This window comes from Sphingomonas sp., assembly GCF_017745215.1.
Classification (GTDB): Bacteria; Pseudomonadota; Alphaproteobacteria; order Sphingomonadales; family Sphingomonadaceae; genus Sphingomonas.
Genome location: NZ_JAGHZV010000001.1, coordinates 221,433 through 277,856, shown reverse-complemented (window position 1 = coordinate 277,856; position 56,424 = coordinate 221,433). Strand labels below are relative to the sequence as shown.

Sequence of the window (56,424 nt, the reverse complement as noted above, 5' to 3'; positions counted from 1 at the left end):
GACATGGGCGCCGCCGCGCTGCTCGACGAATCGGCCAACCTCGGCCGCTCGCTCGCCGCGGTCGAAGGCGCGGTCAGCCGCCAGGAGCGCACCACCGAGCGGCTGCGCACGCTTTCGCAGGATGCCGACCATCGCTTCGTCACGCTGGTCGACTATGCCAACAGTGCGGGCACCATCGCCGACCTGATCGCCGAGATCGCCGCGCGCACCAATCTCCTCGCGCTCAACGCCTCGATCGAAGCGGCGCGCGCCGGCGAGTTCGGCTCGGGCTTCGCGGTGGTCGCGCAGGAAGTGAAGAGCCTCGCCGCGCAGACCGCGCTCGCCACCCGCGACATCCGTCGGCAGCTCGCCGAGATCAGCGGCGCAGTGCTCTCCACCGCGGCGATCGTCGCCGACATGCGCGAGAATTTCGACCGGACCAACGATGCCGCCGGCGCGATCGAGCATGCGATGGCGCGCCAGGGCGACGTGATCCGTTCGATCCAGCAATATGCCGGCGTCGCCGCCGAGCTCGCCGCCGACCTCCAGGGCAGCGCGAACAGCGCCGAGCGCGCGAGCGACGCAGCCGCGACGGTGACAGACGAGCTCGGCAGCGTCACCAGCGCGCTCGCCGGCCAGACCCGCGGGCTGCTCGAAGAGATGCGGACGTTTTTGGCGACGCTCGAGGCGGCTTAACGACGCTCACTTCCGCGTCATGCTGAACTTGGGCGCGTCATCGATTGCGGAACGGGCTTCGCGCGCTTCAGACGTCATCCCGGCGAAAGCCGGGACCCAGGGGCAGCGAGCGACGTCCCTCGTAACCCTGGGCCCCGGCTTTCGCCGGGGTGACGGTTGAGGCTTGACGAGAAATCCTGGCGCAATTGACGGCACGCCCAGTTCGGGCGACGATGGTTGTGGTGTCCGTTGGTAGGCTCGATCCCTGATCCCATCGTTGCGGCGGCGGCCCGGCCTCGCTATCCCCTGCCTCCCATGAGGCTCTTCATCGGCAACAAGGCATATTCATCCTGGTCGCTGCGCGGCTGGCTCGCGTGCAAGCTCTCGGGGCTGCCGTTCGAGGAAGTCGTGGTCCCGCTCTACAACGAGGAATGGGAGAAGCGCCGCGAGGGCGACGAGTTCGCGCCTTCGTCGGGCAAGGTCCCGATCCTGTGGGACGAGGACGCCGTGGTCTGGGACAGCCTGGCGATCATCGAATATCTCAACGACAAGACCGGCGGCACGCGCTTCTGGCCCGAGGATATGGCCGCGCGTGCGATGGCGCGGTCGATGGCGGCCGAGATGCATTCGAGCTTCCAGGCGCTGCGCCGCAACCACAGCATGAACGTCCGCCAGGTCTATCCCGCGCAGGAGCCCGAGCCCGAGGTGATGCACGAGATCGGCCGGATCATGGAGCTCTGGGCGCAGGCGCGCGCGCGCCATGGCGGCGAGGGCGAGTTCCTGTTCGGCGAATTCGGCGCGGTCGACATCATGTTCGCGCCGGTGGTGACGCGCTTCGTCACTTATTCGCTCCCCGTCGCGCGCTTCGCCCCGCCGTACATGAACGCGGTCCTCCAACACCCCTTCATGCAGGACTGGATCGCATCCGCACAGGAAGAGGATTGGGTGATCGAGAAGTTCGAGATGGCGCCCGCCTAGATATAGCTCAGCCACCAGTCACGCCGCCCCCGCTTGACGCCGGCGAACCAGCGCGAGAGCGGCACGAGCACGGCGAGCACCAGCAGCCACACCAGATAGACCACCGGCAGCGAGAAGCCCCAGGCCGGCGGCGGCACCGGGCCGAGCGAGCCCGAGACGGTGTTGAAAGCCGTCCCCGCCGGCGCGCCGGTCGCGAGCACCACCGCCAGCATCAGCCCATGCGCGATGTAGAGGTGCGCGAGATACGTGAACAGCGGCGTCCTCCCGAAGTCGAGCAGCACGCGCGCGAGCGGCCCGCGCAGATGGCCGAGCGCGAGGAAGAGCAGCAGCGACACGCCGAGCGTCGCCAGCACATAATCCTCCGACGGCGGATATTTGCTGACGTTGAGCCACGACATCACGCTCTGCGCGGTGGTCGCGCCGGCCTTCCACGGGAAGAAGTCGCCATAGCCGTTGAGCGTGCGCAGCAGCGCGAAGGCGGCGAGCATGGCGAGCGCCAGCCACAGCAGGCGCCGGCCCCGCGCCTCGGGCGCCATGCGGAACAGGGGCCCGAGCCCGAAGCCCAGGCACATCACCCCCAGCCAGGGCACCAGCGCATAATAGGCGAGGAGGTACGGCGGCAGCACCGTCGGCACGAACAGGATCTTGAGCGGCAGCAGCGGCCCGCCCTGCACGTTGAGCAGCGCGAGCGTGCCGAGCGGATAGAGGGCGAGGATCGCCACCCCGATCGCCAGCACCGTCCGCGGCCCGAGGCGCGCGAGCGCGGCCATGCACACCATGCTCCCGCCGATCGCCCAGATCACCTGGAGGAAGACGAACGGCTCGCCGAAGTTGAAGCCGAAGGTCACCACCGTGACTTCGAGCAGCACCAGCCACAGCCCGCGCGTGAGCAGGAAGCGGCTGAGGTCCCAGCCCGTCTTGCCGTTGGCCTTCTGGAAGAAGATCGACACGCCGGCGAGGAACACGAAGGTCGGCGCGCAGAGGTGCGTGATCCAGCGGGTGAAGAACAGCGCCGGATAGCTACGCAGCGGATCGACGGGATCGAACTGCAGCGCCTCGATGTGGAAGAAGTCGCGGACGTGATCGAGCACCATGATCGCGATCACCAGGCCGCGCAGCATGTCGATCGCGTCGAGCCGCGCGGCGCCGGAGCGCGTCCGCCCCGCGTTCTCGGCGGGCTCGGTGAGCGGATCCTCCTCGAAGGGTGCTGCCGCGGTCGCCATGTCGATACCCCCTGTTCCCCGATGGGATGCTAACGCGGGGATCGCCGTGAAGCTAGAAGCCCGACCCGTCCTTCCGCCGGAAACCCATCCCTTCGAACAGGTGCATGTCGATGTCGGGATAGTGGCAGTCGCTCGCCGCCGGCTTGCCCACGGCGACGAACACGCAATCGGCGTCCGACCGGTTGACCAGCACATGGCCGTTGCCGTCGCCCTTCGGGAAAGCCGCGATGTCGCCCGGCAGCATCGCCTGCTCGCCCGCGTCGTCGATCAGCACCGCTTCGCCTGAGAGCATCACCACGAACTCGTCCTCCGCCTCGTGCCAGTGGCGCTGCGACGACCAGGCGCCGGGCCTCAGCGTCACATGGCTGAACCCGAAGTCGCCGATCCCGCTCGTCTGCGCCATCCGCCGGTACCAGCGGCCCTGGACCTTGTCGGCGAACTCGGGCGGATAGCCCGTCGCGTTCGTCTGCGGGATTGCGTCGAGATCGAGCTTGGGCAATGTCCCCTCCTCTTTGCCGCGGAGCCCGTCTTGCCCGATCCGATCGAACTCACCAAGGCCCTGATCGCCGCCGAGAGCGTCACCCCTGCCACCGGCAAGGTGTTCGACGTGCTCGAGGCGGCGCTGCTGCCGCTCGGCTTCGCGGTCGAGCGCTTCGTCGCCGGCGAGGCACCCGACGGGCCGGTCGAGAACCTGCTCGCGGCACGCGGCAGCGCCGGCAGGCACTTCGCCTTCGCCGGCCACCTCGACGTCGTGCCCCCCGGCGTGGGCTGGACCAGCGACGCCTTCGCGCCCGAGGTTCGCGGCGAGCTCCTCTACGGCCGCGGCGCGGTCGACATGAAGGGCGCGATCGCCGCCTTCGCAGCCGCCGCGGCGCGTGTCGAGACGCCGGGCATCGTCAGCCTGGTCATCACCGGCGACGAGGAAGGCCCCGCCACCTATGGCACGCAGAAGCTGATCGAGCGGATGCGGGAGCGCGGGCTGCTCCCCGACCTCTGCCTCGTCGGCGAGCCCACGTCTGCGAACCGGCTCGGCGACACGATCAAGATCGGTCGCCGCGGCTCGACGATCGTGTGGATCGATGTGCCGGGGAAGCAGGGCCACGTCGCCTACCCCCACCTCGCCGACAATCCGATCCCGCGGCTGGTCAAGGCGCTCGCCGAAATCGAGGAGATCGTGCTCGACGAGGGGACCGACTGGTTCCAGCCCTCGAACATCGAGCCGACCGACGTGACCGTGGGCAACCCGGCGGGCAACGTCATCCCCGGCCATGCCTCGGCGCGGCTCAGCATCCGCTTCAACGACCTCCACAACGGCCCCGCGCTGATCGAGCGGATCACCGGAATCGTCCACCGCCATGCGCCGCTGGCCCGGGTAAAGGGCACGACCTATGGCGAGGCCTTCCTCACCGAGCCCGGCGCGCTCTCGACTTTGGTGCAGGACGCCGCCGAGGCGCGGCTCGGGATCCGCCCCGAGCTGTCGACGACGGGCGGGACTTCGGACGCGCGCTTCCTGTCGAAGCTCTGCCCGGTGGTCGAGTTCGGGCTGGTCAATGCGACGATGCACAAGCTGGACGAGGCGGTCGCGCTGGCGGACCTGGAGGCGCTGACGGATGTGTACGAGGCGGTGCTGAAGCGGGTGTTCGCTTCCTAAAGCCCCTCCCCTTTAGGGAAGGGGTTGGGGGTGGGGGCTGTGAGTCTCACCGAGCCCGACGCCAGTATTTGTGGACAGCCCCCACCCCAACCCCTTCCCTAAAGGGGAGGGGCTTAAGAAGAAGTCACCCCGCCGCCCGCTGCCGGCCCGGCTCGCGCACCCAGGCGAGGAACGCATCCTCGGCCATCGGCTGGGCCATCGCATAGCCCTGGAGCACGTCGCAGCCGATCACGCGCAGCACCGCGGCCTGTGCCTCGCTCTCGATCCCCTCGGCCACGGCTTCGCAGCCCAGCCCATGTACCAGCCCGATCACCGCCTGGGCGATCGAGCGCGCCTCGGCATGGTCGGCGACATGCTCGACCAGGCTGCGATCGAGCTTCACACGATTGACCGGGAAGTTGCGCAGCCGGGTCAGGTTCGAATAGCCCGTGCCGAAATCGTCGATCGCCACGCTCGCTCCGTCGGTGCGGAGCAGCGCGATCGCCTCCAGCACTTCGTCCGAGCAATGCATCGCCAGCGTCTCGGTGATCTCGAGTTCGAGCAGCTTGGCCGGCGCCCCCGCGGCGAGCATCGCCTCTCGAAGACGCCGGAAGAAGGCGGCATGGTCGAGCTGGCGCGGGCTGATGTTGACCGCGAGCCGCTGCTCGAGCCCCAGCCGGCCCCAGCGCGCGATCGTCTCGGCGACCGAGGTGACGACCCATTCGCCGATCTCGACGATCAGCCCGGTCTCCTCGGCGCGCTGGATGAAGCTGCCGGGCAGCTTGAGCCCGTCCGGGTGGCGCCAGCGCAGGAGCGCCTCGGCGCCGACGATCTCGCCGTTGTGCGCACCGAGCTGCGGCTGGAAGACCAGCGCGAACTCGCCCTTGTCCACGGCCTCGCGCAAGTCGCTCTCGAGCTGCGCGCGCTCGGCGATCTCGGCGGCGAGCTCGTCGTTGAAATGCTGGGTACGGCCCCTTCCCTGCGCCTTGGCGGCGTACATGGCGGCGTCGGCAGCGCGCATCAGGTCGTGCAGCGTCGTGCCATGCTCGGGGCGCAGCGCGATGCCGATCGATGCGCCGATCGACACTTCCTGGTCGGCGAGGTCGAACGGCTCGGACAGCGCATAGAGGATGCCGCGCCCGATCCGCTCGGCGTCGCGGATGTTGCGCATGTCGGGAAAGAACATCGTGAACTCGTCGCCCGCGAGGCGCCCGATCAGCGGCGTCTTGAGCTCGCCCTCTGCCGTGAACCGGTCGGCGACGGCGCGCAGGCGGTTGGCGACCATGCCGAGCAGCACGTCGCCCATCGCATGGCCCATCGTGTCGTTGACCGCCTTGAAGCGGTCGAGGTCGATGAAATAAAGCACCGAGGCCTGCTGCGGCGGCATCTCGGCGAGCATCCGCTCGCTGGTGCGGCGGAAGTTGGTGCGATTGGGCAGGCCGGTGACGGGATCGAACATCGCGAGCCGCTGGACGCTCTCGAGATTGGCGTGGAGCTGGCTGAACAGCCCCGACATCGCTTCGGCGAGCGGCGGCACGCAGTCGTGGACTTCCTCGGGGATCTCGCTTTCGAGGTCGCCGTTGGCGGCGCGGCTGAGCCGTTCGATCGCCGCGTCGATCGCCTGCGCGGTGGACGCAACGGTGCGCTCGGCCGAGGCCCAGCACATCACGCCGACCAGGATCGCCCCGATCAGCGCGCGCGCGGCGCCTTCCACCGAGATCTGGTCGTGCGCCGTGACCGCCAGGGCGAGGATGAACGCCACCGCTCCGGCACACATCGCAAACGCGATTGCACGACTTTTGAGCGAGAATCCGTCCACTTAGCCCGCCCGAGTCCCCACCAGCGCGGTCACTTGTTCCGCGCCCCTTCCGATCGATGGTTACGCTGGCAGAGAGAGGTTAAGATTTTGCCGTTGAGGAAGCGTTTCGTTGCCGCCGCAGAACGATATAGAGTGCGCCTGTCCCGCCATGACGCGGATGCGCGTTCCGCACCGCAGCAATACGGTCGGCGAAGCGCGAGGCGGCGAGCCAGTCGCCCACCGCGGCGCGGATCGCCCCACGCGCATGCGGCCGCTCCGACTCGGGCCGCGGCGGCTTGCCGGTGACGAGGAGGACGAGGCGGTCGCCCTGCGAGATGGCCTGCTCGAGCGCGCGGTCGAGCCGGGCATGGGCGGTGGCGAGGCTGTGGCCGTGGAGGTCGACCGTCGCGTCGGGGCCGACCAGGCCGCGCGAGAGGCGGCGGTCCCAGCCGCCGTCGAGGGTGTTGGGGGCCTCCCCTTTTGGGGAAGGATTGGGTTGCGGCGGTCGTGCTGGAGACTTCGCAACAGGCTTTACGGGTGTCGCCGGAGAAGCCGGCGAAGGGGGCATCGAGCCCGCCTCCCTTTCGGGAAGGGGAGGTTTCGGGGCGGCCTTTGCCCGCGCCGCATGGATCGGCTTGACGCTCGCCACCACGCGCTGCCAGAGCGCCGCTTCTTCGGGCGCCAGCTTCCTCACCGCCGCCTCACTGCGGCGTATAGACCGGCGGCGGCGCCAGCCGCGCGAGCGTCCCCACCGGCAGCAGCACGAACGCCGTCCCGCGCGCCGACATGCCGCCCGCGGTCGCGCGCGCATCGTCGCCCGCGCCCCAGAAGGTGTCGAAGCGGTTGGGTCCCTTGATCGCGCCGCCGGTGTCCTGCGCCACCCAAAGCCCGGTCGCGTCGGTGCGGTCCATCGAGAGGAACACCGGCGCGCCCAGCGGAATGAACGCCGGGTCCGCCGCCACCGTCGTGTTGCCGGTCACCGCATAGCCGAGCGCGCCCAGCGGTCCCGCACCCTTCAGTTCCTGGAAGAAGACGAAGCTCTTGTTCTCGCGCATGATCGCGTCGCCCTCGGCGGGGTGCTCGCGCAGATACGCCATGATCCCTTGCATCGAGAGCTGCCCGGGCCCGAGCAGCTTGCGGTCGCGCATCAGCGCGCCGATGCCGGTATAGTCGCGCCCGTTCTGCCCGCCATAGCCGATGCGCATCACCTCGCCGTTGGTGTCGCGCAGCCGCCCCGAGCCCTGGACCTGGAGGAAGAACACCTCGACCGGATCCGCTGCCCAGGCGATCACCGGCGCATGGCCGCCGATCGCGCCGTCCTCGATCGCGCCGCGGTCGTAATAGGGGACGAAGCTCTGCCCGTCGACGCGGCCGCGGATCTTCTTGCCCTTGAGGCTGTCCGAGAACAGGCCGAGGTCGGCTTCGATCAGGTCGTCGGGCTTGCCGTAGATCGGCACGTCGAAGCCGCGGCGGTGGTCGCGCGACCCGGCGATCTCGGGCTCGTAATAGCCGGTGGCATAGGCCTTGCCGTCGGCGACCTGCACCGCTTCGAAATATTGGGCGAAGAAGTCGGGGGCGCGGCGCGACTCCCAGCCCGCCGCGGCGCTGCACGCCGAACGCCAGTCTTCGGGCCGGGTGAGCCCGCTCGCATCGGTGCGCTTGAGCAGCGCCGGGCAGCTCAGCCGGAATGCCGCGAGCGCGCGCTCGGCGTCGGCTTGGTCAATCGGCAGGTCGGCGACCGCGGGCCCGGCGGCGAGCCCGGCGAGCACCGCGGTCTTGGTTCCCGCGGGCGCCGCGGGGGCGTCGCTGGGCTTGATCGGCGTGGCGGGCACCGGCTGGCGCGGCTTCTCGGCCGGCGGACGCTGGGGCGCGGGGCCCGCGGTCGCCGGAGCGGGATAGCGCGGCACGACGCCGCCCGAGCATGCGCCCAGCAGCAAGGCAAGCGCCACGACGCCGATGATGCGCATGTCTGTCCTCCGCAAACCTGACCCGGGATCGCCTATGCCCCACCCGTCATCCCGGCGAAAGCCGGGACCCAGGGCCACGAGCCATTTCGCCTGCCGCCCTGGGTCCCGGCTTTCGCCCGGATGACGATAATGGGATCAGGAAAGGAGCCCTCAGACCTCGTCGGTCTCGACCAGCTTCCAGTTCGGGTCGTCGCTGCGCAGGTTGCGCGCGAAGGTCCACAGGTCGTGCGCCTCGACCGCGTCGGTGAGCGAGCCCGCCACGACATTGCCGTCGTTGTCGCGGGTCACCGCAGCGATGTCGGCGTCGAAGCGCACCGTGATCCGCGCGACCCTGCCCTCGACCGAAGCGTCGGCGATCATCGCCCGCTCGATCGCGACCAGCCGGTTGTCGAGCACATGGCCCGCCGCCTGGCGTTCGGAGATCGCCTGGTTGAACGCCGCGCGCACCTCATCCTCGACGAGCCACTCGAGCGTCTCGGTGTCACCCTTCCAGAAGGCTTCGAGGATCATTCGATAGGCGTTCTTCGCGCCTTCGACGAACTGGCTCAGGTCGAAGCTCGAATCGGCCGAGATCACGGCGCGCAGGCCCTGTTCGGCGCCCGCCTCGATCGCGCGGCTGTTGGGCTCGCGGACTTCCGGGACCACGTCGATCGTGCGCGGCATCGACGGCGCGCCGATACGCTCCTCCGCCGGCTTGGGCAGGGGCTGCTCGTGACCCGTGCGCTTGCCCAGCACGGCGTAGAGCCGGAATGCCAGGAACGCAGCGATCATCGCGAACAAGATGATGAAGAAGAACACCGTGCCTCCGAACCTCACTCGCTACCGTACATAGGGCCTTGCGGCAATTGATTCAAATCCGTGTTGCTTTTGGGACGCGTCCGCCTGTGGGAAGTCTCGGGACGTTGAATCGTTCCAGCGCCCCTGCTAGGCGCGGCGCGCAATTCGGCGCGTGAACCGCACGCGCACTCTCCCGAAGAAGAAAGAAGGATCACGAAATGGCCGAGCCCGAAACCGGCGTCGATACTGGCGCTCCCGCGATCAACGGCGAGGATACGGGGCCCGCGGTCGGGCTGCTCACCCAATATGTGAAGGACCTCTCCTTCGAGAACCCCAACGCGCCGGGCATCTTCCAGGCGACGGTCCAGCCCTCGGTCGACGTGCAGTTCAGCATCGCCTCGGCGCAGGTGGGCGAGGAAGCCTTCGAAGTCGTGATCAAGATCGAGGTCAAGGCGACCACCGATTCGCAGACCGCCTTCGTCGTCGACCTGAGCTATGCCGGCCTGTTCGGCATCCGCAACGTGCCGGCCGACCAGCTCGAGCCCTTCCTGCTCGGCGAAGCGCCGCGCATCCTCTTCCCCTTCGCGCGCCGCGTGCTCGCGGATGCGACTCGCGACGGCGGCTTCACCCCGCTGATGCTCGAGCCGATCGATTTCGCGAGCCTCTACCTGCAGCGCGCCGCCCAGGGTGGTTCGGGCAGCGGCTTCGAAATCGGCCAGGCTTGAGCACACGCCTAACTCAACGATCGTCGTCCCGGCTTTCGCCGGGATGACGGCGGTGGTCCAACCGGATCGATTCCAAGGCTAGGAATACGCGCATGAAGCTCGCGAAAAGCCTGGGGTCGGTCGGCGGACTCACGCTCGCGAGCCGCATCCTCGCGCTGGTCCGCGATTCGCTCCAGGCGCGCTACGTCGGCGCGAACTTCGCGTCGGACGCGTTCCTGGTGGCCTTCCGCCTCCCGAACATGTTCCGCGCCTTCTTCGCCGAGGGCGCCTTCGCATCGGCGTTCATCCCGATGTTCAACCGCAAGCTCGCCGAAGCCGACGGCGACCGTGGCCCCGCCTTCGACTTCGCGGAGCGCACGCTCTCGGTGCTGTTCGCCTTCCTGGTGATCATGACCGTCGTGATGCTCGCCGCCGCCTGGCCGCTCACCGCGGTGCTGTCGGGCGGCTTCCACAAGCAGCACCCGACCCACGATCAATTCGCCTTCGCGGTCCAGCTCGGGCGGATCACCATCCCTTACCTGATGCTGATCTGCCTCGCCTCGCTGCTCGGCGGAATCCTCAATTCGCTCGACAAATTCTGGGTCAACGCCGCCGCGCCGATCCTGCTCAACATCGCGATGGTGTTCGCGCTGTTCGTCTTCCACGGCACCCCCGAGGAGACCGCGCGCGCGCAGGCGATCGCGGTGCCCTTGGGCGGCGTGCTCCAGCTCGGCTGGCTGTGGATCGCGTGCAAGGCCTCGGGCGTGTCGCTCAAACCGCGCCTCCCCCGCCTCGATGCCGACGTGAAGCAGCTGATGAAGCTGATCCTCCCCGCCGCGCTCGGCGCGGGCGCGGTGCAGCTCAACCTTGTCATCTCGACCGCGCTCTCGGGCTATCTGCTCGGCGAGGGCTCGATCTCGTTCATCTATTACGCCGACCGCGTGAACCAGCTGCCGCTCGGCATGATCGGCATCGGGCTCGGCACGATCCTGCTCCCCACCATCTCGCGCCTCCTCACCAGGGGCGACGAAGCGGGCGCGATGGAGACGCAGAACCGCGGCATGGAGCTCGCGCTGTTCCTGACGATCCCCGCGATGGTCGCGCTGATCGTCGCCGCCGAGCCGATCGTGCGCGGGCTTTTCCAATATGGCCATTTCACCGCCGAGGACACGGTGAAATGCTCCTGGGCGCTCGCGGGCTTCTCGCTCGGCCTGCCTTCCTATGTGCTGATCAAGGTGCTCACCCCCGGCTTCTACGCGCGCCAGGACACCAGGACGCCGGTGCGCTTCGCGACGATCTCGGTGGGCGTGAACATCGCCGCGAACCTCGCGCTGATCCCGCTGGTCGGCCATGTCGGCCCGCCGCTGGCGACGGCGCTCTCGTCGACGGTCAATGTCTGGATGCTCTACGCGACGCTGGCGAAGCGCGGCCATTTCGTCGCCGACGCGCAGCTCAGGCGCCGCATCCCTCGCCTCGCGCTGGCGGCGGTGCTGATGGGCGCCGCGATCTGGGGCTTCGACCGGCTGCTCGACCCCTGGCTCAACGGCCTGATCTGGGAGCGCTACGGCGCGCTGGTGGTGCTGGTCGGCGCCGGCTGCGCGATCTACGGCGTCGCCTGCTTCGCGACACGGGCGTTCCTGCTCTCCGACTTGAAGGCGCTGGTGCGGCGGCGCGGGTAGGCGTCGCGCGCCGCGATCAGTTCCTCGCGCGGCCCTTCTGTCAGAAGGTTGCGAGATACGCCGCACCGCCCACCGTCGCCCAGATGACGATGAACCCCAGGACGCTTGCCCCCATCGCCGCCTCGAATTTCCGGGTATAGCCCATCATGCCCAGGATGAGCGCGGCGAGCATGCCGAGGACGGTGAAGCCGAACAGGAAGAAGCCGATCCGTCCGGCGGTGCTCAGCGGCTCGTCCACCCTTCCGTCGTGCCGCATCTCGACAGTCGTCGGAGCCGGCATTTCGAGCTCATCCACGGAAATTCCGCGCCGCGTGAGTTCGCGGCGAGCTGCGTCTATCGCGTCACGCTCATAGTCTTCGCCCGGGGCGGGGTTGGCGATGCGGGCCAATGACTCATCCGGCAACCGAGCCATCGTCTTCGCATAGTCTGTCGTCGCCATCGCTACCGCCCCGCCGTACCCGTGAAGACCTGCGTATCGCCCATTCCGCGTAGCGACAACGACTTGCGTTCCACCTTCCCCTCCCCGCGATCCCCCGCTACAGCCCGCCGCGTCCCGGACCGATCCAGCGCGGATCGCGCCCCCGCCGCCCGGGACCCGCGGCCGGTCCAACGGCCGAACGGTCAACCGGGCGCGCGGAGTGACAAGACCCATGCGCGTCGTCTCGGGCATCCAGACCACCGGCAATCTCCACCTCGGCAACTATCTCGGCGCGATCAAGCAATGGGTCGCGATGCAGGACCGGGTCGAGCAGGGCGGCGGCGACTGCCTGTTCTTCCTGGCGGACCTCCATGCGCTCACCGGAAACGTGAGCCCCGCCGACCTCGCCGCCTCCACCATCGAGATGGCCGCGGTCCTGCTCGCCGCCGGGATCGACGACCGCTCGATCCTGTTCAACCAGGCGCGCGTCCCCGCGCATGCCGAGCTCTGCTGGATTCTCCAGGGCACCGCGCGGATGGGCTGGCTCAACCGCATGACCCAGTGGAAGGACAAGGCGGGCAAGAACCGCGAAGGCGCGAGCGTCGGGCTCTTCACCTATCCCGTGCTCCAGGCGGCCGACGTGCTCGTCTATCAGGCGACGCACGTGCCGGTCGGCGACGACCAGAAGCAGCACCTCGAGCTCGCGCGCGACATCGCCGCCAAGTTCAACACCGACTTCGAGGTCGAGCTCTTCCCGCTGCCCGAGGCGCTGGTGAGCAAGGCGGCGCCGCGGATCATGAGCCTGCGCGACGGCCAGGCCAAGATGAGCAAGTCCGATCCCTCGGACATGAGCCGGATCAACCTCGCCGACGACGACGACACGATCGCGCAGAAGCTCAGGAAGGCGAAGACCGACCCCGAGCCGCTGCCCGACAGCTTCGACGCGCTGGAGGAGCGCCCCGAGGCCAAGAACCTCGTGACGATCTACGCCGCGCTGGCGGACCGCGATCCCCAGTCGGTGGTGAGCGAGTTCGCCGGCAAGGGCTTCGGCGCGTTCAAGCCCGCGCTCGCCGACCTGGCGATCGCGGTGCTGAGCCCGATCCGCACGCGCTTCCAGGACCTGCTCGGCGACCGTGCGCAGGTCGCGGCCGAGCTGGTCCGGGGCGCGGACAGGGCCCAGGCCCTCGCCGCGCCGACGCTCCGGGCGGCGCAGCAAGCCGTGGGACTCCAGGTCTGAGACGAACCCCTGTGCGAGCCGCTCGCCAAGCGCGGGCGGCTCATGCATAGTCGTGCAAATGCTCCCGGCACTCCTCCTCCTCGCAGCCGTCGCCGATTGCGGCGAGCCCGGCTGCCAGAGCGCCCCTGCTCAGAGCGTGAGCGAGACCACAGCGCGGATCACGGTCGAGAGCCCGGTCGCCAAGCCGCCGGTCCTGCCGCCCACGCCCCCACCGCGCGGCCCGGCGACGGGCAGCGACTTCTTCGCCGGCCTCGCCGCCATCTATGCGGTTCCGCCCAACGTCGGCGCCTGCGACAGCGGCCGGCTCAAGCCCGAAGTCACCGCGCGCGTGCTCTGGATCATCAACGACATCCGCGCGCACCACGACCTGCCCCCGGTCACCTATGCCGCAGAGGACGAGGGCGGGGTGATGGCGGCGTCGCTGATGTCCGCGGCGAATGCGCAGATGAGCCACACGCCGCCGCCCAACTGGACCTGCTTCACCAAGGCGGGCGCCGACGCCTCGGCCAACAGCGACCTGTTCGTCGGCATCGGCGGCGGGCTCGCCTATGTCAGCAACGACGACATCGTCATCGGCTGGCTCACCGACATCTACAACCGCACCGCGAACAGCGTCGGCCACCGCCGCTGGCTGCTCTTTCCCTTCCTGAACAGCGTCGCCTATGGCCGCGTCGGTGCGCCATCGGCGATCACCAAGCGGATCGACGCCGCTTCGATCCGCGTGATGAATCCTGCCGCCGGCAGCGTCCCCGCCGCGCTGCCCGAGGTCGTCGCCTATCCCTGGCACGACTATCCCGCGCGCTATTTCAACGCCAAGGCACTGCTCTCCTTCTCGGTGATCGCCGACAAGTCGACGGCGTTCGGGGGCAATAGCGAAGTCGATTTCTCCTCCGCCCAGGTTACGATCCAGCCGCGCGGCGGCGCACCGCTCGCGGTGTCGTCTGTCCAGGCGGACAACGACGGGATCGGCCTGCCCAACAATTTCCAATTCGCCGCCGAGGGGCTCCAGCCCAACCTCTATTACGACGTCACCATCGCCGGCGCGCGAGTGAGCGGCGTGGCGAAGGACTATCATTACTGGTTCCGGATCGTGCCTTGAGGCCCGCGCTCGCCTGAACCCCAAAACCGTCATCCCGGCGAAAGCCGGGACCCAGGGCCACGCGCGACACGGCTTGCTGCCCTGGGTCCCGGCTTTCGCAGGGATGACGATTGAGAGGATCGCCCCGAAAGCAGATCGGGGTGGAGGCGTGACCCAAAGCTTGCCCGCTCTCGTCTCCTCCACCCCGCCCCCGCCGTCAGGCAGGACCTTATCCGCAGGGACCGCGGCCTCAGGCCCCTTCGAGCTGCCGCATCAGCGTGCGCACGGCGCTGTCGATCTCGCCATCCTTGCCGCGCAGCTCCTCGATGCGACGCACCGCATGGATCACGGTCGAATGGTCGCGGTTGCCGAACTTGCGGCCGATCTCGGGCAGCGAGCGCGTCGTCAGCCGCTTGGCGAGGTACATCGCGATCTGCCGCGGGCGCGCGATCGCAACCGCGCGGCGCTCCGAGATCAGGTCGAGCTGCTTGACGTCGAAATGGCTCGACACCGCGCGCTGGATCTCGTCGATCGTGATCCGGCGCTGGGCGCTGCGCAGCACTTCGCCGAGCGTCGCGGTCGCGAAGTCGAGCGTGATCGCTTCGTTGGTGAGCGAAGCGTAGGCCACGAGCCGGTTGAGCGCGCCCTCCAGCTCTCGGACGTTCGCGGTGATCCGCTGCGCGAGCAGCTCGACCACGTCGCCCGGCACGTTCGCCTGCGGCATGTCGACCAGCTTGCGCCGGACGATCGCACGGCGCAGCTCGAGCTCGGGCTGGCGGATGTCGGCGACCAGCCCCGAGGCGAGGCGGCCGGCAAGGCGCGTCTCGAAGCCCTCGAGCGCCTGGGGCGCACGATCGGCGGCGATCACGAGCCGCTTCCCCGAAGCCATGAACTCGTTGACCGTGTGGAAGACCTCTTCCTGCGTCGAATCGCCCTTGCCGCCGACGAACTGCAAGTCGTCGATCATCAGCAGGTCGACGCTGCGCAGCCGCGCCTTGAACGCGATCGTGTCCTTGGCGCGCAGGGCTTGCACGAACTCGAACATGAAGCGCTCGGCCGGCATGTAGATCGCCGTCGCCTCGGGATTGGCCTCGAGGAAGGCGTGGCCGATCGCGTGCATCAGGTGCGTCTTGCCCTGGCCCGTCGCCGAATGGAGGTAGAGCGGGCTGAACTGCGGCACGCCCGGCATCGCCAGCGCGACCGCCGCGTTGAACGCGACGCGGTTCGAGGCGTCGACCACGAAACGGTCGAAGGTGAAGCGCGGGTCGAACGCCGGGCGCTCGGCCGCCGGCGCGGCAGGCGCGGCCTGCGAGGCGCTCAGGCGGCGCGCCTTGTCATCGACCGCGGTGTCGATCGCCACCGCCGCGACCGCCGGCATCACCGCACGGAATTCGAGCAGCAACCGCTCGGCATAATGGTTGCGGACCCACTGGGTCATGAACGCCGAGGGCAGCAGCAAGCGAATCGTCGCCGCGTCCGAGTCGCCGAGCACGATCGGCTTCAGCCACTGATCGAACAGTCTCTGACCTGCCGAGCGGCGCAGATTCCCTCGAACATGCGCCCATGCCTTCGCGATCGTATCCGCGTCCGTACGTTCCAATGCCTGCAGCTCCGCCATCGATCCGGCTCACCCCTCCTTTGCGGACTTTCGCCCCGTCCGCATCGTGCCCAACAGACAACGCTCCGCCGCCACGGGAATCGATCCCGATTCGCGAACACCGGACGCTGCTGACCCCCAAAGCGCGAGAACCACCGCACTGGGAGGGGCATTTAGAAACCAGAATCTGAGTCGGGCAAGGGGGATGGGTGTAAAGTTTTTGAAATAGATTTGTTGACATCCGCCAACCCCCGGAAAACCAAGGAGTCAGGTCGAGAGATCAATTTAAGTCTTTGAAAATAGAAGAATTAACCATTCGCATGTTGCGCAGCATGTTGCGACTCGCGCAATTCCGCGGCTTCGCGCGATGCCTCCGATTCGACTTGATTTCGTAACCGAAACGAACGCGAAAAGCCCGCCGGAACGCGTCCCGGCGGGCAATGTTACGAATAAATTACGATTATGCGAGCGTTTCGAGACGCTTGTTCAGGCGCGCGAACTTGCGGGCGGCAGTGTTCTTGTGAAGCACGCCCTTGGCCACGCCGCGCGCCAGCTCGGGCTGCGCTTCGGCGAGCGCGGCCTTCGCCGCGGCCTTGTCGCCGGCGGCCAGCGCCGACTCGACCTTCTTCACGAAGGTGCGGATGCGGCTGACGCGCGCGCCATTGACTTCCGCGCGGCGGTCGTTCCGCCGGATACGCTTCTTCGCTTGCGGCGTATTCGCCATGCCGTTCTCGTTCCTGCTCGAATAAAAGGGCGCGGGACCAGCCGCCCACGCCCGGAAAGACGGGCCCCTTAGCGCCGCGGGCGATTCGGGTCAACCGCTTGTGTTGAGGCATCTCCCGCAAACGTCACCCCCGCCTCTCTCTTCGTCATCCCGGCGAAAGCCGGGGCCCAAGGCCGCGAGCGACGTCCTGCTTGACCCTGGGTCCCGGCTTTCGCCGGGATGACGGTTGGTGAATCTATGACGACGGCCTGGGGGCTATTTCTGGCACTGCGGGCACCAGAAGGTCGAGCGCCCCGAATCGACTCGTCGCTCGACCACGCCACCGCTCCCGCACGGCTCGCCCTCGCGGCCGTAGACGCGCCATTGCTTGGCGAAATAGCCGAGCTCGCCGTCGGGGCGGGCATAGTCCTTGAGCGTCGAGCCGCCCGCGGCGATCGCGGCGGTCAGCACGTCGCGCACCGCCTCCACCAGCTTGACCAGCCGCGGCTTCGAGATCGTGCCCGCCTCGCGATGCGGCGCGATTCCCGCGAGGTACAGCGCCTCGCATACATAGATGTTGCCCAGCCCCGCCACCACGCGCTGGTCGAGCAGCAGCGCCTTCACCGGCGCGATCCGGTCCTTGAACGCCTTGGCCAGATGCTCGGCGCTGAATTCCGGCCCCAGCGGCTCGGGTCCCAGCGCCGCAAAGGCCGGCCATTGCTCGAGCCCCGCGGTCGGCACCAGGTCGAGCGACCCGAACCGTCGCGCGTCATTGAGCGCCAGCCGGTGCCCGGCCGTCTCGATCACGACATGGTCGTGCTTGCCGAGCTCGGCCGGGTCGATCCGCCACCGCCCCGACATGCCGAGGTGGAACACCAGCGTGTCCCCGCGATCGGTGTCGATCAGCCCATATTTGGCGCGCCGCCCCAGCCCGGTGACGGTCGCGCCGGTCAGCCTTTGCCCCAGGTCCTGGGGGAAGGGCCGGCGCAGATCGCTCCGGTTGAGCGTCACGCGTTCGATCCGCTGGTCCTGGAGCACTGGCTCCAGCCCGCGCACGGTGGTCTCGACTTCGGGGAGTTCGGGCATGGCGTTCCCATGCCCCAATCGTCATCCCGGCGAAAGCCGGACGACGGGGGTTTGCTATGGCCCCTGCCCCCGCTAAGGCCCAGCCATGCCCGACACCGTATCCTTCGGCTATGAAGACGTCGCCCCTTCGGAGAAGACGCGCCGCGTCGGCCAGGTCTTCTCCAGCGTCGCCTCACGCTACGACCTGATGAACGACGCCATGTCCGCGGGCATGCATCGACTCTGGAAGGACCAGTTCGTCCGCCGGGTGAAGCCGCGCGCGGGCGAGGCGATCCTCGACATGGCGGGCGGCACCGGCGACATCGCCTTCCGCCTCGCGCAATCGGGCGCGGCGATCACCGTCGCCGACATCAACCCCGAGATGCTCGCCGTCGGCGTCGAGCGCGCCGCAGAACGGGGGTTCGACGAACTCGTCTGGACCGAAGCCAACGCCGAGACGCTCCAGTTCCCCGACCGCTTCTTCGACGCCTATACCATCGCCTTCGGCATCCGGAACGTCACCGACATCCCCGCGGCGCTCCGCGAGGCGCACCGGGTGCTCCGGCGCGGCGGGCGCTTCTTCTGCCTCGAATTCTCGACCACCGTCTGGCCGGGCTTCGCCGAGGTCTATGACGCCTATTCGCACCACCTCGTCCCCCAGCTCGGCAAGCTGCTCGCGGGCGATGCGGAGAGCTATCGCTACCTCATCGAATCGATCCGCCGCTTCCCCGACATGCCGACCTTCGAAGCGATGATCCGCGACGCCGGCTTCGTCCAGACCAGGGCCGAGCCGATCCTCGGCGGCCTCGTCGCGATCCATTCGGGCTGGAAGATCTAGGGCTGGTGGCACATCCCGCCCTCCACCTCTGGCGCCTGCTGCGCTGGGGCCGCACGCTCGCGCGTCACGGCGCGCTCACCGGCATCGAGCGCGACCCCAACACCCCCGCGCCCGTCCGCCGGCTCGCGCGCATCGCCCGCTTCGGCGCGCGCGTGCCCCAGGTGCCGCGCTACGCCGATGCCTTCCAGGCGATCGGCCCCGCCGCGATCAAGCTCGGCCAGACGCTCGCGACGCGCCCCGACCTCGTCGGCGAGGAAGCCGCGAACGACCTGCTCCGCCTCCAGGACGCGCTGCCGCCGCTCCCCTTTCCGGTGATCCGCGACCGCATCCGCGCGAGCCTCGGCCGCCCGCTAGAGGCGCTGTTCCAGTCGATCGACGAAGTCCCCGTCGGTGCCGCGTCGATCGCGCAGGTCCATCGCGCAGTCACCACCGACGGGCGCCACGTCGCGATCAAGGTGCTCCGCCCCGGCATCGAGACCGAATTCGCCAAGGCGATCGACACCTATGAATGGGCCGCCGCCCAGGTCGAGGCGATGGGCGGCGAGGCCTCGCGCCTCCGCCCCCGGCTCGTCATCGAGACCTTCAAGCGCTGGACCGCGCGCGAGCTCGACCTGCGCCGCGAGGCCGCCTCGGCTTCCGAGCTCGCCGAGAACATGGAAGCCGAGCCGCTGTACAGGATCCCCGCGATCGACTGGCAGCGCACCACCGGCAAGGTGCTCACGCTGGAATGGATCGACGGCATCAAGCTCTCGGACCGCGAGGCGTTGCTGGCGGCCGGCTACGACACGCATGCGCTCGCCGAGACGCTCGTCCACGCCTTCCTCCGCCAGGCGATCTCGGACGGCTTCTTCCACGCCGACATGCACCAGGGGAACCTCTTCGCGCTCCCCGGCGGACGGATCGCCGCGATCGACTTCGGGATCATGGGCCGGATCGATCGCCGCGCGCGTGTGTGGCTCGCCGAGATCCTCTACGGGCTGATCACCGGCAACTACCAGCGCGTGGCAGAAATCCATTTCGAGGCGGGCTACGTCCCGCCGCACCACAATGTCGCTGAGTTCGCCACCGCCTTGCGCGCGGTCGGCGAGCCGATGCGCGGGCTGCCGGTCAAGGAGATGTCGGTCGGCGGCATGCTCGACGGCCTGTTCAACATCACCCGCGACTTCGACATGCAAACCCAGCCGCACCTGCTGCTGCTCCAGAAGACGATGGTGATGGTCGAGGGCGTCGCGCGCGGGCTCGATCCCGAGATCAACCTCTGGGAGACCTCGGGCCCGTTCGTGGGCGAATGGATCCGCACCGAGCTCGGCCCCGAGGCCAAGCTCGCCGACCGGCTGGTGCTCGACGTCCGCACGCTGCTGCGGCTCCCCGAGCTGGTCCGCAACATCGAGCGGCAATTCCCCGCCCCCGGCGGCGCCCCGCCCGCCCCGCCGCTCAAGGAGATCGAGCGCATCCGCGTGATCGGTGGCTGGCGCTACATCGTCGTCGCGCTGCTCGCCGCCGCGGTCAGCGCGGCCGTGACGGTGTGGATGCTCGGCTGAGCGCGGGCCGCCCGCTCGCCCTCACCTCCGCCCGTCACCGGATCGGCCATCCAGCGCACGAACCGTTCCTCGGGGTCGTACAGCCCCCGCGCCGCCGCCAGCCGCGCGGCATTGGCGTCGGTGAGGAAGCGCGCCGGGCGCTGGCCGAGGTTCTCGTCTGCCAGCTGGATCCCGCAGGCGAGCGGCGCCATCGCGCGCATCTGCCCCGCCGCCCAGCCGTCGAACCGCGCATCGTCCTCGGCGCGCTTCCACTCGCCGTAGAGCGCGATGTAGCGCTGCCCTTCGACCGAAAAGGCCATGTCGGGCCGCCCGCCCTGAGGCCGCCAGTCCAGCCACAGCACATGGCTCGGCGCCGGCGGCATCGTCTCGGCGATGCGCCTGAGCCCCGGCAGCAGCGCCTCGACCGGCGCGTCGGTCCACATATTGTCGACGCTCCAATGCATCCCGTCTGGGAAGTGCGAGCGCGCCGCGCCCTTCTGCATCCGGTCGAGCGACATCGGGATCAGCGGCAGCGTCAGCCGCGCGTGGCGGCGGATCGCGCTCTCGCGGACGAACGCCGTCGCCGCGCGCGCCTCGGCCCAGCTGTCGGCGAGCACCGGCGCGATCACTTCGATCGTCGGCCCGCCGCCGATCCGCATATAGGGCGACATCAGCACCTGCAGCTCGACCTTGCGCGAGACGCTCGGGCCCATTTCGTCGACCCAGCGGAACACCGTATCGAGCTGGTCCATCGCGAAGAACTGGAGCTGGATTCCGATCGCGCGCGGCCGCTTGTGCAGCCGCAGGTGATAGGCGGTCACTGCGGCGAAGAACCCCGGCCCAGCCCCCCGTGCCGCCCAGTAGAGCTCGGCATGGGTCTCGGCATCGGCGCGGACCATCCGCCCGTCGGCGAGCACCGCCTCGATCGCCGTGACCTGCTCGCAGCCCAGCCCGAATGCCCGGCTGCCCCAGCCGAACCCGCCCTGGAGCAGGAACCCGCCCATCCCCACGTCGGGCGCGTGCGGCGTCGGCACGAACAGCCCGCGCCGCGCCAGCGCCCGGTTGAGCGCCGCGCCCTCGACCCCCGCGCCGATCCGTACCGACATCGCCTCGCGGTCGATCTCGATCGCGTTCAAGCGCGAGAGGTCGAGCATCAGCACATCGTCGCGGATGTGGTTCTGCGACCAGCTGTGCCCGCCCGAGCAGAGGCTGACCTTGAGCCCCTCCTGGCGCGCCGCGAGCACCGCCGCCTGGACCTCCTCGGCCGAATTGGCCTGGACGATCCGCGCCGGCCGCCGCCCGGTGTCGCGCCGGTTGAAGCTGGTGCCGAACAGCGCCGCCTCATAGCCGGGCTCGCCGCGGCGGAAGTTGCGCCCGCGCTTGCCGTCGCGGATCATCGCGCGCCTCCGAACTCGGCGTGGAGCTCGGGGAGGAAGGTGGCGAGATGATTCATCTCCTCGGCGCAATGGACGAGCAGCGCCTCGGCCTGCGCGGGGCGCACCGGCACCAGCCGCGCGAGCAGTCGCCCCATCGGGCCCTGCCAGCGCCCGAGCCTGAGCTGCTCGCCGAACAGCCAGAAGCGCGAACGCATCTCGCAGCCGCCGGGGATCGGGCGGAGCTGGTGGATCATCGCGCCGCTCTCGACCGGGCTCCCCTGCAGCCCCACGCGCGCGCAGACCATCGCCTGGCCCAGCGCCGCGAGCCGCCGCTCGTCGACCCCGAATTCCGCCGGCGCGACGAAGCGGATCGCGACGCGCACCGGCGACGCGCCGAGATATTCGGTCACCAGCGAGGTCCGCCCGACATAGTCCCCGGTCTCGCCCTCCCCATCGGCCCAGGCCGCGGAGACATGCGCCTGCGGATGCCACAGCCGGTAGCGCTCGGCTTCGCTGCCGTGCCAGCCGAACCACCAGTCCCACATCGCCGGGGTCACCCGCGGCATCCGCGTGCGGCAGAACACCCGCGCCCCGCCCGCGCGCGTCCAGCTCCACCCGGTCTCGACCGGCGCCTCGCCCTCGAGCATCGCCGCGGCGTCCTCGGGGCCCGCGAACAGCTCGGCCGGCCGCGCGCCGCGCGCCAGCGCCTCGATCACCTCCTCGGGCAGCGGCGCGAGTTCGGGCCGCCAATAGCGCGCATAGGGCCCTTCCGCCGCCACGCCCAACATCGCCTCGCGCATCCTTCGACTCCTCCCGATAAATTGAGAGATATCTCAAATTTGAGAGAATTTCAATTTCCGCGCGATGACCTTACAACTCCGGGTCATGAACGCGCCGCCCTCCGCCCGCTTCGCCGATCTCGCCCGGGGCGCCGGCAAGGCCGAGCGGACGCGCGCGCGGCTGATGGACGCGGCGGCGGCGCTGTTCGCACGCGACGGGTTCGAGGGCGCTTCGGTGCACGAGATCACGCGCCTCGCCGACGTCGCCAACGGCACTTTCTACACCTATTTCCGCGACCGCGAGGCGATTGCCCAGGCAGTCGCGATCGGCATGGCGGGTCAGGTCGCCGCGCGGCTCGACCAGGCGATGGCGGGCGAGACGCACGCCGCGCGGCGCGTGGTGCTCGGCACGTGTGGCTTCATCGATTTCGGCGCGGCCAACCCCGATTGGGGCCGCACGCTGTTCCGCGCCGCCTGGCAGCGCCGCGAGTTGCGCGCGGGCGTCATGGCCTTCTGCCGCGCCGACCTCGAGCTCGGCGCCGCGCAGGGCCATTTCACCACTGCGATCGACGACACCGCGGTCGACCTCTTCGCCGCGACGACGATGGGCGGGCTGTTCCGCCGCCTCGAAGGCGCCGGGCCCGAGACCGGCCGCCGCACCGCCGAGCTTCAGCTCGTGATGCTGGGCGTCCCCCCAACCGAAGCGCGCGACTTCGCCTGGGATGACGCGGCCCCGATCCGCAGCTAGGATCGACCGTTCCTGGGGAGGGATGCCATGCAGGATCAAGCCGCAACGCGTATCGACCATTTGAACAGCGCGCTGATGCTCGTCTCGTGCGTCGCCGCCTTCGTCATTCCGTTCGAGCTGTTCCTGCTCGCCTATGCGATCCTCGGCCCGCTCCATTATCTGACCGAAATCTCCTGGATCCACGACCGCGGCTATTTCGTCGGCCATGAGGACGCCGCCGAGCGCCGGCGGGCGAAGCTCGCCTGGCTCGGGCTCGTCGGCGTCACGCTCGCGGTGATGATCTATGGCGTCGTCGGCGAGCAGATCCTGCACCGCCCGTCCTCGCCACTGTTCGAGATCGGGCTCTTCTATCTAGTGTTCGTCGCCGCGGCACTGCTGATCTTCCGCGCGAGGCCCCCGGTCGCAGCGATCGCGATCGCGCTCACCGCGCTCGGCATCGCGCTGCTCTCGCGCTCGCCGCTCTACGGGCTGATCGCCTTCCTGATCATCACCATCATCCACGTCCTGGTCTTCACCTTCGCCTTCGTGACGCTCGGCGCGATCCGGGCGAAGCGCGCCTCGGCCTGGTGGTCGCTGGCGATCTATGCGCTGTGCGTGCTCGCCTTCTTCCTCTTCCCGCCTGACATCGCCGATCCCGCGAGCGACTATGTCCGCGCGAGCTATGCACCGTTCGAGCTTCTCAACGCCAAGCTGATCGGGGCGCTGGGCCTGGGCGACGGCAACCGCCTCTCCGAAGTCTATCAGTCGAACGAAGGCGTGACCGTGATGCGGCTGATCGCCTTCGCCTATACCTATCACTATCTCAACTGGTTCACGAAGACCTCGGTGATCGGCTGGCACCGCATCTCGCGCCCGCGCGCAGTCGTGATCGCGCTGCTCTGGATCGGCGCGCTCGCGCTCTACTGGGAGAGCTATACCCTCGGCTTCGTCGTGCTCTATTCGCTGAGCGTGCTCCATGTGATGCTTGAGCTGCCGCTCAATCACCGGAGCTTCGCCGCGATCGGCCGGGCGCTGGCCGGGCGAAATCCGCCACCCGGTGACCCGTCACCTGCGACTTAAGCCCCATTGCGCCGTCCCTTCCGCCGCGGCAAAACCCACACAAAAGAGGAGGGGGAAGATGAAGGCTCTACCGGCCGCAGCCGCTGTGCTGCTCACGCTCATGGGCACCGCGCAGGCGCAGACCCGCCCGCCGATCCCCGCGGTCTCGCACCTCGCGGTCTATGCCACCGACCTCGCCAAGGCCGAGGCCTTCTACGTCGGCCAGCTCGGCGCCGTGAAGCTGCCCGACCCGGAGGATCCGGCCGGCGTGCGCTTCTATTTCAGCCCCACCCAGTTCGTCGAAGTCCTGCCGCTTCCGGCGGGCTATGCCTCGATCAACCGCCTCGTCCACGCCGCCTTCGCCACCCCCGACGCCGAGGGGATGCGTCGCTACCTCGCCGCCAAGGGCGTGACGGTCCCCGCCGCGGTAATGAAGGGCAGCGACGGCAGCGCCTGGTTCGACGTGAGCGATCCCGAAGGCACCCCCGTCCGCTTCGTCCAGGGCCCGGCGAAGCTCCCCGACGTGCCGCGGAACCCGCTGTCGAGCCGCGTGATGCACGTCGGCTTCATCATCCACAACCGAGCCAACCAGGACAAATTCTACAAGGATATCCTTGGCTTCCGTCCCTATTGGGAAGGCGGGATGAGCGATGACAAGGCGAGCTGGGTCTCGATCCAGGTCCCCGACGGGCGCGACTGGCTGGAGTATATGATCGTCGGCACCCCCGACACGCTCGGCATACCTGAGGGGATGAGCCAGGCCACGCTCGGCATCTTCAACCATTTCGCGCTGGGCGTCCCCGACACCCGCGTCGCCTACACCACGCTGTGGAACGGCGCGCGGCTCGACGGGCAGAAGGAAGTCCCCAAGATCGGACGCGATGCCAAATGGCAGCTCAACCTCTACGACCCCGACGGCACCCGCGCCGAGCTGATGGAGTTCCACGCGATCGGCAAGCCCTGCTGCTCGCCGTTCAAGGCGGAGGATCCGACGCCGTGAGGTTCCAGCCCTTTCACCGCCCCTTTCAGTCGTCATCCCGGCGAAAGCCGGGACCCAGGAGTCACGGGCGACGAGGCTTGCGGCCCTGGATCCCGGCTTTCGCCGGGATGACGCTGGTGTTTGCGGTACCGGCATTCGCCCAGGAAGCGCAGCCGCCCGGTCTCACCCCCGAGAACAGCCCGCCCGGCACCCCCCGCGCGCCCGACTGGGCCTATCCCCAGTCGCCAACGCACAACCAGGTCGCGCCGCCGCCCGATTTCCACCGCGATCCCGTCATCGTCCCCGGCCCGATCGGCGTGTTCGAGGCGCAGGCCGATATCGGCGCCGCGCTCGTCCCCGGCTCGGCGAGCTTCGCGGGCGGCACCTACACGATCAGCTCGGCGGGCTATAACCTCTGGTACACGCGCGACGAGTTCCGCTACCTCTACCGCCGCGTCTCGGGCGACGTCAGCCTCGCCGCCGACATCGCCTTCCCCGACCCCGACGGCTTCGGCGACCGCAAGGCGGTGCTCGTCATCCGCCAGTCGCTCGACGACGACAGCCCCGAAGCGGTGGTCGCGCTCCACGGCGCGGGGATGTTCCACCTCGCGATCCGCCCGACCAAGGGCGCGCGCATCTGGGACATGGAATATCGCGTCGGCAGCCGCGGCGGCCTGCCCGGCGGCAAGTCGCCCGACAGCCTCGTCACGCTGATCCCCAGGCGCCTCGGCATCGAGAAGCGCGGCGACCAGTTCAGCCTCTGGGTCAGCGAGCAGGGCGAGCCGATGCACCAGTACGGCGCGCCGGTGACGCTCCACCTCGACGGGCCCTTCTACGTCGGCATCGGCTTCGTCTCGCACCTGCCGACGGTCGCGGGCACTGCGCAGCTCTCCAACGTCGTGCTCGAGAACCGCGCCGGCCGCGTCCGCTGACCCCCGACCGATAATCGCTCGACACGCCGGGATTCGCGGGTGTAGCGCCCGACCCGCATGGTATCGCGCGCGCCTCTCCCCTCGCCGGCCCGCCGCGCCGGGACTTGCGGGCGATGAGCGAGCCGCGCCAGGGAGTCTTCCGCGCGCTCGCCAACAGCCGCAATTTCCGCATCTGGTCCGCGGGCGCGATCGTCTCGAACATCGGCGCCTGGATGCAGCGCATCGCACAGGACTGGCTCGTGCTCACCGAGCTGACGCACCACGACGCCGCCGCGGTGGGCCTGGTCACGGCGCTCCAGTTCCTGCCCCCGCTGCTGCTCTTCCCCTGGACCGGCCATGCCGCCGATCACCTCGACCGGCGCAAACTGCTGATCCTCACCCAGAGCGCGCTCGGGCTGCTCGCGCTCGGCCTCGGGCTGCTCACCGTCACCGGCGCGGTGCGGCTGTGGCACGTCTATGTCTTCGCGCTGCTGCTCGGCTGCGCGACCGCGTTCGACGCGCCCGCGCGCCAGACCTTCGTCGGCGACATGGTCGGCGAGGGCGACCTCGCCAACGCCGTCGCGATCAACGCGACCTCGTTCAATGCCTCGCGGCTCGTCGGCCCGGCGATCTCGGGGCTGCTGATCGCCGCGGTGGGATCGGGGACCGTCTTCCTGATCAACGCCGCGTCGTTCCTCGCCGTGCTGGTCTCGCTCATGGCGATGCGCACGGCCGATCTTCATCCCGCGCCGCGCCCGCCGGCGGAGGGCGGCCGGCTCGCCGCGGGGCTGCGCTATGTCGCCGCGCGCAGCGACCTCAAGGCGCTGTTCGTGATGCTGTTCCTGTTCGGCAGCTTCTGCCTCAACTTCACGGTCGTCATCTCGGCGATGTCGGTGAAGACCTTCCACCTCGACGCCGACGGCTTCGGCCTGCTCACCTCGGCGCTGGCGGTGGGCACGGTCACCGGCGCAGTGCTCGCCGCGCGGCGCGAGCGGCCGACGCTCGCGCTCATCGCCGGCGGCCTCGGCATGTTCGCGGTCGCCAACGCCGTCGCCGCGATCGCGCCCGGCGAGATCTGGTTCGGGCTCATCCTGATCCCGGTCGGCATCGCCGCGCAGACCGTCACTACCTCGACCGTCGCGCTGCTCCAGATCAGCACCGACCGGGTGATGCGCGGCCGAGTCATGGCGCTCGCGCTCACCCTGTCGCTCGGCGGCCAGCCGATCGGCTCGCCGCTCTCGGGCTGGATCGCCAACACCGCCGGGCCGCGCTGGGCGATGGCTTTCTCGGCGTTCGTCGGTCTGGTCGCCGCCGGGATCGGCCTGCGCTACATCCTGCGCAACCGCCAGGGCCTCGTGACCGAGCCCGAGGAGAGCGCCGCCGGCTGACGGCGCCCTCCCCGCTTCGCCTCAGGCCTCGGCCAACGCCTCCGCCCGCAACGTCCGCGCCGCCGCGACCATCGCGTCGATCGCCGGGCGCACTTCCTCCCACTTGCGCGTCTTGAGCCCGCAGTCGGGGTTCACCCACAGCTGCCGCGCCGAGAGATGCTGCTGCGCCAGCCGCATCAGCGCGACCATCTCCGCCTCGCCTGGCACGCGCGGGGCGTGGATGTCGTACACCCCCGGCCCGATCGCTGCGGGATAGCGGTAGCGCGCGAACCCCTCGAGCAGCTCCATCTGCGACCGGGCCGTCTCGATCGAGATCACGTCCGCCTCCATCGCGCCGATCGCGGGGAGGATGTCGTTGAACTCGGAGTAGCACATGTGCGTGTGGATCTGCGTCGCATCCTCCACCCCCGCGGCCGAGAGCCGGAAGCAATCCACCGCCCAGTCGAGATAGGCCTGCCAGTCGGACCGCCGGAGCGGCAGGCCTTCGCGCAACGCCGCCTCGTCGATCTGGATCGCCTGGCAGCCCGCCGCCTCGAGGTCGAGGACCTCGTCGCGGATCGCCAACGCGATCTGGCGGCAGCTCGTCGCGCGCGGCTGGTCGTCGCGCACGAAGCTCCAGTTGAGGATCGTCACCGGCCCGGTCAGCATGCCCTTCACCGGCCGCGTCGTCAGGCTCTGGGCATAGCGCCACCAGTCGACCGTCATCGGCTTCGGCCGCGAGACGTCGCCGTAGAGGATCGGCGGGCGCACGCAGCGCGAGCCATAGCTCTGCACCCAGCCATTGACGGTGAAGGCGAAGCCCGAGAGCTGCTCGCCGAAATATTGCACCATGTCGTTGCGCTCGAACTCGCCGTGGACGAGCATGTCGATCCCGGCCTCTTCCTGCCACTTGATCGCGCGCGACGTTTCTTCGCGGAGGAAGCGGATATAGGCACCGTCGTCCATCCGCCCGCGATTATGCTCGGCGCGCGCGTGGCGCACGTCGGCCGTCTGCGGGAAGGAGCCGATCGTCGTGGTCGGGAACAGCGGCAGCCCGAGCACCGCCGCCTGCGCCTGCTGCCGCGCCTCCACGTCCGAGCGGCGCTCGCGCATCCCCGGCGTCACCGAAGCGACGCGGTCGGCCACCGCAACGTCGTGGATCCGCGGCGAGGTCCGGCGATAGCGCGCGGCTTCCGAGGCCGAGGCGAGCTCGGCGGCGACGCTCTCGCGCCCCTCGTTGAGCGCACGCTTGAGGATCGCGAGTTCCTCGACCTTCTGCACCGCGAACGACAGCCATTGCGTCAGCTGCGGGTCGAGCCTGGTCTCGAGCGCCAGGTCGACCGGCACGTGGAGCAGCGAGCAGGACGGCGCGAGCACTAGGTCGCGCTCCGCCGCCAGCGGCTCGAGCCGGTCGAGCAGCCGCGCGAGGTCGGCACGCCACACGTTGCGCCCGTCGATCACGCCGAGCGAGAGCAGCACCGCCTTGGGCACCGTCTTGAGCACCGGTTCGAGCTGCTCGGGCGCGCGCACCAGGTCGATGTGTAGCCCCTCGACCGGCAGCGACGCCGCCAGCCCGAGATTGTCGCCGAGCCCACCGAAATAGGTCGCGAGCATCAGCTTCGAGCCGCTCCGCGCGAGCCGGGCATAGGCGCGGGTGAAGGCGCGGCGCTGCGTCTCGCTGAGGTCGAGCGCGAGCACCGGCTCGTCGATCTGCACCCATTCCGCCCCGGCATGCGCGAGGTGGCCGAGGATCACCGCATAGAGGCCCAGCACTTCGTCGAGGAAGTCGAAGGGATCGACGCCGCGCCCCTTGGCGAGGCTCAGCCAGGTCACCGGCCCGAGCAGCACCGGCCGCGTCTCAAAGCCCTGCGCCTTGGCCTCGCGATATTCGTCGACCACCTTGAGCGCGCCGAGCGCGAGCCGCTGGCCGGTCACCAGCTCGGGAACGAGATAATGATAGTTGGTGTCGAACCACTTGGTCATCTCGCAGGCGGTAAGGCTGCCATGGCCGTGCCCGCAGCCGTCCTCCGCGCCGGTCGTGCCGCGCGCCATCGCGAAATAGGTGTCGAGTCCCGCCTGGCCGTCGGCCGCGCCATAGCGTTCGGGCACCGCGCCCAGCATCAGGCTTGTGTCGAGCACATGGTCGTAGAGCGAGAAATCGTTGGACGGCAGCCAATCGGCCCCCAGCCCCTTCTGCCGAGCCCAGGCGGCGGTGCGCAGCCCGGCGGCCGCCTCGAGCAGCTTGGCTTCGCCGCTCTTGCCCGACCAATGGGATTCCAGCGCAAATTTAAGCTCGCGCCGCGGACCGATCCGCGGAAAGCCGAGCGTCGCAACAGTCACAGTCATTGTTCTTCAACCCCGAAGAAGGGCGAAGGACCGGCACCGGACACAGGCCCGCTCGACCGGAGACCCAGCCGCGCGCGCAAGCGGCCAGCCCGGGCACCCCGCCGGTTTGGACGTTCGTCGAAGGCAGGTCTCCTGGCTCGCGGGTCAGCGCGGACGGTCCGGTCTTCCCAGGGCAGAGGCCCCAGTGACATGATTGGACCGCCGCTCGCCGCTTACAGTTGCGGGGGCAGCGCCGGACTTGCACCGGCTTCCCGTCTTAGCTCCGGCGCGGACCAATCCGCCCGGAGAACCTCGACCTGCGCCAGATCGCACGCGCGGCCGCTCGCGTCAATCATGATATAAAGCTTTCTTTATATGACACGTAAATGACTGTTTCATATCGGGAAAAAATCCCGAGAATCATTACCTGCACGAAATGGCGTTTAAGAGAATCTCATTGATTCGCCGGTAACTCCGAATCCGACAGAACGGCCGTGCTGCCCTCCCGGTGGCGACCAAGCGGCCGCAACAGGGTGGCAGTTGTGGATCAGCGCGTCGAAGTGGCCGGCGATTGCGCCGGCGAGGCCCCGAGCTCGCAAGGCAGGGTAGCAGTGGGAGCCGGCCTTGCCGCTGGCCTGGGCATCACCATCAGCGCCGTCGCGCTCGCCGCGTCGGATTCGAGCAGCGGCTCGGGCAGCGGCGTGGTGAAGGTGACCGGCTCGCCCACCCCCGCCGCGGCGCCCGCCACCAACATCAGCCGCGCCCAGGCGAGCCGCTTCCTCGCGCAGGCGACGATGGGCGGCAGCGGGCTCGACATCGCCGACGTCCAGGCGCGCGGCTATGCCGGCTGGCTCGACGCGCAGTTCGCCACCGCGCGCGGCCAGACGCACTGGGACTGGCTCGTCGCCAAGGGCTATCGCGACGTCCAGTATCGCAGCGGCGTCGACGGCTTCGACATCTCGATGTGGCGCCAGCTCATCGGCGGCCGCGACCAGCTCCGCCAGCGCGTCGCAATGGCGCTGCTCGAGCTGATGGTGGTCGGCATCGACGACATCCAGGTCAGCTGGCGCCAGTTCGCGATGGCCGGCTATGTCGACCTGCTGCTCGACAATGCCTTCGGCAATTTCCGCACGCTGATGGAGCGGATCGCGACCAATCCGGCGATGTCATCCTACCTCACCTGCCTGGGCAACAAGAAGGCCAATCCGGCGAAGGGCTCGCTTCCCGACGAGAATTTCGCGCGCGAGCTGATGCAGCTCTTCACCATCGGCCTCTACCAGCTCAACATGGACGGGTCGCAGAAGCTCTCGGGCGGCAAGCCGATCGAGACCTATACCCAGACCGACGTGTCGCAGCTCGCGCGCGTCTTCACCGGGCTCACGCTGGCGACGACCGACAATACCACGCCCGATCGCGTGCGCATGCCGCTGGTGCTCAACGAGACCAATCGCGAGACCGGCACCTCGAGCTTCCTCGGCACCACCGTTCCCGCCGGGGTCGACGGCACGACGGCGCGCAAGATCGCGCTCGACGCGATCTTCAATCACGCCAATGTCGCGCCCTTCGTCTCGAAGCAGCTGATCCAGCGGCTCGTCACCAGCAACCCCTCGGCCGCCTATGTCGGCCGCATCGCCGCGGTGTTCGCGAACAACGGCGCGGGCGTGCGCGGCGACCTCAAGGCCGTGGTCCGCGCGATCCTGCTCGACAGCGAGGCGCGGAACGATCCCTCGGCGACCGAGACGCGCGCCGGCAAGCTGCGCGAGCCGATGATCCGCATCACCAACTGGGCGCGCGCGTTCGGCGCCGCCTCGGCGTCGGACCAATGGGCGATCGGCGACACCGGCAGCGCTACCACGCGCGTCAACCAGTCGCCCGGGCGCAGCACCTCGGTCTTCAACTTCTTCCGCCCCGGCTATGTCCCGCCCAACAGCGCGATCGCCACGGCGGGGCTGGTCGGCCCCGAGTTCCAGCTCAACAACGAGCTGAGCGTCGTCGCCTATGTCAATTATCTGGTGAACCTGGTGGGCAATGCGGTCGGCGACGTCCGCGCCGATTATTCCGCGCTCACCGGCAAGGCGAGCAACAGCCAGGCGCTGGTCGACGAAGTCAACGTCCTCCTCGCCGCCAACCAGATCAGCGCCGCAACGGTCGCGCAGATCAAGGCCGCGGTCGACAGCAGCACCGATCCCGCGAGCCGCATCGGCATCGCGGTGCTGCTCGCCATGTCCGCGCCCGAATATATCACGCTCAAATAGGAAGCCCGCGATGTCGAACGAATCCCGCCGTGCCTTCCTGAAGCGCAGCGCCGCCCTCGGCGTCGCGGGCGCTGCCTCGCCCTTCGTCACCCAGCTCGCCGGCATCGGCGAAGCCGCGGCGGCAGCGGCGCCCACGGATTACAAGGCGCTGGTCTGCATCTTCCTCACCGGCGGCAACGACTATGCCAACACGCTGCCGCCCTATGACCCGGCGAGCTATGCGCTCTACCAGGCCGCGCGCCCGGCGCTCGCGCACGACCGCGCCGCGCTCGCCGCGACCGCGCTGACCCCGTCGGTCGCGCTCGCCGGCGGCCGCCAATATGCGCTGGCGCCGACGATGGCGTCGCTGATGCCGGTGTTCAACGCGGGCAAGATGGCGGTGGTGCTCAATGTCGGCACGCTCCTCCAGCCGACCACCAAGGCGCAATATCAGTCGAGCTCGGCGTCGCTGCCGCCCAAGCTGTTCAGCCACAACGACCAGCAGAGCTACTGGCAGGCCTCCAACCCAGAAGGCGCGACCTCGGGCTGGGGCGGCCGGCTCGGCGACCTGTTCCAGAGCGGCAACGGCACCGCGCAGCTCACCTGCATCAACGCAGCGAGCAACGCGGTCTTCATGACCGGACGCCAGGCGATCCAATACTCGATGGCGCCGGGCGGCCCGATTGCGCTGCTCCGCGGCTCGCGCAGCCTGTTCGGCTCAAACACCGCGGGCACGGCGCTGCGCACGATCATGAGCGCGAGCCATTCGCACCTGTTCGAGAACGAGCTCGCCACCACCAACAAGCGCGCGCTCGACCTCTACACCCAGGTCAACGGCGCGCTCGCCTCGGCGCCCGAGTCGAACTTCGGGCTCTTCCCCTCGACCAAGCTGGGCGGCCAGCTCCAGATCATCGCGCGGATGATCGCGGTGGCGTCGCAGCTCGGCGCCAAGCGCCAGGTGTTCTTCGCCTCGGTCGGCGGGTTCGACATGCACGACGACCTGGCGATGAAGCACCCGGGCCAGGTCGGCATGGTCGCCGATGCGCTGCGTGCGTTCTACGATACCACCGCGGCGCTCGGCGTGGCGGACAAGGTGACGAGCTTCACCGCGTCGGACTTCGGCCGCACGCTCCAGCCCAACGACAATGGCTCGGACCATGGCTGGGGCAGCATGCATTTCGTCGTCGGCGGCGCGGTCAAGGGCAAGCGGGTCTACGGCACCCCACCCGCGATCGGCCACGACACCCCCGACGACGTCGGCGCGGGCCGGCTGATCCCGACGATCTCGGTCGACCAATATGCCGCGACGCTCTCGCGCTGGTTCGGTGTCAGCGACACCGACATGCGTACGGTGCTGCCCAACATCGGCAACTACAATGCCTCGACCTGGGGGGTGGGGTTCCTTTGATTCCCTAAATCGTCATCCCGGCGAAAGCCGGGACCCAGGGCCGAGCAGGACGTCGCTCGTGGCTCTGGGTCCCGGCTTTCGCCGGGATGACGGTTAGAGATGAGCGGCGGGAAGGTCGCTCACCCCTCCACCGATCGCAGCAGGTTGTCGCGCACCTTCGCCACCGCCTGCTGCACCTTGACGAAATCCTCGCCCAGCCCGGTCGCCTCGACCAAATTGCCGCCGATCCCGTCACGGCCGAGCTGCCTGCCCTTCTCGGTCAGGCTCACGCGCACCTGGCGCTCGTCCGCGGCGTCGCGCCGCCGCTCGACATAGCCCGTCGCCTCGAGCTTCTTGAGGATCGGCGTCAGCGTGTTCGATTCGAGGAAAAGCTTCCCGCCGAGCGCGCCGACGGTCTGCCCGTCCTCCTCCCAGAGCGCGACCAGCGTGACATATTGCGTATAGGTCAGCCCCAGCTTCTCGAGCAGCGGCCTATAGGCGCGCCCGAAGGCCAGGTTCGCCGAATAGACGGCGAAGCACAGGAAGTCGCCGAGCTTGGGCTGATGGGGTTCAGTCTTGGTGGTCATGAACAGTCTCCGGATCGCCGCGATATAGGGCGCTTCCGATCGAATCGGAAACAGGCCGGCCCGAGCAAAGCGCACCGGGCCGGCCCTGGCCGGTCGTCAGGCGAAGGCTTCGACTTCGACGAGGTTGGTCTCGACCTCGATGTTGCCGTGGACCGCCTTCGAATAGGGGCAGACCGCATGCGCGGCGTCGATCAGCTCGAGCGCGACGTCGCGGTCGAGGCCCTTCAGCGTCACGTCGAGCCGGCCGCTCAGCTGGAAACCGGTCTCGCCGAGCGACAGCTTCACCGTCGTCTCGACCTCGGGCTGCGCAGGGAGCGCGAGCTTGCGCTGCTGCGCGACGAAGCCGATCGCGCCGAGGTAGCAGGCCGACCAGGCGGCGGCGAACAGCTGCTCGGCGGCCGGGTGCGGCTCGGGCAGGGCGAAATCGAAGCGGCCGTCGCTGGTGCGCGCGCGGCCCTCGGGGCCGGCGGAGACATGAGCGGTTCCCGTGAAGAGCGTCTTGGCGGTCATGGTTCGGTTCCTTTGCTGGAGCTAATTAGATCGTGTCCGATTTAATCGGGTGCGCATCATCTAGAAGCGAGTCGACGCGATGTCAATCGTTCGCGATTAGATCGTATACGATTTTTATTGCACCGGCTTGCACCACCCGCCGACCGGCCAACCTCTCGACACGCATCGGCCCGGCCGTGTAGTCCCCGCGGCAGATGGCACCGCCTGCGCCCCTGCCCCTCTGGCTCGACTCTCCCAGCCGCTTCGCCGCGTGGCGCCGCCCGGCGGCGCGCATCGGGCTCGTGCTGCTCCTGCTGCTCGTCGCCGCGAGCTTCCTCGCGCTGCGCGTCGCCGAACCCGCCGCGCTCGGCGCTGAGGCCGCGACCAGCGCGCCGAGCGAGCAGACCGACCTTGCGCTCTACGAGAAGATCGTCTCGGCCGTGAAGGGCGGCGACAATTACTATACCGCCGCCGCCGATGCCCTGCGCGCCGGCAGCTACCCGCTGCGCCCCTTCCTCACCTTCCGCCTCCCCGCGCTCGCCACGGTGCTCGCCGCATTGCCGGGCTGGGCGCCGCGCTACCTGCTCTGGCTGCTCGCCTTCGTGACTGCGCTCGCCTGGGCGCTCCGCCTGGCCGCTGCGCTCCCGCGCCTGGCGCCGCGGCTGGTGACGTCGCTGCTGATCGCCGGGTCGATGCTCGCCTTCATCCAGCCGGGGCTCGTCGCCTTCCACGAAGTCTGGGCCGGGCTGCTCGTCGCCTTGAGCCTTGCGATCCGCCGACCCGGCCATTGGGTCGAGGCAGTCGCGATCGGTCTCGCCGCGATGCTGATCCGCGAGACCGCTACGCTCTACGCCGTGGTGATGGCGCTCGCCGCCTGGCGCGAGGGCGAGCGGCGCGAGGCCTGGGGCTGGGGGGCGGCGCTCCTCCTCTTCGCCGCGATGCTCGGCTTCCACGCCTGGGCGGTCGCCGGCGTGACCGGCCCCAACGACCCCGCCTCGCCCGGCTGGATGGGGCTCCAGGGCTATGGTCTGTTCGTCAAGGCGGTGACGCTCGCGACGGCACTCCAGCTCCTCCCGCTCGCCGCCGCGGCGCCGCTGGTGGCGCTGGCGATGTTCGGCTGGGCGAGCTGGCGCGATCCGCTGGGCACGCGGATGTTCGGCCTCCTGACCGCCTATGCGCTCGCGATCGGCCTGTTCGCGCGGCTCGACACCTTCTACTGGGGCCTGATGCCCGCGCCGATCTTCCTCGCCGGCCTCGCCTTCGTTCCCGACGGCCTGCGCGACCTGGTCCGCCAGAGCCTCGCCCCGGGCAAGCCCCGCATCACCGTGACCAGGTTGGCGCGATGAACGATCACGCCGCCGATCCGTCCAGCCCGCGCACCCGTCCCTGGCTGCTGGTCTGGCTCGCCGGAGCGATCGTGCCGATCCTCATCGGTGCGGTGCCCGTGAGCATCTGGGTGACCGAGGCCTTCTACCTGCCCCCTCCCAATCGAACCATCGTGTCCGGCAATTGGTGGGATCAACTCCCGCTGGTCTTGACCATCGCCGCGCTTGTCGCACTCCCGATCTCGCTGATTGCGACTCTGGTCGCCGCCGCGCTCGAGCGCCGGAAGCCGCGCACGCTGGCAGTCTGGGCGCTGGTCGGCCTGCTGGTTACGCTTCCCGGCGCCCTGCTCTTCGTCGGGCGCGGGCTCGCGGCAGTGGCGACGGTTCTCGGCTTCGGCGTGATCGGCTCCGTCACAGCCTGGCGGGTCCGCCGCGGGAGGCATCCGCAATGAAGCGCATCCTCCTCATCGTCGGCGGCGGCATCGCGGCGTACAAGGCGTCCGAGCTCGTCCGCCTCGCACGCAAGGCCGGGATCGGCGTCACTTGCGTGCTCACCGAGGCGGGCAGCCATTTCGTCACGCCCATGACGCTCGCCGCGCTCAGCGAGAACCAGGTCCACACCACGCTCTGGGATCTCAAGAACGAAACCGAGATGGGGCATATCGAGCTCAGCCGCGAAGCCGATCTCGTCGTCGTCGCGCCGGCCACCGCGGACCTGCTCGCCAAGATGGCCGCGGGCATCGCCGGCGACCTCGCCACCACGCTGCTCCTCGCCACCGACAAGCCCGTGCTCGCAGCACCGGCGATGAACGTGCGGATGTGGCTTCACCCCGCCACCCAGCGCAACGTCCGCCAGCTCCGCGCCGACGGCGTCACCGTGATGGAGCCCGACGAGGGGCCGATGGCCTGCGGCGAGTTCGGCCCCGGCCGCCTCCCCGAGCCCGACCGGATCCTCGCTGCGATCCAGGCCGCGCTTTCGCTCCCCGCCGCGCCCGCCCCACCCGTCGAGCCGCGAAACGGGCCCGGCCCGCTCACCGGCCGCCACATCCTCGTCACCGCCGGCCCGACGCACGAGCCGATCGACCCCGTCCGCTACATCGCCAACCGCTCCTCGGGCCGCCAGGGCTTCGCGATCGCCGGCGCGCTCGCCACGCTCGGCGCGCACGTCACGCTCGTCGCCGGGCCGGTGACGCTCGCCACCCCGCCCGGGGTCAACCGCATCGACATCGAGACCGCGCAGGAGATGGCCAACGCCGTTGCCGCTGCGCTCCCCGCCGACGCCGCCGTGATGGTCGCCGCGGTCGCCGACTGGCGCGCCGAGCCCGCAGATCGCAAGATCAAGAAGGACGGCTCGGGCGCCCCGCCCCCGCTCGCGCTGGTCGAGAACCCCGACATCCTCGCGCTGCTCGCCGCCAGCCCGCGCCGGCCCCGGCTGGTGGTGGGCTTCGCCGCCGAGACCAACGACGTCCTCACGCACGCCACCGCCAAGCGATCGCGCAAGGGCGCCGACTGGATCGTCGCCAACGACGTCTCGGGCGATGTGATGGGCGGCGAGGCCAACACCGTCCACCTCGTCACCGCGGAGGGTGTCGAGAGCTGGGAGACGCTGCCGAAAGAGCAGGTCGCGGAGCGCCTCGCCGCGCGCATCGCCGAGGCGCTCGCCGGCTGAGCCCAGGGGCTTGTGATGTAGGATTCGTTCTGTTTACGTTCCTTGTCGCTCTTTGAACTGTCGAACCGGGCCGAGTCGATTTGGCCGAGCCGAAGCGGGAATCGCGCGCACGGGTCGTGACTCTTGTGACTTTTGACCGGACAGGCGATCGGCGTCGTACGCGCCGCGAAAATAATTTTGCGCCGACTGATACCGGCCCCCCGCGCTTGATCGACATTCGCAAATCGCGAACTTAGGGAGGGGCCATGCTGCCTCCCATCCGCATCGCCGTCCTGCGCCTCCCCCATGGCGAGGGCCTGCCCCTCCCCGCCTATACCACCGACGGCGCCGCGGGCATGGACGTCGTCGCCGCCGAGGAGCTGATCCTGCCCCCCGGCGGCCGCCATGCGGTGGCGACCGGCTTCGCGATGGCGATCCCGCCGGGCTATGAGGTCCAGGTCCGCCCGCGATCGGGGCTCGCGCTCAAGCACGGCGTCACTTGCCTCAACACCCCCGGCACGATCGACAGCGACTATCGCGGCGAAGTGAAGGTGATCCTCGCCAACTTGGGCGCCGCCCCCTTCCCGATCGCCCGCGGCGACCGCATCGCCCAGCTCGTCCCCGCCCCCGTCCAGCGCGCCGAGCTCGAGCTTGCCGAGAGCCTGGACGAGACTGCGCGCGGCGCCGGCGGGTTCGGCTCCACCGGCACGCGATGACCCTTTCGGACGCCGAGCTCGAGCGCTACGCCCGCCACATCATCCTGCGCGAGATCGGCGGCGGCGGGCAGCTTCGGCTCAAGGCGGCGAGCGTGCTGGTGGTCGGCGCGGGCGGAATCGGCGCGCCGGCGATCCAGTATCTCGCCGCCGCCGGGGTCGGCCGGCTGACGATCGTCGACGACGATGCCGTCGACCTTTCGAACCTCCAGCGCCAGACGTTGTTCGCCACCGAGGACCTCGGCGAACCCAAGGCCGAGCGCGCCCGCGCCCGCGCACTGGCAATCAATTCCGAAATCGAAGTCATCGCCTGTCGCTCGCGCCTCGACGCGGGCAATATCGAGGTCATGGCCGGCCACGACGTCATCCTCGACGGCACCGACAATTTCGCGACGCGGCTGCTCGTCGCGGACGCGGCGCTGCGCCACCGCATCCCGCTGGTCTCGGCCGCGGTCTCGGAGTTCGAGGGCCAGCTCGGCGTCTTCCGCGGCTGGGAGGCGGACAAGCCCTGCTACCGCTGCTTCGTCGGCAACGATCCCGGGCGCGAGGGCGTGAGCTGCGCCGAACAGGGCGTGCTCGGCGCGCTCACCGGCGTGATGGGCAGCCTCGCCGCGCTCGAGGCGATCCGCGCGGTCGTCCCCTTCGGCGAGGACAGCGCGGGCAAGCTCCTCCTTGTCGACGCGCTCAACCTTCGCTTCCGCACCCTCTCGCTGCCCAAGGATCCCGGATGCCCAAGCTGCGCGGCCTGACTCTCGTCGTGGTGAGCGGCGACCCCGAGCGCTTCCGCGCCGCGCTCACCATCGCCTGCGCGCATGCGGTGCAGGGCGAGCGCACGCGCTTCTACTGCCACGAAGGCGCCGTCGCGCTGCTCAGGCCCGGCGACCATGAGCGCGACACGCTGTTCCGCATGGCGCGCGAATGCGGGGTCGAGTTCATCGCCTGCCAGACGGGCCTGGCGATGGCCGACATGGCGATGCCCGCCGGCGTCGAGCCCGGCGGGCTGGTCGGCATCTTCGCCGAGCTGAGCGACGATCGGCTGGTGACGGTTTGAAGGGGCAATAAACCGTCATCCCGGCTTTCGCCGGGATGACGATGAAACCCGTTAACCCGGCAACGTTCCCAAAAATTCCTTCACCGCCGGGCTGATGTCCTCACGCGAGAGCGCCACGGCGATGTTCGCCTGGATGAAGCCCGCCTTGTCGCCGCAATCGTAGCGCACGCCGTCGAAGGTCAGGCCGAAGAAGGGCTGGTTGCCGATCATCTGCGCCATCGCGTCGGTGAGCTGGATCTCGCCGCCCGCGCCCTTCTCCTGCGTCTCGAGCACGCGCATCACGTCGGGCTGGAGGATGTAGCGGCCGATCACCGCCAGGTTCGAGGGCGAGGTGCCGCGCTTGGGCTTCTCGACCAGCCCCTTCACTTCAGTGAGCGCCCCGTTGCGCGCGCCCGGCGTGATGATGCCGTATTTGTCGGTCGCTTCCTCCGCGACTTCCATCGCGCAGATCATGTTGCCGCCGGTCTTGTTGTACGCCTCGACCATCTGCTTGAGGCAGCCCGGCTGGCCGACCATGAAGTCGTCGGCGAGCAGCACCGCGAAGGGCTCGTCGCCCACGATGTCGCGCGCGCACCACACCGCATGGCCCAGGCCCATCGGCTCCTGCTGGCGCACATAGGCGACGTTGCCCGGCTTGAGCCGCGTGCCGTCGAGCACGTCGAGCGACTTGCCGCGCGACGACATGGTGTGCTCGAGTTCGTAGGAGATGTCGAAATGGTCCTCGATCGCGCTCTTGCCGCGGCCGGTGACGAAGATCATCTGCTCGATCCCCGCCTCGATCGCTTCGTCGACGGCGTACTGGATCAGCGGCCGGTCGACGACCGGGAGCATCTCCTTGGGCATCGCCTTGGTGGCGGGAAGGAAGCGGGTGCCCAGACCGCCGACAGGAAACACAGCCTTACGCAACGGCTTGAACGACATTCGCAAGCTCCCCCAAATCGTGGCGCGGGAGATACAGGCCGCGGGGGACCTGCGCAATGATGCAGTGCAATATTGTTGCACCGGAATGTCCCGCGAGTAGAACGCTCGGCCTCGAATGACCCGCTCGCGACTCACCTTCCTGTTCATGCTGGTGATGATGCTGTTCTTCGCCTTCTCGCCGGGACAGCTCACCGGCGAATTCGGTACAGGAGAGAATCGTCACGCCTTCGCCTTTGCGGTGCTGCCGCTGGTGAGCGCCTTCGCCTGGCCGCGCTTCCGCCTGCGCTGGCAGTTCCTCATCTATGCCGCGCTCGGCGGGTCGATCGAACTGGTGCAGATGCTGCTGCGCACCACGCATGTCGCCGAATGGGACGATTGGTTCACCGACATCGGCGCCGCGGCGATCGCGCTGCTCGTCGCCTGGGGTCTCCGCCGCTGGGACCGCGGCGGTTAGCGCCGCCTTAAGCAGCCGAGGTTAGGTACGGTGCCGATGCGCAAGGTCCTCGTCATCTTCGGAACCCGCCCCGAGGCGATCAAGCTCTTCCCGGTGGTCCGCGCGCTGGCCGCAACGCCGGGGCTCGAAGTGCGCACCTGCGTCACTGCGCAGCATCGCGGGCTGCTCGACCAGGTCCTCTCGATCGCCGGCCTCGTGCCCGACATCGACCTCGACCTGATGCAGCCCGGCCAGACGCTCGACGCCCTCACCGCCCGCCTGCTCACCGGCCTGGGCGCCGTGATGGACGCCGAGAAGCCCGACCGCGTCATCGTCCAGGGCGACACCGCCACCGCGATGGTCGGCGCGCTCGCGGCCTATTACCGCAAGGTGCCGGTGAGCCATGTCGAGGCGGGGCTGCGCTCGGGCGACATCTTCCATCCCTGGCCCGAGGAAGTGAACCGCCGCATCGTCGCCCCGATCGCCGACCAGCATTTCGCGCCTACCGAGACCGCGGCCGAAGCGCTCCGCCGCGAGAACATCGCGCCCGCGACGATCCACGTCACCGGCAACACGGTCATCGACGCGCTGCTCGCCACTCGCGCCGCGATCGAGGCGAACCCCACCCTCGCCGCCGGGCTCGACGAGATCGCCGAGCGATTCGCGGGCAAGCGACTGGTCTTGGTCACCACCCACCGCCGCGAGAATTTCGGCGGCGGCATGCAGGCGATCGCCCGCGCGATCCGCCGCATCGCCGACCGGCCCGACGTCGCGGTGCTCTTCCCGGTCCACCCCAACCCCAATGTCGTCTCGGTGATGGACGAAGTGCTGGGCACCAATCCCGACATCGCCCGCATCGACCCGCTCGATTACCCGCACTTCATCCGCGCTCTCGGCATGGCCGAGATCGTCCTCACCGATTCGGGCGGCGTCCAGGAGGAAGCCCCCGCGCTCGGCAAGCCGGTCCTCGTGATGCGCGAGACCACCGAACGCCCCGAAGGCATCGCCGCGGGCACCGCCAGGCTCGTCGGCACCGACGAGGACCGGATCGTTTCCGAAATCTCAACCCTCCTCGACGTACCCAGTGCCTATTCGGCGATGGCCCGCGCGCACAATCCGTTCGGCGACGGCCACGCCTCGGCGCGGATAGCGGGGATCGTTGCGGATGCTTTCGGATGCTGAGCTGAAGGTCGCGGTCCTCGGACTCGGCTATATCGGGCTTCCCACCGCCGCGGTGATCGCGCGGACCGGGGCGCAGGTGCTCGGCATCGACGTCCACCAGTCGGTGGTCGACACGATCAACTCGGGCAAGGTCCACATCGAGGAGATCGACCTCGACGGCCTCGTCTCGGGCGTCGTCGCGCGCGGGAACCTGCGCGCCTCGCTCCAGATCGAGCCGGCCGACGTCTTCGTCATCGCCGTCCCGACCCCCTTCGACGCCGACCATGCCCCCGACATCGGCTATGTCCTCAAGGCCGCGACCACCATCGCGATCGTGCTCAAGCCCGGCGACACGGTCATCCTCGAATCGACCTCGCCGGTCGGCACCACCGAGCAGGTCGCCGACCTGCTCGCCGAGCTCCGCCCCGATCTCAACATCCCCGGCCGCTGCGCCGGCAGCGCCGACGTGGCGATCGCCTATTGCCCCGAGCGCGTGCTCCCCGGCCGCATCCTCGTCGAGCTGATCGAGAACGACCGCGTGATCGGCGGCATCACCTCGCGCTGCGCGCGCAAGGCGCTGCAATTCTACCGGCGCTTCGTGCGCGGCGCCTGCGTCACCACCAGCGCGCGCGCGGCGGAAATGACCAAGCTCACCGAGAACGCCTTCCGCGACGTCAACATCGCCTTCGCCAACGAGCTGAGCCTCGTCGCCGAGAAGATGGGCGTCGACGTGTGGGAAGTGATCCGCCTCGCCAACCGCCACCCGCGCGTCAACATCCTCTCGCCCGGCCCCGGCGTCGGCGGGCATTGCATCGCGGTCGACCCGTGGTTCCTCGTCCATTCGGCCCCCGAGGCGACGCCGCTGATCCGCACTGCGCGCCAGGTCAACGACGGCAAGGTCGGCTACACCATCGGCCGCGCCGAGGCGCTGATCGAGAGCTTGGCCGGAGCGCCGGTCGCGTGCCTCGGCCTCGCGTTCAAGGCGAACATCGACGACTTCCGCGAGAGCCCCGCGCTCAAGGTCGCGGCCAGCCTGGCGCAACGCTTCGGCGAGCGCGTCCGCATCGTCGAGCCCTATGCGAGCGTGCTGCCCAAGGCGTTCGACGGGACGGGCGCGAGCCTGATCGACATCGACACCGCGCTCGAGACCTGCCCGATCCTGATCGTGCTGGTCGACCATGACGTGTTCAAGTCGGTCCCGCTGGACGAGCGCTCGGCCAAGCTGGTGTACGACACGCGCGGGATCTGGCCCGACCAGCCCAAGGCGATAGCGGTCTCGCCGCTGCGCAAGGTGGGTTGAACTTCCTTCTCCCCTCCCTGGAAGGGAGGGGAGTTAAGGCTCGAACCGCGCCACTTCCCCCCGCGCCTTCGCCGCGCGGATCCTGGCAATCTCCCCCTCGATCGCCGCGATCCGCTTCGCCGCGCCGGGATGGGTGAAGTCGCCGAAGTCGAACGTCTCCTTCCCCATCCGCTGCCACAGCCGCACCGCGCCTTCCATCGGATAGCCGGCACGATCGAGTAGATAGACCGAGAAACGATCCGCCTCGAGCTCGGTCGCGCGGGTCAGCCGGGCGTTGCGGCCGAAGTTCTGGAGGATGCCGCGCTGCACTCCCGCTGCGTCCAGCGCCGCGCGATGGCCGAGGATGTTGTGCGCCATCTCATGCGCGATCGCCGCGGCGAGCTCGTCATCGTCGGTCGCGAACGCCGCGAGGCCCGAAGTCACTTCGACATAGCGCCCGTCCGCCAGCGCCTGTTTCGCGCCCGATGCCTTGAGCTGGAAGCGGCTCGCGCAGCCCCGCGCCGCGTCGAACGCCACGTCCAGCCGCTTGCCGTCGCGCTCGACCGCCAGCTCGGCGCGCCCGCCTGCCAGCGCCGCATCGAGCATCCCAAGCGCGGCGAGCACCCGGCCATAGTCCGGCCGGCGCGTGGCGGGCGGCACCGGCCTGCCGTCGATCGCCACGATCGAATCATTCGCCTTCAGCCCCGCCGCCGCAGCGGGGCTGCCGGGCACCACCGCGAAGACCTTGGGCCACGGCCCGCCGCCGAACGCCGCGGCGAGGCTGGCGTCCTCGCTCGGCGGATAGAGGCTCGCATCCTGCACTTGGATGCCGCTCAGCGGCACCGGCTTCGGACAAAGATCCCCCGCCGCCGTCGCGAGCCGATAGCCGATCCCCGCGATCCGCGCCTCGACCGCCTGGAACAGCAGCAGCTGCACCACTTCGTCCGAATCCGCCGCCGCTGCCGGCTGGAGCAGCCCCGCCAGCGCGGCGAGGAACAGCGTGAAGCGGAAAGCGATCGCAGTCATGCCCCGAGCTAGCAGAATGATTTGCCGGGAGTGAAGTGCTGGACTTGCCCGGACGGCTATTCTAGCGCTCCCTCTCAGTCATGGTGAGGGTGGAATGACGAAGCGCACTGCGCTGGTAACGGGCGTCACGGGCCAGGACGGCGCCTATCTGGTCGAGCTGCTGCTCGCCAAGGGCTATGAGGTGCACGGCATCAAGCGCCGTTCCTCGTCGTTCAACACCCAGCGGATCGACCATCTCTACCAGGATCCGCACGAGAGCGGTGCGCGACTGCACTTGCACTATGGCGACATGACCGATTCGACCAACCTGATCCGCATCGTCCAGGAGACCCAGCCCGACGAGATCTATAATCTCGCCGCGCAGAGCCACGTCCAGGTCAGCTTCGACACCGCGGAGTATACCGCCAATGCCGATGCGATCGGCACGCTCAGGCTGCTCGAAGCGCTGCGGCTGCTCAAGCTCACCGAGAAGACACGCTTCTACCAGGCCTCGACCTCCGAGCTCTACGGCCTCGTCCAGCAGGTCCCGCAGACCGAGAAGACGCCCTTCTACCCCCGCTCGCCCTATGCCGCGGCGAAGCTCTACGCCTATTGGATCACGGTCAACTACCGCGAGGCCTATGGCATCCACGCTTCGAACGGCATCCTGTTCAACCATGAGAGCCCGATCCGCGGCGAGACCTTCGTGACGCGCAAGATCACCCGCGCGGTCGCGGCGATCCGGCTCGGCATCCAGGAGACGCTGTGGCTCGGCAACCTCGACGCCGAGCGCGACTGGGGCCATGCCCGCGACTATGTCGAGGGGATGTGGCGGATCGTCCAGCACGAGCAGGGCGACGATTTCGTGCTGGCGACCGGGGTGACCAACAAGGTGCGCACCTTCGTCGAGCTCGCGTTCAAGGAAGCCGGCACCACCATTGCCTGGGAAGGCGAAGGCGTCGACGAGATCGGCCGCTGCGCCGCTTCGGGCAACGTGCTGGTCCGGATCGACCCGCGCTATTTCCGCCCGACCGAAGTCGAGCTGCTGATCGGCGACGCCTCCAAGGCGAAGCGGCTGCTCGGCTGGGAACCCAGGGTCACGCTCCCCGAGCTGGTGTCCGAGATGGTGCGCGAGGACCTCAAGACCGTCGCCGCCGAGGCAGCCTCCCGCCGCCCCGACGAGGAGCGCCCCGCCGCGCTCCACGCCGCCGGACGCTGAGCCAAGCGATGGCCGATCTCTTCCCGCTCGCGGGCAAGCGCGTCTGGGTCGCGGGCGAGCACGGCATGGTCGGCCGCGCGATCGTGCGCCGGCTCGCGCGCGAGGACGTCGCGCTGGTCCCCTCGCCCCGGCCGCGCCTCGACCTGCGCGACCAGGCCGCCACCCACGGCTGGATCGCCGAAGCCAGGCCCGACCTGATCTTCCTCGCCGCCGCCAGGGTCGGCGGCATCCAGGCGAACGACAGCTTGCCCGCCAGTTTCCTCTACGACAACCTGGTGATCGAGACGAACGTGATCGAGGGCGCGCGCCTCGCGGGCACCTCGAAGCTCGTCTTCCTCGGCTCGTCGTGCATCTTCCCCAAGCTCGCGCCGCAGCCGATGCCCGAGGAAGCGCTGCTCACCGGCCCGCTCGAGCCGACCAACCAATGGTACGCCATCGCCAAGATCGCCGGGCTCAAGCTCTGCGAGGCCTATCGCGCGCAATATGGCTGCGACTTCATCTCGGCCCAGCCGACCAACCTTTACGGCCCCTTCGACAATTTCGACCTGAACGCCAGCCACGTCCTGCCGGCGCTGATGCGCAAGGCGCACGAGGCGAAGCTCGCCGGCGCCGAGGCGATGACCGTCTGGGGATCGGGCAGTCCGTTGCGCGAATTCCTCCACGTCGACGATCTCGCCGATGCCTTGGTGTTCCTGGCGAAGGCCTATTCCGACGCCGGCTTCGTCAACATCGGCAGCGGGCAGGAGACCAGCATCGCCGAGCTCGCGCACACGGTCGCCGAGGCGGTGGGCTTCACGGGCCGGCTCGAATTCGATGCGTCCAAGCCCGACGGCACCCCGCGCAAGCTGGTGGATACGGCAAAGCTCGATACACTGGGCTGGCGCGCGTCGATCCCGCTTGGGGAAGGCGTTGCGCAAGTCTATCGCTGGTTCCTCGAAAACAACGACATGCTGCGCCTCGAAGTCGCGGCTCACTGAACAGGCAGGAAAGGGTTCCGTCCTTTGGCACGCGTCTATGGCAGCAGAAAACGTATCCTCGTCACCGGCGGCGCGGGCTTCCTCGGCTCGCACCTGTGCGATCGGCTGCTGGCCGAAGGGCATGAGGTGCTCTGCGTCGACAATCTCTTCACCGGCGCCAAGCGTAACGTGGAGCATCTTCACTCGAACCCGCGCTTCGAGTTCCTGCGCCACGACGTGACCTTCCCGCTCTTCGTCGAGGTCGACGAGATCTACAATCTCGCCTGCCCCGCCTCGCCGATCCACTATCAATACGATCCGGTGCAGACGACCAAGACCTCGGTGATCGGCGCGATCAACATGCTCGGCCTCGCCAAGCGGCTGCGCTGCCGGATCTTCCAGGCCTCGACCAGCGAAGTCTATGGCGACCCGACCGAGCATCCGCAGACCGAAGCCTATTGGGGCAACGTCAATCCCATCGGCACGCGCTCCTGCTACGACGAAGGCAAGCGCTGCGCCGAGACGCTGTTCTTCGACTATCACCGCCAGCACGGCATCGACGTGAAGGTCGCGCGGATCTTCAACACCTATGGCCCGCGCATGCACCCTGCCGACGGGCGCGTGGTCTCGAACTTCATCGTCCAGGCGCTGGATGGCCGGCCGATCACCATCTACGGCAACGGCTCGCAGACGCGCAGCTTCTGCTACGTCGACGACCTGATCGAAGGCTTCATCCGGCTGATGGGCACCGAAGCGGGCTTCCCCGGCCCGGTCAACATCGGCAATCCGGTCGAGTTCACGATCCGCGAACTCGCCGAGCTGGTGATCGAGAAGACCGGCGCCAAGTCGCCGCTGGTCGAGGAGCCGCTGCCTTCGGACGACCCCAAGCAGCGCCAGCCCGACATCCGCGTCGCGCGCGAGAAGCTCGGCTGGGAGCCCAAGGTGCCGCTGAGCCAGGGCCTCGACGCGACGATCGCCTATTTCGCCAGCCTCGACCGCTGAGGCGGTCCCGGCCCATGTCCCGGCCCATGTCTCGTCCCGCCACCTTCCTGATCCTGGTGACCGATGCCTATGGCGGGTTCGGTGGCATCTCGCAGTACAACCGCGACCTGATCGACGGCCTCTGCTCGCTCGACGAGGTCGGCCGCGTTGACGCATTGCCGCGGATCGCCAAGGAGCCGGTGGGCGAGCTGCCCGCCAAGCTCCACTTCGATCTCTCCGGGATCGCCGGCAAGCCGGCCTATGCGCTGGCGGTGCTGCGCCACGCCTTCTCGGGTCCGCGTCCCGACCTCGTGCTTTGCGGCCACCTCAACCTGCTGCCGCTCGCGGCGCTGGTGGCGGGGCTGCGTCGCGCGAAGCTCGCGCTCCAGATCCATGGGATCGACGCCTGGACGCCGCATCCCGGCGCGCTGGTGCGGTGGCTCACGGGGAGGATCGACGTGGTGCTGTCGGTCAGCGCGGTCACCGCCGATCGCTACCTCAAATGGGCACGGCCGCCCCGTACCGGCGCGCGCGTGCTGCCCAACACGATCACGCTCGAACGCTATGGCGTGGCGCCCAAGGCGCCCGACCTCGTCGAGAAGTTCGGCCTCGCCGGGCGCACCGTGCTGCTCACCATGGGTCGGCTGGCGGGCCGCGAGCGCTACAAGGGCTTCGATCGCGTGATCGAGGCGATGCCGCTGATCGCCGCGCACGATCCCTCCGCGGTCTATGTCGTCGCCGGCGCGGGCGACGACCTGGAGCGGCTGCGCGACAAGGCGAAGCAGTTCGGCGTCGGCGACCGCGTGATCTTCACCGGCTTCGTACCCGAGGAACGCAAGGCCGATTATTTCCGCCTCGCCGACGTCTATGTCATGCCCAGCCTGGGCGAAGGCTTCGGCATCGTCTGCCTGGAGGCGATGGCGTGCGGCGTGCCGACCGTCGCGAGCACGCGCGACGGCAGCTTCGAAGCAATCCGCGGAGGTGAGCTGGGCATCGCCGTCGACCCGTTCGATCCGACCGCGATCAAGGACGCCGTCGCCGAATCGCTCCGCCGCCCGAGAACGGTCCCGAGCGGACTAAACTATTTTGCCGTTCCGGCGTTTCGGGCCCGGCTCCGCGAACTTTTCTTCGGAACGGATTCAATATTTTGCACTCGGCTTCACACCAAGAACTCCGTCCCGGATCAGCCCGGCGCCGCAGGGGGGATTGACTAGCATCCCCTTAACGATGGAAGTGCGTCTGCCGGCCTGCGTTGGGGGACGAAGGGCGGCTCGCTTTTTGGGGGAGCGGTGTTGAATGTGCGGCCTTAACGGCATTTTCGGCTATGGGAGCAGTGCGCCTGCACCATCGCCGGAGGAGGCCCGCCTGAGCAGCGAAGCGCAAGCGCGCCGAGGGCCGGACGGGGAAGGGTTCTGGAGCAGCGCAAGCGGGCGATGCCTGCTGGCGCACCGAAGGCTCTCCATCATCGACCTGTCCGATCGCGGCAAGCAGCCGATGCACAGCGCCGGCGGTCGCTACACGATCGTCTACAACGGCGAGATCTACAACTACCCCGAGCTGCGCGCCGCCGCGATCGCCAACGGCATCGAACTGGCAAGCGATTCGGACACCGAGATCCTGCTCCACCTCTATGCCGCGCGCGGGCCCGCGATGCTCGCCGAGCTGCGCGGCATGTTTGCCTTCGCGATCTGGGACGAAACCGAACAGTCGCTGTTCCTCGCGCGCGACCCCTTCGGGATCAAGCCGCTCTACTACAGCGACCAGGCGGGCACCTTCCGCTTCGCCTCGCAGGTGCGCGGGCTGCTCGCCGGCGGCGCGATCGACCGGGCGCCCAATCCGGCCGGCGTGATCGGCTTCCTGCTGCTCGGCAGCGTGCCCGAGCCCTTCACCTGGTTCGAAGCGATCTCGGCGCTGCCCGCGGGCCACCATGTCACCGTCACGCCCCGGGGCGTGGGCGAGCCGGTGCGCTACGCCGACCCGGCCTCGGCGCTCGCCACGACGATCTCGCGTGGCGTGACTCGCGAGGAGTCGATGCGCCAGGGCGTCCAGGCGCTTCGTGAGAGCGTCCGCGCGCATCTGCTCGCCGACGTGCCCGTCGGGCTGTTCCTGTCGAGCGGCATCGATTCGGCATCGATCCTCGGCATCGCCAGCGACTTCCAGACCTGCCCCCTGCGCTGCATCACGCTCGGCTTCCGCGAGTTCGAAGGCACGCCCGAGGACGAGGTCCCGCTCGCATCGCGGCTCGCCGATTACTACGGCGCGAAGCACGAGGTCCGCTGGGTCGATCAGGACGAGTTCTCGGCCGACCTCGACGCGCTGTTCGGCGCGATGGACCAGCCCTCGATCGACGGCGTCAACACCTGGTTCGTCGCCAAGGCAGCGCATTCGGCCGGGCTCAAGGTCGCGATGTCGGGCATCGGCGGAGACGAACTGCTCGGCGGTTATTCGAACTTTTCCAACGTGCCGGGCTGGCACCGCCGCTTCCGGATGATCAGCAACCTCCCCGCGCTCGCGCCGCTGCTCGAGCGCGGCGTGCGCGTCGCCGCCCCTCGGCTGATGCGCGACAAGCCCAAGATCACCGGTCTCTTCCGCCACGCCGGCACGATCGGCACCACCTATTTCGTCGCGCGCGCGCTGCGCATGCCCGAGGCGCTGCCCGCCGCGCTCGACGCCGGCTTCGCCGCCGAAGGCCTGCGCCGGCTCGAGCTGCGCAGCCGGATGAACGCGCCGATCGACCCGCGCCCCGATTCGGATCAGGCGGCGGTGACCCTGCTCGAGCTTGCCTTCTACGCACGAAACCAGCTGCTGCGCGACGCCGACTGGGCTGGCATGGCGCACAGCCTCGAGATTCGCACGCCGCTGCTCGATTTCGCGCTGTTCGAGGCCCTGGGCCCGCTGATCGGCCATCTTCGCCCCGGCGAGGGCAAGCAGTTGCTCGCCTCGGCGCCGGCCAAGCCGCTCCCGGAATGGATCCGCAACCGCGCCAAGACCGGATTCACCGTGCCCTATGCGCATTGGATGCAGGACCTGATCGGCCGCGACGGCGCGGGGCCGCTCGATCCGGCGAACCGCGGCGACGTTTCGCGGCGCTGGGCCAATTATGTGCTGGACCGCTACGCCGCTGCCTGACTAGGAGCGCCGGCATGGGAACGCCCGACGACCTGCCGGCACGGCGCGCCGAGGACTAGCGCTTGGCTTCCCCCTATATCGTCCAGATCGTACCCGTGCGCTCGGCTGCGGCCGAGGGCGTCGGCGACTATGCGGCTCGGATCGCCGAACGGCTGCTCGCCGATCATGGCATCGGCACGCATTTCATCGCCTGCACACCCCTGCCTCCCGCGCAACGACGCGCCGATGGCTGGGACTCGGTCGAGCTCGCCCGCCGCGGCGCCGCCGAGCTGCTCGAGGCGTTGGCCCCGCACGGCGATGCGCCGGTGCTCCATCATCACTCGGGCTATGGCTATCACGTCAGGGGCTTTCCCCTCTGGCTTGCCCGCGCGCTCGGGCAATGGCGCGCGACGAGCGACCGGCGGCGGCTGTTCACCGTCTTTCACGAGCTCTATGCGACCGGGCCGGTTTGGCGCAGTGCCTTCTGGGTCAGCGGACTGCAGATCCGCGCGACGCGCCGCGTCCTGCGCGCGAGCGACGCCGCGCTCGCGACCAAGGAGCGCAACGTCGCGTATCTGCGCCGCTGGGAGCCGGCAGGTCCGCCGGTCGACTGGTATCCCTGTTTCGCCGCGGTGGGCGAACCGACGGGTCCGACCGCCGCCGCGAGCGAACGCCCGCCGGTGCTCGTGCTCTTCGGCCGTGCGCAGATGGCGCATGTACTCTATGGCGAGCATCGCGGCGCGGTCGAAGCCTTTGTGCGCGCCAACGATATCCGCGACGTGATCGATCTGGGGGGCCGTCTCGCGCCGCCGCCGGCGGAGCTCGGCGGTGCGCCCGTGCACGCGCTCGGCGAGGTGCCGGCCGCCGCGGTGATCCAGGCGCTTTCTCAGGCGCGGTTCGGCATGGTCCAATACGCTGCGGACTGGATCGCCAAGTCGAGCGTGTTCGCGGCGATATGCGCCAGCGGAGCCGTCCCCGTCGTCGTCAGCGGTCAGGCGGGCCGCGAGGATGCGCTCGAGCCCGGCACCAACTATCTCAGGCTCGATCCGGCGGCTCCGGCTCCGGCGCCCGACGCCGCTGCGCTGGATCAATTGCAGTCCGGCGCGAGAAGCTGGTATGAGCCCCATTCGATCGCCCGGGTAACCGACGCCATCCGCCGCCAGTTGTTTCCGCAAGCCTGACAGAAGCCCCCCGATGCCACCGATCTTCTATTTCATCCCGGTCGGCATCGTGCTGGCCACGATCGGCGCCCGTTTCTGGCGGCCAGTGGTCGTCGGCGTGCTCGTCTGGCTGCTGTTCGAAGGCGCAGTCCGCAAATGGGTGCTGCCACAGTTCCAGGGACCGATCCTGCTGCTCAAGGACGGCGTGCTGCTCGCTGCCTATCTCGGCTATTTCGTTTCGGAGCGAAGCCTGGTGCAGCCGTCCGAACGGCTGCGCGGCTTCGGCTATCTCTTTCTGGTGGTCTGCGTCTATTGCGGGCTGGAGGTGCTCAACCCCAATTCGCCTTCGGTAGCGCTCGCGCTCTACGGATTGAAGAATTACCTTCTCTACGTCCCGCTGGCCTTCGTCATCCCCGAGCTGTTCCGGACGAGGCAGGACATCCACAAGGTCATCCTGTGGATGACGCTGCTGGCCTTTCCGATCTGCTTGCTGGCGCTCTATCAGTTCACCCAGCCGCCGGCGTCCTGGGTGAATCTCTACGTGAGCCACGATGCGGCGCGCGAGGAAGTCGCCGCGGTGTTCGGCCAGGCGGGACAGGGCGAGTTCACCGTCGGCCGCGCGCGGACATCGAGCACCTTCTCCTATCTTTCCGGCTTCACGACCTATTTGACGCTCATGCTGCCGTTCTTCGCCAGCATGCTGCTCCATTCCTATGGGCGCAACCGCGAGACGCTGATGATCGGCGCGGCGATGGTCCTGACGGTTGCCGCGACGCTGACCACGGGTTCGCGATCGCCGGTCATCACCTTCTTCGCGGTGGCTCCCCTGCTTGTGCTGATCGCGGGCGGCAAGGGCATGCTTTCGCCGACGATCATGCTCCGCGTGGTGGTCGGGACCGTGGTCGTCAGCATCTCCGCGCTCTGGATCGCGGCGGGTGCGGCTTCGGCCTTCCTCTACCGCGCCAACAACGCGGACTCGGCATCCGACCGGCTCGTGTCGCCGATCACGGAAGCGATTCGGGCGTATAACGTCACGCCGCTCTTCGGCCTCGGCATCGGCTCGAATTCGAACGCGGCGGTTACGCTCGCGGGCTCGGATTTCTACTGGCTTCAGGGCAATTTCTTCGAAGGCGAATTCGCGCGCGTCATGCAGGACCTGGGCTTCGCGGGCTTCACGCTCGTCTACGGACTGAAGGTCTATGCCGTGGTCCTCATCAGCCGGTTCATCATGCAGTCGCGCTCGAGGCTGTTCGTTGCGCTTCACAGCGCCGCCCTCGGCTTCATGCTGCCGCACTTCCTCCTGTTCACGGTCAACAACCCGACCGGCGGCGTGATGTTCTGGTCGCTGCTCGGGCTTTCGGTCGCGATGAACCGGATCGAACGGCGCGAACTGGCGGTGCTGCACGAGCTCAACCTGCTGCCCGACTCCGAACCGAGGATGGCCGCAGCGTGAGCGCCGGATCGCGCGGGCCGACCCGCATCGCCGTGCTCAACACGCACCCGATCCAATATTTCGCGCCGCTCTACGCCTATCTCAACCGGGCCGAGGATCTCGACGTCACCGCGCTCTACCTCTCGGACTTCAGCCTGCGCGGCGCGCGCGATCCCGGCTTCGGCCAGACCGTCACCTGGGACATCGACCTGCTCGAAGGCTACACTTCCCGCTTCGTCGGCAGCCGGTGGCGCACCGCCGAGCCCAGCGGGTTCAGCTCGATGGTCGCGCCCGAGCTCTGGCGCGAGATCTCGCGCGACCGCTACGACGCGGTCTGGGTGCACGGGCACGGCTATGCCGCCTGCCTCGTCGCCGTCGCCGTCGCGCGCGCCAAGGGCATTCCGGTGTTCATGCGCGGCGAGACGCATCTGGGCCTGCCGATCGCCGGGGCGAAGGCGGGGCTGCGGCGGCCGCTGATGCAGACACTTTACGCCCAATGCGCCGGGCTGCTCGCGATCGGATCGGCCAACGCCGACTATTACCGCGCGATGGGCGTGCCCGATCGCAAGATCTCGATCGTCCCCTACTCGGTCGACAACGAGCGTTTCGCCGCCGCCTCGCGGATCACGGCCGAGGAACGCAGCGAGATGCGCGCGCGCCTCGGCGTGCACGACGAAGCGCCCGTGATCCTCTACGCGTCCAAGTTCCAGCGCCGGAAACATCCCGACGACCTGCTCGCCGCCTTCCTCAAGCTTCGGGCGCAAGGGATCGACGCGCATCTGGTGATGGTCGGATCGGGCGAGATGGAAGCCGAGCTTCACGCGACGGCGGCGAAGGCCGGCGACGCGAACATCCACTTCCCGGGCTTCTTCAACCAGAGCGACCTGCCGCGCGTCTTCGCCGCCTGCGAGCTGTTCGTGCTGCCTTCGTCGATCGAGCCGTGGGGGCTGATCGTCAACGAAGTGATGTGCGCCGGCCTGCCGGTGGTGGTCGCGCGCGAAGTGGGCTGCGTGCCCGATCTGGTTCATGACGGCGTCAACGGTGCGCTGTTCCCTGCCGGCGACGTCGATGCGCTCGCCGCCGCGCTCGCGACGATCGCCGCCGATGCCGGGCTGCGCGCGCGGATGGGCGCCGCGAGCCGCGAGCGGATCGCGCATTGGGGCTTCGCCGAGTGCCTCGCCGGCGTACGCGAGGCGCTGCGCAAGGCCGGGGTGACCGGAGCCGCCGCGTGAGCGGCGGCCGCCGCGCTTCGGTCGCGATCCCCTCGCAGCAATATGCCGACCAGCTGGCCGCGGCGCTGGCGGAAGGAGACCTGCTCTCGCACTATTATTGCGGCACGCCGCCGCGCGCCGAGCTCCGCGCGGTGATCGGCGATCGCTTCCGCTTCCGCCCGCAGGAGCGGCTCGGCCATGCGCTGGCGCGGCGGCTGGTGAAGCCGGGACCGGGCTTCGAGCGCCAGGCCTATCGCTTCTACGCCAGCTTCGACCGCCGCATCGCCCGGGCCCTGGCGCGCGACCCGGCGGACGCGATCATCGGCTATGAGAATTGCACGCTCGCGATGTTCGAGCAGGCGCGCGCCGCCGGCAGGCTGACGATCCTCGACGCCGCCGACGTCCACTATCGCTTCCAGCAGGCGATGGGCGACAGCCTCGGCGATCCGGCGCTGCAGGCCCAGGTCAACGCGCGCAAGGACCGGGAGATCGCGCTCGCCGACTATCTCCTCTGCTGCTCGGAAATGGCGAAGGCGAGCTATGTCGAGGCGGGCGTGCCGGCGGAGCGCATCTTCGTCGCCGGGCTCGGCGCCGATCTCGCGCGCTTCGCGAGCGGCGCGCCGCGGCCGGCGGCGGCGGGCCCGCTCCGCATGGTCTTCGCCGGCCGCTTCACCGTCAAGAAAGGCGCGGACCTGCTCGCCGAGGCGCTGGAGCGGGTACGCGCGCAGGGGCTGGACTTCACGCTCCAGGTCGCGGCCGACACGGGCGGCGGCGATCCGGCGCTGGTCCGCCGGTTCGAGGCGTTGGGAACGCTGCTGGGCAAGCTGCCCCAGGAGCAGCTCCCCGCATTGTTCGCCGCCTCGGACCTGCTGCTCGTCCCCTCGCGCTTCGATTCCTACGGGATGGTTGTCGCCGAAGCGATGGCGGGGGGCACGCCCGCGCTCGTCTCCGAACATGTCGGCGCCAAGGACCTGATCCGACAGGGCGAGAGCGGCTATATCGTCCCGGCCGGCGATGCCGGCGCGCTCGCCGCCCAGCTCGCGGCTGCCGCTGCCGACCCCGACGCCGTCCGCGCAATGTCTGCCGCCGCCGCGCATGCGGGCGCCACCGCGGACTGGTCGCGCTACCGCAGCCAGGTCCGCGCCAACATCCGCGAGATATTCGCGCGCCGCTGGGCATGAGGATTCTCCACGTCGTCCCGAGCTACTTCCCCGCGGTGCGCTACGGGGGGCCGATCTGGTCGGTGCACGGGCTGGCGGCGGGTGAAGCGGCGCTGGGGCACGAGGTCCATGTCTTCACCACCAACGCCGACGGGCCGGGGGTATCGGACGTGCCGCTCGACCGGCCGGCCGTGCTCGACGGGGTCAAGGTCCATTACTTCGCGGTCGGCAGCCCGCGCCGGCTGTTCCGCGCACCGGCGATGGCCCGGGCGCTGGCCGAGCGGGCGGGCGAGTTCGACGTCGTCCACCTCCACTCGGTGTTCCTCTGGCCTACCCTCGCCGCCGCGCGGGCGGCCCGCCGGGCGGGCGTTCCCTATGTGCTTTCGCCGCGCGGCATGCTGGTGAAGGGCCTGATCGCCGCCAAGTCGGGCCCTGTGAAACGCGCCTGGCTCGCGCTGTTCGAGCGCCGGACGATCGCCGGGGCGGCCGCGCTCCACGTCACCTCGCAGCAGGAAGCCAGCGACTTCGCCGGGATGGGCTTCACCGCCCGGGCGATCGTCGAGATTCCCAACGGCGTCGATCCCCCCTCCGCGGCGATGGATCGGCCCGCCACCGACGTTGCGGCGGAGATCGCGAAAGGGCCCTATGTCCTCTACCTTGGCCGGCTCAACTGGAAGAAGAACCTCCAGGCGCTGATCGACGCGATGGCCGAAGTCCCGAGCCTCCGCCTCGTTATCGCGGGCAACGACGAAGCCTATGCCGCGACGCTCGACGGCGCGGCGCTCGGCGACCGGCTCTCGCTGATCGCGCGCAGCGTCGACGGCGCGGACAAGGAAGCGCTGTTCACTGGCGCGTCGATCTTCTGCCTGCCGTCGACCAACGAGAATTTCGGCAACACCGTGCTCGAGGCGATGGCGCGCGGGGTGCCGGTGGTGTGCAGCAAGCACGCCGGGGCGGCGACGGTGGTGCGCGAGACGCAATCGGGGTTGCTCGCGATGCCCGAGGCGCTCAGCCTCGGCGCGGCGCTCGCCCAACTCGTCCGCCAGCCCGACCGCGCCGCCGCCTGCGCCCGGGCCGGCCGCCGCGCTGCGGCCGAGCAATATGGCTGGAAGCCCATCGCCGAGCGGATGGTGGCGGCGTATCGGGCAATACGCTCGACCAACGCCTGAGCAAAACGGGGATGGGATCCTAATCCCGCTCTTCGTCCTTCATCCGCTCCTCGATCACCAGCAGCGACAGCATCGTCTCGGCGAGCAACCGCTGGAGCGCGTAGAACATCCCGGCGCGCCCGTTGAAGATCAGCCCGCGGCCGAACAGCACGTAGAGGAAGGTCACCACCGGCATCAGCGGCGGATGCCGGCGCAACCACGCCTTCATCCCGCCCGACGCCTTCATGTGCGGCAGCTCGCGCTGCATGTAGCGCAGCTGCGAGCCGACCCAGCCGCTCATCGGCTTGCGGTCGTCATGGACGATGCGACCCTCGAGCTCGCCCACCGGTCCGGCGATGCGCCAGCCTTCGGTATGGCCCTTGTCGAACACCTCGGCCTTGCCGCGGCGGAACAGCACGGTGTTCGC

Annotated in this window: 53 protein-coding genes and 1 riboswitch (2 of these 54 running past the window's edge); of the genes, 35 read left to right on the top strand and 18 right to left on the bottom strand. The window is 69.2% G+C overall.

All coding sequences use genetic code 11. The features are described from left to right. Positions 1–675 carry the 3' end of a methyl-accepting chemotaxis protein gene (locus tag J7495_RS01380; protein WP_294054275.1) on the top strand. 915 nt of this gene lie to the left of the window's left edge, so 675 of the gene's 1,590 nt are visible here — the last part of the coding sequence; the start codon falls outside the window, past its left edge; its stop codon occupies positions 673–675. Between the two features lie 294 nt (positions 676–969). After that, the gene (locus J7495_RS01375; protein ID WP_294054274.1) at positions 970–1,632 is read left to right on the top strand and encodes a glutathione S-transferase family protein; all 663 of its coding nucleotides are present in this window, start codon (positions 970–972) and stop codon (positions 1,630–1,632) included. On the opposite strand, the gene J7495_RS01370 is transcribed toward J7495_RS01375, so the two are convergent. Both J7495_RS01370 and J7495_RS01365 read right to left on the bottom strand, forming a co-directional pair. After that, entirely contained in the window at positions 1,629–2,855 is a 1,227-nt protein-coding gene (locus J7495_RS01370) for a heparan-alpha-glucosaminide N-acetyltransferase domain-containing protein (RefSeq protein ID WP_294054273.1), read from the bottom strand. The genes J7495_RS01375 and J7495_RS01370 overlap by 4 nt on opposite strands. 52 nt (positions 2,856–2,907) lie before the next feature. Then, positions 2,908–3,354: a cupin domain-containing protein gene (locus J7495_RS01365; RefSeq protein WP_294054272.1), complete on the bottom strand. Its 447-nt coding sequence runs from the start codon at positions 3,352–3,354 to the stop codon at positions 2,908–2,910. 30 nt (positions 3,355–3,384) lie between these two features. Here J7495_RS01365 and dapE point away from each other — a divergent pair, with 30 nt between their 5' ends. Beyond that, the gene (dapE, locus tag J7495_RS01360; RefSeq protein ID WP_294054271.1) at positions 3,385–4,506 is read left to right on the top strand and encodes a succinyl-diaminopimelate desuccinylase; all 1,122 of its coding nucleotides are present in this window, start codon (positions 3,385–3,387) and stop codon (positions 4,504–4,506) included. 124 nt (positions 4,507–4,630) lie between these two features. On the opposite strand, the gene J7495_RS01355 is transcribed toward dapE, so the two are convergent. The 4 genes from J7495_RS01355 to J7495_RS01340 form a co-directional block, all read right to left on the bottom strand. After that, positions 4,631–6,304, bottom strand: a complete 1,674-nt coding sequence (locus J7495_RS01355) for an EAL domain-containing protein (protein WP_294054270.1) — start codon at positions 6,302–6,304, stop codon at positions 4,631–4,633. 79 nt (positions 6,305–6,383) lie between these two features. Beyond that, positions 6,384–6,977, bottom strand: coding sequence for a Smr/MutS family protein (locus J7495_RS01350; RefSeq protein ID WP_294054269.1), 594 nt, complete (start codon positions 6,975–6,977; stop codon positions 6,384–6,386). A 7-nt stretch (positions 6,978–6,984) separates the two neighbouring features. Then, positions 6,985–8,250 (bottom strand): MltA domain-containing protein, encoded by a 1,266-nt coding sequence (locus J7495_RS01345; RefSeq protein WP_294054268.1) that lies wholly within the window; start codon positions 8,248–8,250, stop codon positions 6,985–6,987. Positions 8,251–8,400: 150 nt separating this feature from the next. Beyond that, positions 8,401–9,066, bottom strand: coding sequence for a Tim44/TimA family putative adaptor protein (locus J7495_RS01340; RefSeq protein WP_294054267.1), 666 nt, complete (start codon positions 9,064–9,066; stop codon positions 8,401–8,403). 179 nt (positions 9,067–9,245) lie between these two features. Here J7495_RS01340 and secB point away from each other — a divergent pair, with 179 nt between their 5' ends. Together secB and murJ are read left to right on the top strand one after the other, a co-directional pair. Continuing rightward, a complete protein-coding gene (secB, locus tag J7495_RS01335; protein WP_294054266.1) occupies positions 9,246–9,752 on the top strand; it encodes a protein-export chaperone SecB in 507 nt (168 codons plus the stop codon). Positions 9,753–9,844: 92 nt separating this feature from the next. Beyond that, on the top strand, positions 9,845–11,410 hold the full coding sequence (gene murJ, locus J7495_RS01330) for a murein biosynthesis integral membrane protein MurJ (RefSeq protein WP_294054265.1): 1,566 nt from the start codon (positions 9,845–9,847) through the stop codon (positions 11,408–11,410). A gap of 40 nt (positions 11,411–11,450) precedes the next feature. On the opposite strand, the gene J7495_RS01325 is transcribed toward murJ, so the two are convergent. Beyond that, complete coding sequence (locus J7495_RS01325) at positions 11,451–11,849, bottom strand: hypothetical protein (RefSeq protein ID WP_294054264.1); 399 nt, start codon at positions 11,847–11,849, stop codon at positions 11,451–11,453. A gap of 211 nt (positions 11,850–12,060) precedes the next feature. On the opposite strand from J7495_RS01325, the gene trpS reads away from it, so the two are divergent. Together trpS and J7495_RS01315 are read left to right on the top strand one after the other, a co-directional pair. Beyond that, positions 12,061–13,065, top strand: a complete 1,005-nt coding sequence (trpS, locus tag J7495_RS01320; RefSeq protein ID WP_294054501.1) for a tryptophan--tRNA ligase — start codon at positions 12,061–12,063, stop codon at positions 13,063–13,065. Between the two features lie 58 nt (positions 13,066–13,123). Next, positions 13,124–14,164 carry a CAP domain-containing protein gene (locus J7495_RS01315; protein WP_294054263.1) on the top strand — a complete coding sequence of 347 codons (1,041 nt, stop codon included), beginning with the start codon at positions 13,124–13,126 and terminating at the stop codon, positions 14,162–14,164. A gap of 229 nt (positions 14,165–14,393) precedes the next feature. On the opposite strand, the gene dnaA is transcribed toward J7495_RS01315, so the two are convergent. From dnaA to mutM, 3 genes are all read right to left on the bottom strand, one after another. Then, positions 14,394–15,761: a chromosomal replication initiator protein DnaA gene (gene dnaA / locus J7495_RS01310; protein ID WP_294054262.1), complete on the bottom strand. Its 1,368-nt coding sequence runs from the start codon at positions 15,759–15,761 to the stop codon at positions 14,394–14,396. A 439-nt stretch (positions 15,762–16,200) separates the two neighbouring features. After that, positions 16,201–16,464 (bottom strand): 30S ribosomal protein S20, encoded by a 264-nt coding sequence (gene rpsT, locus J7495_RS01305; protein WP_294054261.1) that lies wholly within the window; start codon positions 16,462–16,464, stop codon positions 16,201–16,203. Positions 16,465–16,719: 255 nt separating this feature from the next. Beyond that, positions 16,720–17,529 (bottom strand): bifunctional DNA-formamidopyrimidine glycosylase/DNA-(apurinic or apyrimidinic site) lyase, encoded by an 810-nt coding sequence (gene mutM, locus J7495_RS01300; protein ID WP_294054260.1) that lies wholly within the window; start codon positions 17,527–17,529, stop codon positions 16,720–16,722. An 85-nt stretch (positions 17,530–17,614) separates the two neighbouring features. Between mutM and J7495_RS01295 the strand changes: the two genes are divergently transcribed. Together J7495_RS01295 and ubiB are read left to right on the top strand one after the other, a co-directional pair. Next, positions 17,615–18,346: a class I SAM-dependent methyltransferase gene (locus tag J7495_RS01295; protein WP_294054259.1), complete on the top strand. Its 732-nt coding sequence runs from the start codon at positions 17,615–17,617 to the stop codon at positions 18,344–18,346. Between the two features lie 5 nt (positions 18,347–18,351). Then, positions 18,352–19,887, top strand: coding sequence for a 2-polyprenylphenol 6-hydroxylase (gene ubiB, locus J7495_RS01290; RefSeq protein ID WP_294054258.1), 1,536 nt, complete (start codon positions 18,352–18,354; stop codon positions 19,885–19,887). Here ubiB and J7495_RS01285 read toward each other — a convergent pair. Next, a complete protein-coding gene (locus J7495_RS01285) occupies positions 19,821–21,263 on the bottom strand; it encodes an FAD-binding oxidoreductase (protein WP_294054257.1) in 1,443 nt (480 codons plus the stop codon). The two genes, ubiB and J7495_RS01285, sit on opposite strands and share 67 nt — an antisense overlap. Beyond that, on the bottom strand, positions 21,260–22,042 hold the full coding sequence (locus J7495_RS01280; protein WP_294054256.1) for a hypothetical protein: 783 nt from the start codon (positions 22,040–22,042) through the stop codon (positions 21,260–21,262). The genes J7495_RS01285 and J7495_RS01280 overlap by 4 nt, the downstream gene beginning before the upstream one ends. Before the next feature lie 85 nt (positions 22,043–22,127). Here J7495_RS01280 and J7495_RS01275 point away from each other — a divergent pair, with 85 nt between their 5' ends. From J7495_RS01275 to J7495_RS01255, 5 genes are all read left to right on the top strand, one after another. Beyond that, positions 22,128–22,769, top strand: a complete 642-nt coding sequence (locus tag J7495_RS01275) for a TetR/AcrR family transcriptional regulator (protein WP_294054255.1) — start codon at positions 22,128–22,130, stop codon at positions 22,767–22,769. A gap of 27 nt (positions 22,770–22,796) precedes the next feature. Then, complete coding sequence (locus tag J7495_RS01270) at positions 22,797–23,828, top strand: hypothetical protein (RefSeq protein ID WP_294054254.1); 1,032 nt, start codon at positions 22,797–22,799, stop codon at positions 23,826–23,828. A gap of 58 nt (positions 23,829–23,886) precedes the next feature. Beyond that, entirely contained in the window at positions 23,887–24,807 is a 921-nt protein-coding gene (locus tag J7495_RS01265) for a VOC family protein (protein WP_294054253.1), read from the top strand. Between the two features lie 107 nt (positions 24,808–24,914). Continuing rightward, positions 24,915–25,718, top strand: a complete 804-nt coding sequence (locus J7495_RS01260) for a hypothetical protein (RefSeq protein WP_294054252.1) — start codon at positions 24,915–24,917, stop codon at positions 25,716–25,718. Between the two features lie 113 nt (positions 25,719–25,831). Then, complete coding sequence (locus J7495_RS01255) at positions 25,832–27,085, top strand: MFS transporter (RefSeq protein ID WP_294054251.1); 1,254 nt, start codon at positions 25,832–25,834, stop codon at positions 27,083–27,085. A gap of 21 nt (positions 27,086–27,106) precedes the next feature. Here J7495_RS01255 and metE read toward each other — a convergent pair whose 3' ends face one another. Next, positions 27,107–29,410, bottom strand: a complete 2,304-nt coding sequence (metE, locus tag J7495_RS01250) for a 5-methyltetrahydropteroyltriglutamate--homocysteine S-methyltransferase (RefSeq protein ID WP_294054250.1) — start codon at positions 29,408–29,410, stop codon at positions 27,107–27,109. A gap of 104 nt (positions 29,411–29,514) precedes the next feature. Next, a riboswitch (cobalamin riboswitch) is annotated at positions 29,515–29,719 on the bottom strand. A gap of 281 nt (positions 29,720–30,000) precedes the next feature. On the opposite strand from metE, the gene J7495_RS01245 reads away from it, so the two are divergent. Continuing rightward, positions 30,001–31,644, top strand: a complete 1,644-nt coding sequence (locus tag J7495_RS01245) for a DUF1800 family protein (protein WP_294054249.1) — start codon at positions 30,001–30,003, stop codon at positions 31,642–31,644. 10 nt (positions 31,645–31,654) lie between these two features. Next, on the top strand, positions 31,655–33,031 hold the full coding sequence (locus tag J7495_RS01240; RefSeq protein WP_294054248.1) for a DUF1501 domain-containing protein: 1,377 nt from the start codon (positions 31,655–31,657) through the stop codon (positions 33,029–33,031). Between the two features lie 119 nt (positions 33,032–33,150). On the opposite strand, the gene J7495_RS01235 is transcribed toward J7495_RS01240, so the two are convergent. Continuing rightward, on the bottom strand, positions 33,151–33,597 hold the full coding sequence (locus J7495_RS01235; protein ID WP_294054247.1) for a MarR family transcriptional regulator: 447 nt from the start codon (positions 33,595–33,597) through the stop codon (positions 33,151–33,153). Positions 33,598–33,693: 96 nt separating this feature from the next. After that, positions 33,694–34,107 carry an Ohr family peroxiredoxin gene (locus J7495_RS01230; protein WP_294054246.1) on the bottom strand — a complete coding sequence of 138 codons (414 nt, stop codon included), beginning with the start codon at positions 34,105–34,107 and terminating at the stop codon, positions 33,694–33,696. Positions 34,108–34,301: 194 nt separating this feature from the next. On the opposite strand from J7495_RS01230, the gene J7495_RS01225 reads away from it, so the two are divergent. The 6 genes from J7495_RS01225 to J7495_RS01200 all read left to right on the top strand — a co-directional run bounded on the left by J7495_RS01225 (position 34,302) and on the right by J7495_RS01200 (position 38,823). Then, on the top strand, positions 34,302–35,432 hold the full coding sequence (locus tag J7495_RS01225; protein ID WP_294054245.1) for a hypothetical protein: 1,131 nt from the start codon (positions 34,302–34,304) through the stop codon (positions 35,430–35,432). Then, a complete protein-coding gene (locus J7495_RS01220; RefSeq protein WP_294054244.1) occupies positions 35,429–35,863 on the top strand; it encodes a hypothetical protein in 435 nt (144 codons plus the stop codon). Before J7495_RS01225 ends, J7495_RS01220 begins: the two co-directional genes overlap by 4 nt. Further along, a complete protein-coding gene (gene coaBC, locus J7495_RS01215; protein WP_294054243.1) occupies positions 35,860–37,080 on the top strand; it encodes a bifunctional phosphopantothenoylcysteine decarboxylase/phosphopantothenate--cysteine ligase CoaBC in 1,221 nt (406 codons plus the stop codon). Before J7495_RS01220 ends, coaBC begins: the two co-directional genes overlap by 4 nt. A gap of 245 nt (positions 37,081–37,325) precedes the next feature. After that, complete coding sequence (gene dut / locus J7495_RS01210) at positions 37,326–37,775, top strand: dUTP diphosphatase (protein ID WP_294054242.1); 450 nt, start codon at positions 37,326–37,328, stop codon at positions 37,773–37,775. Next, positions 37,772–38,521: a molybdopterin-synthase adenylyltransferase MoeB gene (moeB, locus tag J7495_RS01205; RefSeq protein WP_294054241.1), complete on the top strand. Its 750-nt coding sequence runs from the start codon at positions 37,772–37,774 to the stop codon at positions 38,519–38,521. The genes dut and moeB overlap by 4 nt, the downstream gene beginning before the upstream one ends. After that, on the top strand, positions 38,500–38,823 hold the full coding sequence (locus J7495_RS01200; protein ID WP_294054240.1) for a hypothetical protein: 324 nt from the start codon (positions 38,500–38,502) through the stop codon (positions 38,821–38,823). Before moeB ends, J7495_RS01200 begins: the two co-directional genes overlap by 22 nt. A gap of 51 nt (positions 38,824–38,874) precedes the next feature. Here J7495_RS01200 and galU read toward each other — a convergent pair whose 3' ends face one another. Beyond that, positions 38,875–39,744, bottom strand: coding sequence for a UTP--glucose-1-phosphate uridylyltransferase GalU (galU, locus tag J7495_RS01195; RefSeq protein ID WP_294054239.1), 870 nt, complete (start codon positions 39,742–39,744; stop codon positions 38,875–38,877). A 115-nt stretch (positions 39,745–39,859) separates the two neighbouring features. Between galU and J7495_RS01190 the strand changes: the two genes are divergently transcribed. From J7495_RS01190 to wecC, 3 genes are read left to right on the top strand one after another with little or no spacing between them, the layout of a single operon-like run. Next, positions 39,860–40,198, top strand: a complete 339-nt coding sequence (locus J7495_RS01190) for a hypothetical protein (protein WP_294054238.1) — start codon at positions 39,860–39,862, stop codon at positions 40,196–40,198. A gap of 36 nt (positions 40,199–40,234) precedes the next feature. Next, positions 40,235–41,359, top strand: a complete 1,125-nt coding sequence (gene wecB, locus J7495_RS01185; protein WP_294054237.1) for a UDP-N-acetylglucosamine 2-epimerase (non-hydrolyzing) — start codon at positions 40,235–40,237, stop codon at positions 41,357–41,359. Further along, on the top strand, positions 41,343–42,638 hold the full coding sequence (gene wecC, locus J7495_RS01180; RefSeq protein WP_294054236.1) for a UDP-N-acetyl-D-mannosamine dehydrogenase: 1,296 nt from the start codon (positions 41,343–41,345) through the stop codon (positions 42,636–42,638). The genes wecB and wecC overlap by 17 nt, the downstream gene beginning before the upstream one ends. Positions 42,639–42,671: 33 nt before the next feature. Here the strand turns inward: wecC and J7495_RS01175 are convergent, their stop codons facing one another. Continuing rightward, entirely contained in the window at positions 42,672–43,643 is a 972-nt protein-coding gene (locus tag J7495_RS01175) for a M48 family metallopeptidase (RefSeq protein WP_294054235.1), read from the bottom strand. 94 nt (positions 43,644–43,737) lie between these two features. Here J7495_RS01175 and gmd point away from each other — a divergent pair, with 94 nt between their 5' ends. The 10 genes from gmd (at position 43,738) to J7495_RS01125 (ending at position 56,018) form a co-directional block, all read left to right on the top strand. Then, positions 43,738–44,841, top strand: a complete 1,104-nt coding sequence (gene gmd, locus J7495_RS01170; protein WP_294054234.1) for a GDP-mannose 4,6-dehydratase — start codon at positions 43,738–43,740, stop codon at positions 44,839–44,841. A gap of 8 nt (positions 44,842–44,849) precedes the next feature. Continuing rightward, on the top strand, positions 44,850–45,818 hold the full coding sequence (locus tag J7495_RS01165; protein WP_294054233.1) for a GDP-L-fucose synthase: 969 nt from the start codon (positions 44,850–44,852) through the stop codon (positions 45,816–45,818). A 24-nt stretch (positions 45,819–45,842) separates the two neighbouring features. Further along, complete coding sequence (locus J7495_RS01160) at positions 45,843–46,799, top strand: UDP-glucuronic acid decarboxylase family protein (RefSeq protein WP_294054232.1); 957 nt, start codon at positions 45,843–45,845, stop codon at positions 46,797–46,799. Between the two features lie 26 nt (positions 46,800–46,825). Beyond that, a complete protein-coding gene (locus J7495_RS01155; protein ID WP_294054231.1) occupies positions 46,826–47,992 on the top strand; it encodes a glycosyltransferase family 4 protein in 1,167 nt (388 codons plus the stop codon). A gap of 82 nt (positions 47,993–48,074) precedes the next feature. Further along, the gene (gene asnB, locus J7495_RS01150) at positions 48,075–49,907 is read left to right on the top strand and encodes an asparagine synthase (glutamine-hydrolyzing) (RefSeq protein WP_294054230.1); all 1,833 of its coding nucleotides are present in this window, start codon (positions 48,075–48,077) and stop codon (positions 49,905–49,907) included. Between the two features lie 62 nt (positions 49,908–49,969). Then, positions 49,970–51,067 (top strand): hypothetical protein, encoded by a 1,098-nt coding sequence (locus J7495_RS01145; protein ID WP_294054229.1) that lies wholly within the window; start codon positions 49,970–49,972, stop codon positions 51,065–51,067. A 13-nt stretch (positions 51,068–51,080) separates the two neighbouring features. Further along, positions 51,081–52,499, top strand: a complete 1,419-nt coding sequence (locus J7495_RS01140; protein ID WP_294054228.1) for a hypothetical protein — start codon at positions 51,081–51,083, stop codon at positions 52,497–52,499. Next, entirely contained in the window at positions 52,496–53,710 is a 1,215-nt protein-coding gene (locus J7495_RS01135; RefSeq protein WP_294054227.1) for a glycosyltransferase family 4 protein, read from the top strand. The genes J7495_RS01140 and J7495_RS01135 overlap by 4 nt, the downstream gene beginning before the upstream one ends. Continuing rightward, entirely contained in the window at positions 53,707–54,870 is a 1,164-nt protein-coding gene (locus J7495_RS01130; RefSeq protein ID WP_294054226.1) for a glycosyltransferase family 4 protein, read from the top strand. Before J7495_RS01135 ends, J7495_RS01130 begins: the two co-directional genes overlap by 4 nt. Continuing rightward, on the top strand, positions 54,867–56,018 hold the full coding sequence (locus J7495_RS01125; RefSeq protein WP_294054225.1) for a glycosyltransferase: 1,152 nt from the start codon (positions 54,867–54,869) through the stop codon (positions 56,016–56,018). The genes J7495_RS01130 and J7495_RS01125 overlap by 4 nt, the downstream gene beginning before the upstream one ends. Before the next feature lie 19 nt (positions 56,019–56,037). On the opposite strand, the gene J7495_RS01120 is transcribed toward J7495_RS01125, so the two are convergent. Then, on the bottom strand, positions 56,038–56,424 hold the 3' portion of the coding sequence (locus tag J7495_RS01120; protein ID WP_294054224.1) for a glycosyltransferase family 2 protein. 384 nt of this gene lie beyond the right edge of the window; only the last 387 of its 771 coding nucleotides appear in the window; its start codon lies beyond the right edge, outside the window — the gene reads right to left on this strand; it ends in the stop codon at positions 56,038–56,040.

Excerpts from the sequence above, each read along its gene's own strand:
- J7495_RS01230 (WP_294054246.1), bottom strand. The coding sequence starts at position 34,107 with ATGACCGCCAAGACGCTCTTCACGGGAACCGCTCATGTCTCCGCCGGC.
- gmd (WP_294054234.1), top strand. The coding sequence starts at position 43,738 with ATGACGAAGCGCACTGCGCTGGTAACGGGCGTCACGGGCCAGGACGGC.
- J7495_RS01270 (WP_294054254.1), top strand. The coding sequence starts at position 22,797 with ATGCAGGATCAAGCCGCAACGCGTATCGACCATTTGAACAGCGCGCTG.
- J7495_RS01295 (WP_294054259.1), top strand. The coding sequence starts at position 17,615 with ATGCCCGACACCGTATCCTTCGGCTATGAAGACGTCGCCCCTTCGGAG.
- mutM (WP_294054260.1), bottom strand. The coding sequence starts at position 17,529 with ATGCCCGAACTCCCCGAAGTCGAGACCACCGTGCGCGGGCTGGAGCCA.
- J7495_RS01240 (WP_294054248.1), top strand. The coding sequence starts at position 31,655 with ATGTCGAACGAATCCCGCCGTGCCTTCCTGAAGCGCAGCGCCGCCCTC.
- J7495_RS01220 (WP_294054244.1), top strand. The coding sequence starts at position 35,429 with ATGAACGATCACGCCGCCGATCCGTCCAGCCCGCGCACCCGTCCCTGG.
- J7495_RS01200 (WP_294054240.1), top strand. The coding sequence starts at position 38,500 with ATGCCCAAGCTGCGCGGCCTGACTCTCGTCGTGGTGAGCGGCGACCCC.
- J7495_RS01265 (WP_294054253.1), top strand. The coding sequence starts at position 23,887 with ATGAAGGCTCTACCGGCCGCAGCCGCTGTGCTGCTCACGCTCATGGGC.
- trpS (WP_294054501.1), top strand. The coding sequence starts at position 12,061 with ATGCGCGTCGTCTCGGGCATCCAGACCACCGGCAATCTCCACCTCGGC.
- secB (WP_294054266.1), top strand. The coding sequence starts at position 9,246 with ATGGCCGAGCCCGAAACCGGCGTCGATACTGGCGCTCCCGCGATCAAC.
- coaBC (WP_294054243.1), top strand. The coding sequence starts at position 35,860 with ATGAAGCGCATCCTCCTCATCGTCGGCGGCGGCATCGCGGCGTACAAG.
- metE (WP_294054250.1), bottom strand. The coding sequence starts at position 29,410 with ATGACTGTGACTGTTGCGACGCTCGGCTTTCCGCGGATCGGTCCGCGG.
- wecC (WP_294054236.1), top strand. The coding sequence starts at position 41,343 with ATGCTTTCGGATGCTGAGCTGAAGGTCGCGGTCCTCGGACTCGGCTAT.
- J7495_RS01315 (WP_294054263.1), top strand. The coding sequence starts at position 13,124 with ATGCTCCCGGCACTCCTCCTCCTCGCAGCCGTCGCCGATTGCGGCGAG.
- J7495_RS01370 (WP_294054273.1), bottom strand. The coding sequence starts at position 2,855 with ATGGCGACCGCGGCAGCACCCTTCGAGGAGGATCCGCTCACCGAGCCC.
- moeB (WP_294054241.1), top strand. The coding sequence starts at position 37,772 with ATGACCCTTTCGGACGCCGAGCTCGAGCGCTACGCCCGCCACATCATC.
- dut (WP_294054242.1), top strand. The coding sequence starts at position 37,326 with ATGCTGCCTCCCATCCGCATCGCCGTCCTGCGCCTCCCCCATGGCGAG.
- asnB (WP_294054230.1), top strand. The coding sequence starts at position 48,075 with ATGTGCGGCCTTAACGGCATTTTCGGCTATGGGAGCAGTGCGCCTGCA.
- J7495_RS01275 (WP_294054255.1), top strand. The coding sequence starts at position 22,128 with ATGAACGCGCCGCCCTCCGCCCGCTTCGCCGATCTCGCCCGGGGCGCC.
- J7495_RS01190 (WP_294054238.1), top strand. The coding sequence starts at position 39,860 with ATGACCCGCTCGCGACTCACCTTCCTGTTCATGCTGGTGATGATGCTG.
- J7495_RS01125 (WP_294054225.1), top strand. The coding sequence starts at position 54,867 with ATGAGGATTCTCCACGTCGTCCCGAGCTACTTCCCCGCGGTGCGCTAC.
- J7495_RS01285 (WP_294054257.1), bottom strand. The coding sequence starts at position 21,263 with ATGATCCGCGACGGCAAGCGCGGGCGCAACTTCCGCCGCGGCGAGCCC.
- wecB (WP_294054237.1), top strand. The coding sequence starts at position 40,235 with ATGCGCAAGGTCCTCGTCATCTTCGGAACCCGCCCCGAGGCGATCAAG.
- J7495_RS01140 (WP_294054228.1), top strand. The coding sequence starts at position 51,081 with ATGCCACCGATCTTCTATTTCATCCCGGTCGGCATCGTGCTGGCCACG.
- J7495_RS01260 (WP_294054252.1), top strand. The coding sequence starts at position 24,915 with ATGACGCTGGTGTTTGCGGTACCGGCATTCGCCCAGGAAGCGCAGCCG.
- J7495_RS01255 (WP_294054251.1), top strand. The coding sequence starts at position 25,832 with ATGAGCGAGCCGCGCCAGGGAGTCTTCCGCGCGCTCGCCAACAGCCGC.
- J7495_RS01280 (WP_294054256.1), bottom strand. The coding sequence starts at position 22,042 with ATGCGCGAGGCGATGTTGGGCGTGGCGGCGGAAGGGCCCTATGCGCGC.
- J7495_RS01345 (WP_294054268.1), bottom strand. The coding sequence starts at position 8,250 with ATGCGCATCATCGGCGTCGTGGCGCTTGCCTTGCTGCTGGGCGCATGC.
- rpsT (WP_294054261.1), bottom strand. The coding sequence starts at position 16,464 with ATGGCGAATACGCCGCAAGCGAAGAAGCGTATCCGGCGGAACGACCGC.
- J7495_RS01165 (WP_294054233.1), top strand. The coding sequence starts at position 44,850 with ATGGCCGATCTCTTCCCGCTCGCGGGCAAGCGCGTCTGGGTCGCGGGC.
- J7495_RS01325 (WP_294054264.1), bottom strand. The coding sequence starts at position 11,849 with ATGGCGACGACAGACTATGCGAAGACGATGGCTCGGTTGCCGGATGAG.
- dnaA (WP_294054262.1), bottom strand. The coding sequence starts at position 15,761 with ATGGCGGAGCTGCAGGCATTGGAACGTACGGACGCGGATACGATCGCG.
- galU (WP_294054239.1), bottom strand. The coding sequence starts at position 39,744 with ATGTCGTTCAAGCCGTTGCGTAAGGCTGTGTTTCCTGTCGGCGGTCTG.
- J7495_RS01175 (WP_294054235.1), bottom strand. The coding sequence starts at position 43,643 with ATGACTGCGATCGCTTTCCGCTTCACGCTGTTCCTCGCCGCGCTGGCG.
- J7495_RS01375 (WP_294054274.1), top strand. The coding sequence starts at position 970 with ATGAGGCTCTTCATCGGCAACAAGGCATATTCATCCTGGTCGCTGCGC.
- J7495_RS01225 (WP_294054245.1), top strand. The coding sequence starts at position 34,302 with ATGGCACCGCCTGCGCCCCTGCCCCTCTGGCTCGACTCTCCCAGCCGC.
- J7495_RS01235 (WP_294054247.1), bottom strand. The coding sequence starts at position 33,597 with ATGACCACCAAGACTGAACCCCATCAGCCCAAGCTCGGCGACTTCCTG.
- J7495_RS01155 (WP_294054231.1), top strand. The coding sequence starts at position 46,826 with ATGTCTCGTCCCGCCACCTTCCTGATCCTGGTGACCGATGCCTATGGC.
- murJ (WP_294054265.1), top strand. The coding sequence starts at position 9,845 with ATGAAGCTCGCGAAAAGCCTGGGGTCGGTCGGCGGACTCACGCTCGCG.